Origin of the sequence: Streptomyces sp. R-74717 (genome assembly GCF_047305335.1) — a bacterium.
In the GTDB taxonomy this organism is placed as follows: Bacteria; Actinomycetota; Actinomycetes; order Streptomycetales; family Streptomycetaceae; genus Streptomyces; species Streptomyces atratus.
This window is the reverse complement of the sequence record NZ_CP102361.1, coordinates 5,250,690-5,308,360: the sequence shown is the minus strand read 5'-3', so window position 1 is coordinate 5,308,360 and position 57,671 is coordinate 5,250,690. Positions and strand designations below refer to the sequence as shown.

At 69.6% G+C, this 57,671-nt stretch carries 47 protein-coding genes and 4 pseudogenes (2 of these 51 cut by a window edge); 39 read left to right on the top strand and 12 right to left on the bottom strand.

All coding sequences use genetic code 11. From position 1 onward, the window contains the following. Nucleotides 1-423, top strand: the 3' end of a protein-coding gene (locus NRF20_RS24245; protein ID WP_398628224.1) for an NAD(P)/FAD-dependent oxidoreductase. Its footprint begins 780 nt before the window's first position; only the last 423 of its 1,203 coding nucleotides appear in the window; its start codon lies beyond the left edge, outside the window; the stop codon is at nucleotides 421-423. 249 nt (nucleotides 424-672) lie between these two features. Here NRF20_RS24245 and NRF20_RS24240 read toward each other — a convergent pair whose 3' ends face one another. Further along, nucleotides 673-1,383, bottom strand: a complete 711-nt coding sequence (locus tag NRF20_RS24240; protein WP_398628225.1) for an aspartate/glutamate racemase family protein — start codon at nucleotides 1,381-1,383, stop codon at nucleotides 673-675. Nucleotides 1,384-1,480: 97 nt separating this feature from the next. Here NRF20_RS24240 and NRF20_RS24235 point away from each other — a divergent pair, with 97 nt between their 5' ends. The 11 genes from NRF20_RS24235 (at nucleotide 1,481) to NRF20_RS24185 (ending at nucleotide 15,888) form a co-directional block, all read left to right on the top strand. After that, a complete protein-coding gene (locus NRF20_RS24235; RefSeq protein WP_398628226.1) occupies nucleotides 1,481-2,389 on the top strand; it encodes a LysR family transcriptional regulator in 909 nt (302 codons plus the stop codon). A 511-nt stretch (nucleotides 2,390-2,900) separates the two neighbouring features. Then, the gene (locus tag NRF20_RS24230; protein WP_413753267.1) at nucleotides 2,901-3,743 is read left to right on the top strand and encodes a DUF3159 domain-containing protein; all 843 of its coding nucleotides are present in this window, start codon (nucleotides 2,901-2,903) and stop codon (nucleotides 3,741-3,743) included. 180 nt (nucleotides 3,744-3,923) lie between these two features. Continuing rightward, on the top strand, nucleotides 3,924-5,063 hold the full coding sequence (locus NRF20_RS24225; protein ID WP_413754600.1) for an epoxide hydrolase family protein: 1,140 nt from the start codon (nucleotides 3,924-3,926) through the stop codon (nucleotides 5,061-5,063). A 164-nt stretch (nucleotides 5,064-5,227) separates the two neighbouring features. Beyond that, nucleotides 5,228-6,619 carry an NAD(P)-binding protein gene (locus NRF20_RS24220; RefSeq protein ID WP_398628228.1) on the top strand — a complete coding sequence of 464 codons (1,392 nt, stop codon included), beginning with the start codon at nucleotides 5,228-5,230 and terminating at the stop codon, nucleotides 6,617-6,619. A 144-nt stretch (nucleotides 6,620-6,763) separates the two neighbouring features. Beyond that, a complete protein-coding gene (locus NRF20_RS24215) occupies nucleotides 6,764-8,089 on the top strand; it encodes a sensor histidine kinase (protein ID WP_413754599.1) in 1,326 nt (441 codons plus the stop codon). A 2-nt stretch (nucleotides 8,090-8,091) separates the two neighbouring features. Beyond that, entirely contained in the window at nucleotides 8,092-8,763 is a 672-nt protein-coding gene (locus NRF20_RS24210; RefSeq protein ID WP_266360121.1) for a response regulator, read from the top strand. A 258-nt stretch (nucleotides 8,764-9,021) separates the two neighbouring features. Then, nucleotides 9,022-9,444, top strand: a complete 423-nt coding sequence (locus NRF20_RS24205; RefSeq protein ID WP_413753266.1) for a thiol-disulfide oxidoreductase DCC family protein — start codon at nucleotides 9,022-9,024, stop codon at nucleotides 9,442-9,444. A gap of 9 nt (nucleotides 9,445-9,453) precedes the next feature. Beyond that, complete coding sequence (locus tag NRF20_RS24200; RefSeq protein ID WP_413753265.1) at nucleotides 9,454-10,293, top strand: serine hydrolase domain-containing protein; 840 nt, start codon at nucleotides 9,454-9,456, stop codon at nucleotides 10,291-10,293. A gap of 306 nt (nucleotides 10,294-10,599) precedes the next feature. Beyond that, nucleotides 10,600-11,376: an SDR family oxidoreductase gene (locus tag NRF20_RS24195; protein ID WP_398628231.1), complete on the top strand. Its 777-nt coding sequence runs from the start codon at nucleotides 10,600-10,602 to the stop codon at nucleotides 11,374-11,376. Between the two features lie 13 nt (nucleotides 11,377-11,389). Then, nucleotides 11,390-14,380, top strand: a complete 2,991-nt coding sequence (locus NRF20_RS24190) for a BTAD domain-containing putative transcriptional regulator (protein WP_413753264.1) — start codon at nucleotides 11,390-11,392, stop codon at nucleotides 14,378-14,380. A 59-nt stretch (nucleotides 14,381-14,439) separates the two neighbouring features. Beyond that, nucleotides 14,440-15,888 (top strand): FAD-dependent monooxygenase, encoded by a 1,449-nt coding sequence (locus NRF20_RS24185; protein WP_398628233.1) that lies wholly within the window; start codon nucleotides 14,440-14,442, stop codon nucleotides 15,886-15,888. Here NRF20_RS24185 and NRF20_RS24180 read toward each other — a convergent pair. Continuing rightward, nucleotides 15,857-15,940: pseudogene (locus NRF20_RS24180) on the bottom strand (VOC family protein); the annotation flags it as partial. The gene NRF20_RS24185 and the pseudogene NRF20_RS24180 overlap by 32 nt on opposite strands. A 237-nt stretch (nucleotides 15,941-16,177) precedes the next feature. Further along, nucleotides 16,178-16,684 carry a MarR family winged helix-turn-helix transcriptional regulator gene (locus NRF20_RS24175; protein ID WP_398628234.1) on the bottom strand — a complete coding sequence of 169 codons (507 nt, stop codon included), beginning with the start codon at nucleotides 16,682-16,684 and terminating at the stop codon, nucleotides 16,178-16,180. Between the two features lie 115 nt (nucleotides 16,685-16,799). Here NRF20_RS24175 and NRF20_RS24170 point away from each other — a divergent pair, with 115 nt between their 5' ends. The 5 genes and pseudogenes from NRF20_RS24170 to NRF20_RS24150 all read left to right on the top strand — a co-directional run. After that, nucleotides 16,800-17,393 (top strand): malonic semialdehyde reductase, encoded by a 594-nt coding sequence (locus tag NRF20_RS24170; protein WP_413753263.1) that lies wholly within the window; start codon nucleotides 16,800-16,802, stop codon nucleotides 17,391-17,393. 136 nt (nucleotides 17,394-17,529) lie between these two features. After that, the gene (locus NRF20_RS24165; RefSeq protein WP_398628235.1) at nucleotides 17,530-18,771 is read left to right on the top strand and encodes an MFS transporter; all 1,242 of its coding nucleotides are present in this window, start codon (nucleotides 17,530-17,532) and stop codon (nucleotides 18,769-18,771) included. 77 nt (nucleotides 18,772-18,848) lie between these two features. After that, the gene (locus NRF20_RS24160; protein WP_266417270.1) at nucleotides 18,849-19,370 is read left to right on the top strand and encodes a cupin domain-containing protein; all 522 of its coding nucleotides are present in this window, start codon (nucleotides 18,849-18,851) and stop codon (nucleotides 19,368-19,370) included. After that, entirely contained in the window at nucleotides 19,367-19,765 is a 399-nt protein-coding gene (locus NRF20_RS24155; RefSeq protein ID WP_189276855.1) for a VOC family protein, read from the top strand. The genes NRF20_RS24160 and NRF20_RS24155 overlap by 4 nt, the downstream gene beginning before the upstream one ends. Nucleotides 19,766-19,860: 95 nt before the next feature. Further along, a pseudogene (locus NRF20_RS24150) lies at nucleotides 19,861-20,109 on the top strand (DNA-binding protein); the annotation flags it as partial. Nucleotides 20,110-20,248: 139 nt separating this feature from the next. Here the strand turns inward: NRF20_RS24150 and NRF20_RS24145 are convergent. Genes NRF20_RS24145 through NRF20_RS24135 form a run of 3 tightly spaced genes read right to left on the bottom strand, consistent with a single transcriptional unit; the run spans nucleotide 20,249 to nucleotide 26,558 of the window. Then, complete coding sequence (locus NRF20_RS24145; protein ID WP_398628236.1) at nucleotides 20,249-21,241, bottom strand: tetratricopeptide repeat protein; 993 nt, start codon at nucleotides 21,239-21,241, stop codon at nucleotides 20,249-20,251. Beyond that, on the bottom strand, nucleotides 21,238-25,725 hold the full coding sequence (locus NRF20_RS24140) for a hypothetical protein (protein WP_413753262.1): 4,488 nt from the start codon (nucleotides 25,723-25,725) through the stop codon (nucleotides 21,238-21,240). The genes NRF20_RS24145 and NRF20_RS24140 overlap by 4 nt, the downstream gene beginning before the upstream one ends. Further along, entirely contained in the window at nucleotides 25,722-26,558 is an 837-nt protein-coding gene (locus tag NRF20_RS24135; RefSeq protein ID WP_398628238.1) for a hypothetical protein, read from the bottom strand. Before NRF20_RS24135 ends, NRF20_RS24140 begins: the two co-directional genes overlap by 4 nt. 328 nt (nucleotides 26,559-26,886) lie before the next feature. Between NRF20_RS24135 and NRF20_RS24130 the strand changes: the two genes are divergently transcribed. Then, nucleotides 26,887-27,411 carry a Pycsar system effector family protein gene (locus tag NRF20_RS24130; RefSeq protein ID WP_398628239.1) on the top strand — a complete coding sequence of 175 codons (525 nt, stop codon included), beginning with the start codon at nucleotides 26,887-26,889 and terminating at the stop codon, nucleotides 27,409-27,411. Here NRF20_RS24130 and NRF20_RS24125 read toward each other — a convergent pair. Continuing rightward, nucleotides 27,400-28,164 carry a Crp/Fnr family transcriptional regulator gene (locus NRF20_RS24125; protein ID WP_413753261.1) on the bottom strand — a complete coding sequence of 255 codons (765 nt, stop codon included), beginning with the start codon at nucleotides 28,162-28,164 and terminating at the stop codon, nucleotides 27,400-27,402. The two genes, NRF20_RS24130 and NRF20_RS24125, sit on opposite strands and share 12 nt — an antisense overlap. A 462-nt stretch (nucleotides 28,165-28,626) precedes the next feature. After that, entirely contained in the window at nucleotides 28,627-29,409 is a 783-nt protein-coding gene (locus tag NRF20_RS24120) for a polysaccharide deacetylase family protein (protein ID WP_398628241.1), read from the bottom strand. A 147-nt stretch (nucleotides 29,410-29,556) separates the two neighbouring features. Here NRF20_RS24120 and NRF20_RS24115 point away from each other — a divergent pair. Beyond that, nucleotides 29,557-29,880, top strand: a pseudogene (locus NRF20_RS24115) (IS1380 family transposase); the annotation flags it as partial. 87 nt (nucleotides 29,881-29,967) lie between these two features. Here the strand turns inward: NRF20_RS24115 and NRF20_RS24110 are convergent. The 3 genes from NRF20_RS24110 to NRF20_RS24100 form a co-directional block, all read right to left on the bottom strand. Next, nucleotides 29,968-30,567: a hypothetical protein gene (locus NRF20_RS24110; RefSeq protein ID WP_413753260.1), complete on the bottom strand. Its 600-nt coding sequence runs from the start codon at nucleotides 30,565-30,567 to the stop codon at nucleotides 29,968-29,970. Between the two features lie 979 nt (nucleotides 30,568-31,546). Beyond that, nucleotides 31,547-32,821, bottom strand: coding sequence for a peptidase (locus NRF20_RS24105; RefSeq protein ID WP_413753259.1), 1,275 nt, complete (start codon nucleotides 32,819-32,821; stop codon nucleotides 31,547-31,549). A gap of 494 nt (nucleotides 32,822-33,315) precedes the next feature. After that, nucleotides 33,316-33,612, bottom strand: a complete 297-nt coding sequence (locus tag NRF20_RS24100) for a GYD domain-containing protein (RefSeq protein ID WP_398628245.1) — start codon at nucleotides 33,610-33,612, stop codon at nucleotides 33,316-33,318. Between the two features lie 564 nt (nucleotides 33,613-34,176). On the opposite strand from NRF20_RS24100, the gene NRF20_RS24095 reads away from it, so the two are divergent. Continuing rightward, nucleotides 34,177-35,607: a PA14 domain-containing protein gene (locus NRF20_RS24095; protein ID WP_398628246.1), complete on the top strand. Its 1,431-nt coding sequence runs from the start codon at nucleotides 34,177-34,179 to the stop codon at nucleotides 35,605-35,607. A gap of 273 nt (nucleotides 35,608-35,880) precedes the next feature. Here the strand turns inward: NRF20_RS24095 and NRF20_RS24090 are convergent, their stop codons facing one another. Further along, nucleotides 35,881-36,840, bottom strand: a complete 960-nt coding sequence (locus tag NRF20_RS24090; RefSeq protein WP_413753258.1) for a hypothetical protein — start codon at nucleotides 36,838-36,840, stop codon at nucleotides 35,881-35,883. A gap of 159 nt (nucleotides 36,841-36,999) precedes the next feature. Between NRF20_RS24090 and NRF20_RS24085 the strand changes: the two genes are divergently transcribed. From NRF20_RS24085 to NRF20_RS23995, 19 genes and pseudogenes are all read left to right on the top strand, one after another. After that, the gene (locus NRF20_RS24085; protein ID WP_413753257.1) at nucleotides 37,000-40,341 is read left to right on the top strand and encodes a tetratricopeptide repeat protein; all 3,342 of its coding nucleotides are present in this window, start codon (nucleotides 37,000-37,002) and stop codon (nucleotides 40,339-40,341) included. 229 nt (nucleotides 40,342-40,570) lie between these two features. After that, nucleotides 40,571-40,969, top strand: a complete 399-nt coding sequence (locus tag NRF20_RS24080; RefSeq protein WP_413754598.1) for a DUF4440 domain-containing protein — start codon at nucleotides 40,571-40,573, stop codon at nucleotides 40,967-40,969. Between the two features lie 78 nt (nucleotides 40,970-41,047). Continuing rightward, nucleotides 41,048-41,131: pseudogene (locus NRF20_RS24075) on the top strand (P-II family nitrogen regulator); the annotation flags it as partial. 196 nt (nucleotides 41,132-41,327) lie between these two features. Then, nucleotides 41,328-41,639, top strand: a complete 312-nt coding sequence (locus tag NRF20_RS24070) for a trypco2 family protein (RefSeq protein ID WP_398628249.1) — start codon at nucleotides 41,328-41,330, stop codon at nucleotides 41,637-41,639. Between the two features lie 10 nt (nucleotides 41,640-41,649). After that, the gene (locus tag NRF20_RS24065) at nucleotides 41,650-44,604 is read left to right on the top strand and encodes a trypsin-like peptidase domain-containing protein (RefSeq protein ID WP_413753256.1); all 2,955 of its coding nucleotides are present in this window, start codon (nucleotides 41,650-41,652) and stop codon (nucleotides 44,602-44,604) included. Between the two features lie 704 nt (nucleotides 44,605-45,308). Then, complete coding sequence (locus tag NRF20_RS24060; RefSeq protein ID WP_398628251.1) at nucleotides 45,309-46,235, top strand: hypothetical protein; 927 nt, start codon at nucleotides 45,309-45,311, stop codon at nucleotides 46,233-46,235. 24 nt (nucleotides 46,236-46,259) lie between these two features. Beyond that, nucleotides 46,260-46,658, top strand: a complete 399-nt coding sequence (locus NRF20_RS24055) for a hypothetical protein (RefSeq protein ID WP_413753255.1) — start codon at nucleotides 46,260-46,262, stop codon at nucleotides 46,656-46,658. 589 nt (nucleotides 46,659-47,247) lie between these two features. After that, complete coding sequence (locus NRF20_RS24050) at nucleotides 47,248-48,489, top strand: ATP-binding protein (RefSeq protein WP_398628253.1); 1,242 nt, start codon at nucleotides 47,248-47,250, stop codon at nucleotides 48,487-48,489. Beyond that, complete coding sequence (locus tag NRF20_RS24045) at nucleotides 48,486-48,890, top strand: roadblock/LC7 domain-containing protein (RefSeq protein ID WP_398628254.1); 405 nt, start codon at nucleotides 48,486-48,488, stop codon at nucleotides 48,888-48,890. Before NRF20_RS24050 ends, NRF20_RS24045 begins: the two co-directional genes overlap by 4 nt. Next, a complete protein-coding gene (locus tag NRF20_RS24040; protein ID WP_093899416.1) occupies nucleotides 48,887-49,261 on the top strand; it encodes a DUF742 domain-containing protein in 375 nt (124 codons plus the stop codon). Before NRF20_RS24045 ends, NRF20_RS24040 begins: the two co-directional genes overlap by 4 nt. Further along, a complete protein-coding gene (locus tag NRF20_RS24035; protein ID WP_266360062.1) occupies nucleotides 49,236-49,826 on the top strand; it encodes a GTP-binding protein in 591 nt (196 codons plus the stop codon). The genes NRF20_RS24040 and NRF20_RS24035 overlap by 26 nt, the downstream gene beginning before the upstream one ends. A gap of 94 nt (nucleotides 49,827-49,920) precedes the next feature. After that, nucleotides 49,921-51,309, top strand: coding sequence for a cytochrome P450 (locus NRF20_RS24030; RefSeq protein ID WP_398628255.1), 1,389 nt, complete (start codon nucleotides 49,921-49,923; stop codon nucleotides 51,307-51,309). A gap of 327 nt (nucleotides 51,310-51,636) precedes the next feature. After that, nucleotides 51,637-52,767, top strand: coding sequence for a cytochrome P450 (locus tag NRF20_RS24025; protein WP_266365445.1), 1,131 nt, complete (start codon nucleotides 51,637-51,639; stop codon nucleotides 52,765-52,767). Next, the gene (locus NRF20_RS24020) at nucleotides 52,764-53,573 is read left to right on the top strand and encodes an enoyl-CoA hydratase/isomerase family protein (RefSeq protein ID WP_413753254.1); all 810 of its coding nucleotides are present in this window, start codon (nucleotides 52,764-52,766) and stop codon (nucleotides 53,571-53,573) included. Before NRF20_RS24025 ends, NRF20_RS24020 begins: the two co-directional genes overlap by 4 nt. Before the next feature lie 97 nt (nucleotides 53,574-53,670). After that, nucleotides 53,671-54,315 (top strand): RNA polymerase sigma factor, encoded by a 645-nt coding sequence (locus NRF20_RS24015; RefSeq protein ID WP_398628257.1) that lies wholly within the window; start codon nucleotides 53,671-53,673, stop codon nucleotides 54,313-54,315. Continuing rightward, the gene (locus NRF20_RS24010; RefSeq protein ID WP_398628258.1) at nucleotides 54,312-55,397 is read left to right on the top strand and encodes a CU044_5270 family protein; all 1,086 of its coding nucleotides are present in this window, start codon (nucleotides 54,312-54,314) and stop codon (nucleotides 55,395-55,397) included. The genes NRF20_RS24015 and NRF20_RS24010 overlap by 4 nt, the downstream gene beginning before the upstream one ends. A 530-nt stretch (nucleotides 55,398-55,927) precedes the next feature. Beyond that, nucleotides 55,928-56,551, top strand: coding sequence for a CAP domain-containing protein (locus tag NRF20_RS24005; RefSeq protein WP_413753253.1), 624 nt, complete (start codon nucleotides 55,928-55,930; stop codon nucleotides 56,549-56,551). A gap of 430 nt (nucleotides 56,552-56,981) precedes the next feature. After that, entirely contained in the window at nucleotides 56,982-57,521 is a 540-nt protein-coding gene (locus NRF20_RS24000; RefSeq protein WP_266360054.1) for a CAP domain-containing protein, read from the top strand. 58 nt (nucleotides 57,522-57,579) lie between these two features. Beyond that, a protein-coding gene (locus tag NRF20_RS23995; protein ID WP_413753252.1) for a hypothetical protein crosses the window boundary here: on the top strand, nucleotides 57,580-57,671 show its beginning. The gene runs 187 nt beyond the window's last position; only the first 92 of its 279 coding nucleotides appear in the window; it begins with the start codon at nucleotides 57,580-57,582; its stop codon lies beyond the right edge, outside the window.

Genomic DNA, 57,671 nt, shown 5'->3' with positions numbered 1-57,671 from the left:
GACACCACGATGCGCTCGGTCTCCCACCCGGACGTGTACGCCGTGGGCGACGCGGCGATGGCGATCGGTCCCCACGACAAGCCCCTCCGCATGTCCTGCGCCTCGGGTGTTCCCATGGCCTGGCAGGCTGCCGATGCCATCGCCGCCCGTCTCGCCGACATCAAGATCCCCCACGTCTCCATCCGCTACTTCCAGCAGTGCATCTCCCTCGGCCGCAACGAGGGCCTGATCCAGTTCGTCACCGCCGACGACCGGGCGGTCGACCGCGCCATGACGGGCCGCGTGGCCGCCCGCTACAAGGAACTGATCTGCAAGGGCGCGGCCTGGGGCGTCGGCAAGCCGACCTTGGGCATGCCGACCCGGCGCCGCCGTGTCGCACGGCAGGAGACCCAGCGCCTCGCACGAGCGGAGGCAGCGGCCTGACCTCGACACGGCCCAACTGCCGGTACCGGCAGACGTGGCGCACCGCTTCACAGGTCCGCCTGTCCGGTTTCCCCGCCGCCTCTCCGCCGAGAAGCGCGTGCCACAACGTGCCAGTAGAGGCGGTGAACAGCGGACAACAAGGTCCAGATCACCCGAGGCGTCCAACTCCACCTCCTCGAACTCCTCAGTGTCGAAATCACACAAACCCGCCGGCCACAGACCTGAAACGGTGACCTGTGAAGTACGGGGCTAGAGCGCGCCAAGAGCACCGGTGGCCTGGGACACCTCGAACGCCCGCTCCACATGAAGGCGCGTTGAGTCGAACAGCCTTACCGGAGAGCCGTCTTGGCCGACCAGCAGGGTGATCTCCGTGCACCCGAGGATCACGCCACCGGCACCCCGCACGGCGAGTTCGGCGATGATCCGGCTGAACTCCCGGCGGGAGGCGTCCCGCACCTGGCCCCGGGTGAGTTCGCGGTAGATGACCTCGTGGACCAGCGCCCGGTCCGCCTCGGCCGGGACGACGACCTCGATCCCATGCTCCCGCATCCGGTCCCGGTAGAACGCGCCCTCCATGGTGAAGCGCGTCCCCAGCAGCCCGACCGTCTGCACTCCCGCCGCCCGGACCTTCACCGCCGTCGCATCGACGATGTCCACGAACGGGACGTCCACGGCGGCGGTGATGCGGTCAGCGACCCGGTGCATCGTGTTGGTGCAGAGCACCACCAGCTCCGCCCCCGCTCGCTCCAGGCTCACCGCCGCCTCGACGAGCCGCGCTCCGGCGGCGTCCCAGTCGTCGGCCCGCTGCATCGCCTCGATCTCGGCGAAGTCCACTGTCACCATGACACTCGGCGCGCAGTGATGCCCGCCCAGCCGCTCCCGCGTCAGCTCGTTCAGCAGCCGGTAGTACTCCGCCGAGGACTCCCAGCTCATCCCGCCAATCAACCCGATCGTCCGCATGGTTCCTCCCGTCGTCGCAGGTCACCAGCATGGCCCGGCGCCCGGCACCCGGGGTAGACCCGTCTTCGTTGGCCGACCCCCAACGGATACTTGGGTCATGGACACCCACCGTCTGCTGATCTTCCGGGAGGTCGCCCGCGCCGAGTCGATCGCCGCGGCGGCCCGCGCGCTGGGCTGGACACAGCCCGCCGTCAGCCAGCACCTGCGGCTGCTGGAACGGCAGGCGGGCACCCCACTCGTGGTGCGGCACTCCCGTGGCATCAGGCTGACCGAGGCCGGTACGACCCTGCTGCGCCATGCCGACGCCATCGCCACCCGGCTGCGTGCGGCCGAGGACGACATGGCGGCGCTTGCGAACCTCAGCGCGGGCACCGTACGGCTGGCGGCCTTCCCGTCCGCCAGCGCCACGCTCGTCCCGGCGGCGATGACCGAGCTGGCAGAGCACCATCCCGGGCTGGAGGTCCGGCTGCTGGAGCAGGAGCCGCCACAGGCGGTCGACCTGGTGACCGCGGGAGCGGCGGACCTGGCGCTGATCTTCTCCCACGACGACCGCCCGCCGGGGCACGGCCGGGATCTCCTCCTCACCCGGCTCGCCGAGGACCAAGTCCGGCTGGTCGTCCCGGCCTGCCACCCGGCCGAGGCCGCCGGCCCCGCCGCCCTGCCGCTGCTCGCCGACGACCCGTGGATCGCCGGCTGCCCGACCTGCGCGGCCCACCTGATCCGGACCTGCGAGGCGGCCGGCTTCACCCCCGACGTCCGGCACAACACCGACGACTATGTGGTGGTGCAGACCCTGGTCGCCCGCCGGCTCGGCGTCGCCCTGCTGCCCCAACTGGCACTCGACGCCTACCATCACCCCGGGGTCCGGTCACTCCCCCTGCCCGATTCCTCGGGCCGCTCCCTCTACCTCGTCCGTCACCGCGAGGCCCTCCGGATCCCCGCGGTCGAGACAGCAACCGAGGCCATCCGCCGAGCGGTGGCCGCCTCCGGCCGGCCCGCCGTATGAGACCTGGCCAGCATCGCCCACTACATTGCGCCATGAGTGCCACGGCGACTGGAACTACAGCCTCTGTCCCGAGCCGTATGCCCACGTCACTGATGCCCCGGACCCATTCGACCGGCCCAGCCCCGACATGGCCTGGCTGTGCCACCCGGCTCTGACCGGTCGCCGCCGACTCAGTGGGACGTACTGATCACCACGCTCACCGCCCTCCACGAGGACCAACGGGATAGCCCCCACAGACCTGAAACAGTGACCTGCGAAGTACGGGTCCAGATCCACGTCAGACCGTCGCATGGCTGCCTGCTCCTCGGGCCGAGAGGGACCGTACGCGGCGATGTGGACCATCAGCTCGTCCGGCGTCTGCGCTTGTGGTAGGCGCTGCACCCTCATACTGCGCTCGCGGTAGGTCAGGAGTCTGCAGGCGCACGACGACAGCCTCGGGGCGAGACGGCACGGTAGTCAGTGCCGCAAGCGGCGACGCGAGCAGCTAACTGTCAAGGAGCCTGGAGCAGTTGTGGACCCTGCAGTACACCGCGAAGCCGGTGGTGAGGAAGCCATCCGGTCCGCCGTGCGCCATCGGCTACGCAACGCAGTGCTCGATGTTGTGCCCGTTTTCGGATTCACCCTGAGCTTCGCGCTCACTCACCGGATTGCCGTCGCGCTGGCGCTCGCCCTCGCGGTCGGGGCCGCGGTCTGCGTCTACCGAATGGCGCGCAGAGAGCCTGTGTGGGGCGCCCTCGGGGCCCTCGTCCTTGTGTGCGTCGCGGGTGCTCTGGCCGCAGGGACCGGGCAGGCCGCCAGCTTCTTCCTGCCGAGTCTGATGCTGCACGCCGTGATGGCCGTGGTGTCGGCCGTGATGCTGTTGCTGGGATGGCCGCCGATGGGTGTGGTGGTGGGGCTGATGACGAAGGAAGGGACTGGCTGGCGCCGGTGCAGGGTGCGCCGGCGAGCCTTCACCAAAGGCAACTTGGTCGTCTTCGCCGGGAATCTCGTGATGCTGTCGATCCAGCTCCCGCTGTTCCTGTCCGGCCAGGCCGTCGCCCTCGGCTCGGTCGATGTACTCGGACCGATTGTCATCGCGCTGGGCGCACTGCTGGGTTGGCGCGTCTACCAGCGTGTCCTTGGAGGTCACTACTGCGGCAGGCCCGACCGCATGACGGTTGTGGCCGACCCCGCGGTTCGGCGCGAACCGCTGCCCGGTGGGGATCGGCGGGGACGCGGCGCACGATTCGCCGACGCCACCGCCTGCGCCGGGCAAGTTCATCATGAGGGGCCCGCCGCAGAGCACTTGGTTCCGGCGGCTGCTCAGCAGCCCGTGCATCGTGCGCCGGATGCGCCAACTCCCGCAGTGGACTAGATCGTCGCCGAGCGGTCCGGCTTGGCGCCGCCGGCTTCCCGACTTCGGGGCGGGACCGACAGGTATGCGCGAGCGAACCGGCTCCGGTCTCCTCTGCGCCGCGTGGAAAAACGCAGCCTCTGGTAATGCAAGAACGCAACAACCGCATCGCCGCTGTGTCTGCGCTGCGGGGGAGAGAGCATTGTGGTTGATTCCGACACCGTCGTACCCTTCGTGCTCGGCGTTTCCGACGAAGCACTGGAGGATTTGCGCGACCGTTTGCGTCATGTCCGGCTTCCCGAGGCCGAGACGGTCGATGACTGGTCACAGGGGATTCCGCGCTCCTACGTCCAGCAGTTGTGCCGGTACTGGCTCGAAGAGTACGACTGGCGCCGGCTCGAAGCCGAGCTCAATGACCGCGGTCAGTGGCGCACGGTGATCGACGGGCTGGGAATCCATTTCCTTCACGTCCGCTCCCCTCGTGCGGATGCGCGGCCCCTGCTGATGACTCACGGGTGGCCCGGATCGGTGGTGGAGTTCCTCGATATTCTCGACGAGCTGGCCGATCCGCCGGCCGGTGAGCCCGCGTTTCACGTGGTGGCGCCTTCGTTGCCGGGATTTGGTTTCTCCGACAAGCCGGCCGGGACGGGCTGGGGGATCGAGCGTATTGCCGATGCCTGGGCCGAGCTGATGGCCCGGCTCGGCTATGAGCGTTTTCTTGCCCAGGGCGGCGACTGGGGTGCGTTCATCACGACGGCGCTGGGGGTCCGTCACCCTGACCGGGTCGAGGCGCTGCATACGACGATGCCGTCGGTCCAGCCGCCCTCGGGGTTCACCGAGGACGATCTCGGCGAATTCGAGCGTGCGGATCTGGCTGCGGCCAGGGAAGTGCTGGCGGCCGAGCGCGGGTACATGGTCCTGCAGTCGACGCGCCCCCAGACGCTCGGGTACGGCCTGGCGGATTCCCCGGCCGGGCAACTTGCCTGGATCGTGGAGAAGTTCCAGGGCTGGACCGACTGTGACGGGCATCCGGAGAACGCGGTGTCTCGTCAGCGGCTGCTGGACAATGCCGCGATCTATTGGTTCGGCGCGTGTGGCGCGTCGTCAGCGCGGTTGTACTGGGAGAGCCTGCCACCCCAGAACTGGACTCCGGTGACTGTCCCGTCAGCGGTGTCGGTGTTCCCGAAGGAGCCGTTCCGAGCGCCCCGCGCCTGGGTCGAGGCGCGCTTCGAGAACCTGCGGTACTGGAATGTCCTGGAACGTGGCGGACACTTCCCCGCCCTTGAGGTTCCGCACCTCTTCGTCTCCGAGCTGCGAGCCGCCTTCGGACGCGAGTCCTGACGAGACGGGTCGCTGTCCTGCCGCGTACGCACGGGCATTCAGCGGAGAAAAAGCACTGGTGAGCGGCGACGAAGACGCCGCCCAGCCAGCGCAATTGCGAGTTTGTACCAATGTAAGAGAGAGGGAATACGGTGTCAGCGCGGGAAACAATAGAGGTTGACTACTTGATCGTCGGTGCTGGAGCCATGGGCATGGCCTTCGCCGACACTCTGTTGGCCGAGACGGACGCGACCGTGGCCATCGTCGATCGCTACGGTCGACCCGGTGGCCACTGGACGGTCGCTTACCCGTTCGTGCGGCTGCATCAGCCTTCGTCGTTCTACGGCGTCAATTCTCGTGAACTGGGAACAGACGAAGTGGACCAGGACGGCTGGAATGCGGGGCTTCACGAGCTGGCGTCGTCCGATGAGATCCTCACCTATTTCGACCAGGTGATGCGCAAAACCCTCTTGCCCAGCGGTCGCGTCTCGTACTTCCCCATGTCCCATTACGATGGCGCGGATCCGGCGCGACCGGATGTCCAGCGGTGTCACTCCGTCGTCACCGGTGGCGAGTTCGACATACGGGTGCGTCGGCGGACCGTGGACGCCACCTACATGAATGTCACGGTTCCTGCGATGTGCACGCCGAAGTACGAGGTGGATTCCGGGGTCCGGCTGATCACTCCCAACCAGCTTCCGGCCCTGGATCAGCAGGCGTCGCACTACACCGTGGTGGGAGCGGGAAAGACGGGCATCGACGCGTGCCTCTGGCTTCTGCAGCATGGCGTTGACCCGTCCGGCATCACCTGGATCACGCCGCGTGACTCGTGGCTGCTCGACCGTGCTCAGATCCAGCCCGGACCGGAGAACGCCGCGAGCGATGCCGAGTCGTTCAGCGCTCGCATCCGAGCGGTGCTCGAATCCCACACGGTCGAGGAGCTCTTCCAGCGGCTGGAAGCCGGCGGTCTCCTGCTGAGGCTGTCTTCCGACGTCACGCCGACGGCGTATCGCTGCGCGACCGTCAGCCGGACCGAACTCGAACAGCTCCGGCGGATCTCCGACATCGTCCGCAGCGGCAGGGTCCGGCGCATCGGCGCCGACGCGGTGGAACTCGACGGGGCGACCGTTCCCGCCCGCCCTGGAACCCTCTACATCGACTGCACCGCGGACGGCCTCGAGGCGCGGCCGGTGATGCCGATGTTCAGTGGCTCCCGCATCACGTTGCAGGCACTCGTCCCGTGCCAGCAAGTGTTCAGCGCCGCCTTCGCCGCCCACGTCGAGGCAGCATACGAGGACGACACCCAGAAGAACCGGATATGCGTCGCGGCACCTCACCCCAACACCGCCCTGGACTGGCTCCGCAGCAGTGCGCACCTCGATGACCTACTCCTGCGGTGGTCTGCGGAGCGTGGGCTCCTCGAATGGTGCGACGCATCGCGTCTGACGAAGTACTCGATCGGCTCGCTCCCCGACGAACTGCGGACCGCGCTCTTCGAGGGCCTGCACGCCGAGAGGACGCAGCTGCAGCAACTGCTGGCACACGAGGACCAGACCGTGGCAGTGGCAGCGAACTGACGAGCATCACCGGGCGGGCCTGCGCGCCGCAATTGAAGATCTGACGCAGACGAGGGGCGACCCGTACGGTCCGGCCTCGACCAGATGTGATCTCTGGTCGAGGCCGGACCTCGGCCGGCGAGGAAGGAGGCGTGGCTCGTGTGGATGTCCTGGGTGCGGGGCGAGCGGATGGCAATAGGCCCGCGAGCACCGCAGGGCTGGATCGGCGTCATCAGCCGGTCCGGGCCGGCTGTGTACGGTGAAGGAGTGCAGATGTTCGACCGGCTCAGGAAGTCGCTGCTGGTCCAGCCGTGGATGGGCGACCTGGCCGTCGCGGTCAGCTGCTTCGTCTTGTCCACCCCGGTGGCGGTAGCAGGCTCTTACGTCCACCGGACCCCGGTGTCCTGGGCCATTGGTGGCCTGGCGGTCGCCTGCGTGCCGCTGCTCGCCCGCAGCCGCTGGCCGTTCCAGGTGCTGGCGGCGACCCTGGCCGTGAGCGTCGTCCAGTTCCTGCTCTTCTCCCTCCCCGGGCCGTCGCCCGTCTGCACCGCGGTCGCGCTCTACTCGGTGGCGATGCGCACCGACCGGCGTGCTGCCCACCGGGTCGGCGCGTGCGCGACGGCAGTGCTCGTCGTCGCCTCGCTGATCTGCCGTCCGGGCCTGGAGAACCTCTGGCAACACCTGGCCCTGATCGCCGGGTTGGGCCTGGCGATGGCCAGCAGCGACGCCGTCCGCAGCCGCCGCCAACTGCTCGACTCCGCCCTGGAGCGAGCCGAACAGGCCGAGCACACCAGGGAGGAAGAGGCCCGGCGCCGCGTCACCGAAGAACGCCTCCGCATCGCCCGAGAGCTCCACGACGTCGTCGCCCACCACATCACCCTGGTCAACGCCCAGGCAGGCGTCGCCCACCACCTGATGCGCACCGAGCCCGACCACGCCTACCAAGCCCTCGAACGCATCCGGGACACCAGCCGGGCGGCACTGGACGAGCTACGTGCCACCGTAGGACTGCTCCGCTACAGCGACGACCCGGCCGCGCCCTGCGAACCCGCACCCGGCCTCGCCGATCTCGATGCTCTGCTGGACTCCTTCCGCCACTGCGGTCTCGACGTCACACCCGAACGCACCGGGCAACCGGGCGAGCTGCCGCCGATCACCGATCTGACGGCCTACCGGATCATCCAGGAAGCCCTGACCAACACCCGCAAGCACGCCGGCCTCGTATCGGCACGGGTCCACCTGGACTACCGCACCGACGCCCTGCGGATCGCCGTCGAAGACGACGGCCCCAGCACCCCGGGAAACAGCAGCGGCAACACCCCCGCCACCACAACCACCGACGAAACCCAGAGCACCCGCACCGGACACGGAATGATCGGGATGCACGAGCGGGCCAAAGCCGCAGGCGGCACCCTCACCGCCGGGCCACGCCCCGCCGGAGGTTTCCGTATCCACGCCGAACTGCCGCTCCGCGCGGGCCGAAAGGGCTGACCATGACCATCCGTGTCCTCCTCGCCGACGACCAGGCCCTGCTGCGCGGCACCTTCCGCATACTCATCGACTCGGCCGCCGACATGGAGGTGGTCGCCGAAGCCGCAACGGGACGCGAGGCCGTCGAACTGGCCCGCAGCCACCGCGCCGACCTGATCCTCATGGACATCCGGATGCCCGACCTCGACGGCCTCGCCGCCACCAGGCTCATCACCGAGGACGAGAACCTCGCAGGCGTCAAGATCCTGGTACTGACCACCTTCGAGAACGACGAATACGTCGCCGAGGCACTACGCGCCGGAGCCAGCGGCTTCCTCGGCAAAGGCATCAACCCCGACGAACTCCTGGACGCCATCAGGGTGGTCGCCGCAGGGGACTCCCTGCTCTCACCCGCCGCGACCCGATCCCTGATCAACCGCTTTCTGTCCCAACCCGCCCCACCCGGCCCGACCACGCCGCCACAACTGGCCCCCCTCACCCCGCGAGAACACGAGGTCGTCACCCTGGTCGCAGCCGGCCTGTCCAACGACGACATCGCCGAACGGCTCTACGTCACACCGGTCACCGCCAAAACCCACGTCAACCGCGCCATGACCAAACTCGGCGCCCGAGACCGCGCCCAACTCGTAGTCATCGCCTACCAGACCGGAATATCCCGCCCCCACGGCCCATGACCTCCGCCAACGCTCAGCTCGACGAAGTCGTCGTGCGTGAGGCGTCCGGTGAGCGATACGGCGATAACGAGAGAGCGGCGCGCGAAGAGGACCGTGTACTGTGCGGCAAACTGTTCAGGCAGGTCTTCGAGGTACCCAAAGGGTGGCTGGCTCCCCTGTTGTGAAAGCCCGCCACCGCACCAGTCCGCTCCTCTCCCGCGTCACGCCCCCGTCCCGTTCCTGCTCCTGTTCCCCTGAAGGAGAAGGGCCACCTCAACGATGGACGACACCGCCACGAACAGCACCGCAGCCGGCGCCACCGAACTGCGTAGCGTGCTGGCGTTCGACGGCGACTGCGGCTTCTGTCAGGCCGCCGTGCGGCAGATGCAGTTCCGGGCCAGACCCCGGACGAAGGCCGTCGCCTGGCAGGCCCTCTCACCGGAACTGGCCCAGGCCCACCCGGGGCGCCTGAACAGAGAAGTTCTGCTGTTCGACGGGGGCCAGGTGCACTACGGCGGTGCCCCCGCCCTGGCCGGATTTCTCGGCTCCTCCCCCGCCCGCAGGTACCGGCTGATAGGGCGCTGCCTGCGGCTTCCCCCGATCAGCCTGGCAGCGCACGTCATCTACCGAACGGTGGCCAGGAACAGACACCGCATGCCGGGCGGTACAGCGGCCTGCGCACTGCCCCGCATCACCGACTGAAGGCGCGCCATGCCCCCGGTACCCATCTGCATTCTCAGCAGCACCCAGGCCCCCCAGGTCAGCCACGGCCATGACCTCGACCGCTTCGTCCAGATCGGCTCGCTGACCAAGCCGCTCACCGGAACCCTGCTCGCCCAGCTGGCTGAAGCAGGCGTGCTCCAACTCGACGACCCACTCGAACAATTCCTCCGCATACCTGCCGGAACCGGCATCACCCTGCGGCACCTCGCGGAACACACCGCCGCGCTGCCTCGGGTTCCGCCGCGTCTACGACGGCTCGATCCGTACGCCGACTTCGACCTCGAAGCCCTGAACGCCGTCCTGGAGCGCCTCGACACCTTCACCACCGGACCTCCGGGCGGAGAGGCGGAGTACTCCAACCTCGGCTACGCCGTCCTCGGCGCGGCACTCTCCGCTGCGGCGGACGCACCGTACGAGGAGCTCCTGAACCGTCACGTTCTCACTCCCCTGAACATCACCGAGGTGACCTCGAACCCGCCACCGGCCAGACGACTCAGCGGACGCGGATTCCTGGGCCGGCCCCTCCGCCCCTGGACCATGAGTGGCGCGGTCCTGCCCGCCGGAGGGATGTGGGCCACCCCACGCGAGACCGCGCGTCTGGTGACCAAGCTGCTCGTCGAACGAAAGCTGGGTGAACCCGCACTGACCTGGCAGACCTCAGGGCGCCTGCGCTGGCACAACGGCGCTACCCGGGGCGCCTCCGTCTTCGCGGGCGCCTTGGAGGACGGCACCTGGGTCATGGTCCACCGCCTCTCCGGCCGGCCAACACCGACCGAGAACACAGCCGTCCGGATCCTGAAGGACGCGATCACCAAACCGCCCGACTAAGACCGACCGGCAAATGGGGGGGCGGCGTCGCGGGGCGGGGCACGCACCTTCGCAGGTATCCCGCTCTCACCTGGTCGCAACGGAGCGGCCACCTCGGAGTATCCGCCAGGTCCACAGGCCCCGGTCCGCCTCGAACGGCCGGGGCCTGACTGGTGCCCGTCCCCGGTCGTCCCCGAAGGCGGTGAGCCGTGGTGGGCCGGCGCGGCCGTGGTGAGTCGTCGGTGAGTCGTCGGTGAGCCCTGGTGGCGAGCATGAGGACATCGCCGGATCCCACGGGGGTCCGTCCACATGCAGAGGGGTGCGGAGTTGACTCAGACAGCTCAGCTGACCGGTAAGACCGCGCTGGTGACCGGTGGTTCGCGCGGCATCGGGCGGGCGGTCGCCCTGCGGCTCGCCGCCGACGGCGCGTTCGTCGTGGTGCACCACGGCGGCAACGCCGAGGCAGCCCGCGAGACCGTCGCGCGGATCGAGAAGAACGGCGGCCGGGCGGTCGCCGTAGGGGCGCGCTTCGGTGAGGCCGGGGCGGTCGACCGGCTCTTCGCGGGGCTGGCCGCCCACGGGGTGCGCGACCTGGACATCCTCGTGAACAACGCGGGCATCGGCTCGGGCAGCCCGATCGGTCAGGTCACCCCGGAGGAGTTCGCCCGGCTGATCGACATCAACGTCACCACGCCCTTCTTCGTGATCCAGCGCGCGCTGACCCTGCTGAACGACGGCGGCCGCGTCATCAACATGGGGTCGACGGCCAGCCGGTTCGCAGTTGCCACCCAGATCGGATACACCGTCAGCAAGGCCGCGCTCGAGTCGATGGGGCCCTCGCTCGCCAACGAGTTGGGCGGACGCGGCATCACGGTGAACACCGTCGCGCCCGGGGCCGTTCGGACCGATCTGACCGCCGGTTACACCGCCATCCCGGAGGTGGTCGCCGGACTGGAGGCCATCACCGCGCTCGGCCGGATCGGCGAACCGGAGGACGTCGCCGACGTGGTGGGGTTCCTGGCGGGCCCGCAGGGCCGGTGGGTGACCGGTCAGACCATCGACGTCTCGGGCGGTACCTACCTCGGGCCCCTGGCCACCGCGTGATCTAATCGCCGGAATGCGGTTCGGAATCCTCGGAGAGACTCGGGCGTGGCACGACGACGGCACCGAGGTGCCGTTGGGCGGCCCAGCACGGCGGGCCCTGCTGGCGCTGCTCCTGGTCCGCCCCGGCGCGGTCGTGTCGGCGGAGCGCCTCGCCGAGGAGATCGAGCCGGGCGGCACGGTGTCCGCGCACGCGGTGCAGTCCCAGGTCTCGCGGCTGCGTGCGGTGCTGCCCGCCGGGGCCACGATCGAACGGGTCGGCGCCGGTTACCGGATACTGCTCGAAGCGGGCGCCGCCAGAGACGCTGGAGGTGGCGGAGAGGCCGTTGGCGGCCGAGGTACTGGGGACGGCGAACTGGCCGTGGACGCCGTCCGGTTCGAGCGGCTGGCCGACGAGGGGCGTGCGGCCCTACGAGACGGCGACACGGTACGGGCGGCCTCGGTGCTGCGGCAGGCGCTCGGCCTGTGGCGGGGGACCGCACTGGCCGGGCTCCCCGACAGCGAGTCGGCCCGCTTGGCCGCGGCGCGTCTGGAGGAGCTCCGGCTCGCCGCCGTGGCGGACCGGATCGAGGCCGAGCTGCGCTCCGGCGAGCCCCGTGCCGTTGTGCCGGAGCTGCGCGAGCTGGTCGGCGCGCATCCTCTGAGCGAACGGCTGGCCGCCCTGCTGATCCGCGCCCTGTTCGCCCAGGGCTGCCAGGCCGAGGCGCTGGTGGTCTACGAGGAGACCCGACGCCACCTGGCCGACGAGCTCGGCGCCGACCCCTCGATTGAACTGAGCGCGCTGCACCGTGAGTTGCTGGACGCGGGTACCGCGCCCACGCCTGCCGCACCGCCATCACCCCTCACCTCCTTCGTCGGCCGCGGCACGGAGACCTCCGAGGTCGCCACCCTGTTGCGGACGGCCCGCCTGGTGTGTCTCACCGGCCCCGGCGGCGTCGGCAAGACCCGGCTCTCGGCCGAGGTCGCGCGCGGGGCCGCGGCCGCCGGCGACGACGTGTGCTTCGTGGAACTGGCCGCGCTGCGCGACGGATCCGGCGCGGCACGGGTGCTGCTGAGCGCGCTCGGGCTGCGCGAGAACGGCCTCCAGATGGCGGGCGAGCCACAGACACCGCTCGACCGCCTGATCACGGCCTTGTCGGACCGCCCGCTGCTGATCGTCCTGGACAACTGCGAGCACGTCGTGGACGAGGCCGCCGCCCTGGCGGCACGGCTGCTGAGGGCCTGTCCGCGGCTGCGGATCCTGGCCACCGGCCGGGAGCCGCTCGGGGTCATCGGCGAGCACGTGTGGCAGGTCCGCCCGCTGGACGAGGACGCGGCCGTACGGCTCTTCGAGGACCGGGCCCGTGCCGTACGCCGGGGGCCCGCGCCCGACCCCGGTGCCGTACGGCGGATCTGCGCCGCCCTCGACAGACTGCCGCTGGCGATCGAACTCGTGGCGGCACGGCTGCGCACCCTGGAGTTCGCCGAACTGGCCGGGCGTCTGGACGACCTGCTCGCCGTCACAGCCTGCGGCAGCCGCGGCGCCGACGCGCGGCACCGTACGCTGCGTTCCGTGGTCGCCTGGAGCTGGGAGCTCCTTTCGGAGGACGAACAGCGCGCGGCGCGCCGCTTCGCCGTCTTCGCGGGCGGCGCGACCGCGCGGTCCGCGCGCGAGGTGTGCGGCATGGACGGCGACACCCTGGAGTCGCTGGTCGACAAGTCGATACTGGAGGCCGTCGGCGGCGGGCGCCATCGCATGCTGGAGACGGTCCGCGCGTACGCCGCCGAGCGCCTGCACGAGTCCGGAGAGGAAGAGCGGATCGGACGGCTGCACGCCGCACACGTCCTGGACCTCCTCGGCTACGCGGGTCAACACCTGCTGCGGGCCTCCCAGTTGGAATGGCTGCCACGCACGGCGGCCGAGGACGGCAATCTCGCCGCGGCGCTCCGCCGGGCGCTCGGCGCGCACGACCACGGCACCGCCCTGCGCCTGCTCGCCTCGGCCGCGACGTCCCTGTGGATCCGCGGCGTGTCCGCCACGGCCGCCGCGCACGCGGCGGCCCTGCTCGAAGCGATGGGGGAGGAGTTCGGGGAAGGGGCTGCCGACGCGTCCCCGGACGCGTGGGGCGAGGAGTACGCGGTGTGCGTACTGCTCGCCGCCGCCACCTCCGCCGGACAGCCGGCCTGGCGCCGCCACCGCGCTGCGGCGCAGAAGGCGTTGGAGGTCGCGTGGCCCGGCGACCGGGCCGGCCGCTACCCGGCCGCCCTGCTGCTCTGGATGATGCGGAACGCCGGAGAGGCCGACCCCGGGGCGGCATTCACGCTCGTGGCGGCCCAGCGCACGTGCCCCAACCCGTGGGGGCGGGCCGCCGCCGCGTACGTGTCCGGGTACGGGCCGCTGAGCGACGGCGACACCGAGCGCGCCGCGCACGACTTCCGTACCGCCGCCGACGGCTTCGGCGCCCTCGGCGACCGCTGGGGCTCGGCACTGGCCCTGGACGCCCTCGCCGGTCTCGCCGGGGCACGCGGAGACCGTGCGGAGGCGGTGGCGCTGACCGACCGCGCCCTCGCCCTCACCGGCGAGTTGGGCGCCCTCGAGGACTCCGCCGACCTCCTGGTCAACCGGGGCGACCAGCACGTCGGCCGCGACCCGGGCCAGGCGCGTGCCGACTACACCGAAGCCGCCGCCCTCGCCCGCGCAGGCGGTAGTTCCGCCGGCCTCGGGGCGGCGCTGCGCGGGCTCGGCGACATCGCGCTCCTCGACGGCGACCTGGACGAGGCGCGACGGCTCTTCACCGAGGCGCTCGAACGCATCGACCCGCACTGGGTCAAGAGCCTGGGCAACCGGGTGTGCGCCCTGGCCGGCCTCGGCCGGGTCGCCGAGGCCCGCGGCGACCACGCCGCGGCCCGCGACCACTACCGCCGGGCCGCCGCATCCGTTTCCGGCCTTGGCCCTCGCCTCCCGGACACGCTCCGCCTGATGGGCCTGCAGGAAGCCGCCGTCGAGGCGGTCATGCGCGCGGGGTGAGCGGGGTCGGTGAGCGATGTGCGAGCGCCCGGTGAGCGCACCCGGACAAGCTCTTCCCCATGACGAACACGCGGAAGACCACGAAGCAGTTCACCAGCACCAGCACCCACACCGGAAAGCTCTCGGTCCTCATCTCCGGCGCCTCCGTCGCCGGCCCGGCGCTCGCCCACTGGCTCCACCGCCACGGCTTCGAGGCGACGATCGTGGAACGCGCCCCCGCGCTGCGCGACGGCGGCTACGCCGTCGACTTCCGCGGCCACGCGCACCTGTCGGTGCTGCGCCGCATGGGCATCCTGGACACCGTCCAGCGCGCTCGTACGGGCATGGGCTCCATGTCGTACGTCAACACCACGGGCAAGTCCGTCGCGAAGCTGCCCGCCGACCTGTTCGCCGGGGACGTCGAGATCCTCCGCGGTGACCTGGCACGCATCCTGTACGACGAGACGAGCCCGTACACCGAGTACCTCTTCGGCGATTCCATCACCTCGCTCACCGAGGACGCCAACGGTGTCGCCGTCACCTTCGAGCGCCACGCCCCCCGCCGCTTCGACCTGGTGATCGGTGCCGACGGACTGCATTCCACCACCCGCCGGCTGGCCTTCGGACCTGAGGAGGACTTCGTCAAGCACCTCGGTGTCTACTGCGCCATCTTCACCACCGCCAACCACCTGGGACTCGACCACACCGGCCACGCCTACCGCACCGCGAACCGGATGGTGGCGATGTACAGCGCCCGCGACAACACCGAGGCCAAGGCCGTGTTCTACTTCGGCTCCCCGGCCCTGGACCTGGACCGCCACGACGTGACCCGCCAACAGACCCTTCTGGCGGAGCAGTTCGCCGGAACCGGCTGGCATAGCGACCGGCTGCTGCACGACATGCGTCACGCGCCCGACTTCTACTTCGACTCCGTCAGCCAGGTGCGCATGGACCGCTGGTCGCGCGGCCGGGTCGCGCTGCTCGGTGACGCCGCGTACTGCCCGTCCTCGCTGTCCGGCATGGGCTCGGGTCTCGCCCTGGTCGGCGCCTACGTCCTCGCCGGCGAACTCGCCGCCGCCCGCGGTGATTACACGGTCGCCTTCGCCCGCTACGAGCGCGAGATGCGAGCGTACGCGGAAGGCTGCCAGAAGATGGGCGACGGTGTCGCCGGCCTCATGGTCCCCAGCAGCCGCTTCGCTGCCACGGCCCTCAACCGCTACTACAAGGTCATGCCCTACCTCCCCGGCAAGAACATGGCGGCCAAGATCGCCCGCCGGGCCGCCGAGAACATCACCCTGCGCGACTACCCGTCGGGTGACCCGCACGCCGACGTCCCGGCACTCAGCCACTCGCTCCATCCGACCAGGCCCGACCGAGGTCCTTCCCGCGCCACGACGCGCCGCACGGCGGACCCGCGGGACGCGGGAGTTCTCCCGCCTGCTGGTTGTGCCGAGGGCCGCGTCCCGCCGTGCGGGGCGCGACCCTCGATGTCCGCGACTACGACGGCCAGCCACCATAGGGCGCGGTGATGAGTTCCATGGCGTGGCCTGCCGGGTCCATGAAGCAGACGCCGCGACCACGGCCACGGCCACCCCGGCACGGCGGCGAGTCGGTCGTCGGACAGCCGGACATCTGGGCACCCCGGACACCGGGACCGTCACCGACACGCGCCTCCACGGGAGTGGCCGCCCGAAACCGCCTGCGCAGAGTGCGCTCCCTCGACTGAAGGCGAGCTCGGGCGGGGTCGTCGTCGGCATGGGTCATGCGCCTGAGGGTGCGACGGCCTGTCACCTCCGGCTCACGACTGTCGGATGGTCCTCACTTGACGGTGGTGTCCCCCAGGGTCTCCAGCACCTTCCGGAGGCCCTCGGCGGTCTTCTCGACCAGGTCGCGGTCCACATCGGCGAGCAGCCGTGCGTAGTTCGCCAGATGGTCGGCGAAGGCGGCCCGGGTGACCTCGTGTCCGTGTTCGGTGAGGCGGATCTTGATGGTGCGCCGGTCGTCGCCTTCGCGCACCCGCTCGACCAGGCCCTTGGCCTCCATCTTGTCGATGCGGTTGGTGATCGCGCCGGAGGTCACCATGGACGCCTTGAGGAAGGATCCGGCGGTGAGGGCGTAGGGCGGCCCTGAGCGCTGCAGTGTGGTGAGTACGTCGAACTCGCCGTGCTCCACTCCGTGCGCGGCGGCCGTGGCCTTGGCGGACTTGTCGACCACCCGGGCCAACCGCTGGATCCGCCCGAAGAGCTCCACCGGCCAGAGATCCTCCACCACGTCGGGGCGCTCCTTGGCCCACTGACCGATGATCGCGTCCACGGCATCGCTCATCGCCACATTCCTCTCAATGGACACCTTCTCAACGTTAAGAGACTTGACGTTGAAGGAGTCAGGCTGCTTTTATCTCAACGTTGAGATTATCAAGACTGAACGACAGGAGCACTCGATGTCCTCGCTCACCCTCCATCCCGCCGCCCAGGACCTCCTCTTCCGTGAGGCCCGTACCGCCCACACCTTCACCAGCGAGCCGGTGACCGAGGAGCAGGTCCAGGCGATCTACGACCTGGTGAAGTACGCCCCCACCGCCTACAACCAGTCGCCGCTACGGATCGCCCTGGTCCGCTCGGCCGAGGCCCGCGAGCGGCTCGCGCAGCACATGGACGAGGGCAATCGGCCGAAGACCTCGGCCGCGCCGCTGGTCGCGATCCTCGCTGCCGACAACGAGTTCCACGAGGAACTCCCCGCGCTGCTCCCGCACTTTCCGCAGGCCAAGGACGTCGTCTTCGCCGACCGCCCGGTCCGCGAGGAGTCCGCCCTGCTCAACGCGACGCTCCAGGCGGCGTACTTCATCCTCGGCGTGCGCGCGGCGGGGCTGGCCGCGGGGCCGATGACCGGGTTCGACTTCCCGGGTGTCCAGAAGGAGTTCCTGGACGACGACCACACGCCGCTGATGGTCGTGATTATCGGCCGCCCCGGCGCGGACGCCTGGCACGCGCGCTCACCGCGACTCGCCTACGACGAGGTCGTCACCACGGTCTGAGCGACCTGCTCCACCGAGCCTCCCTGACTGCTCGGACCACCGGAGCCTCGGACCGTCGGAGCCTCGGACTGTCCCGACCGCCTCGGCGCATTCGCGAAGCGTCCGCGCCAACCGCCTCACCCTTCCGGAGCCCGCCATGCCGCTGCTCGACCGAACCCACCCCCGCCCCACCGCGCATACACCGGCCCCCGCTGCCGCGCGGGAACCGCGCCATGTCCCCATCGCATGGCTGGCGTTGCTGGCCACGCCGCTCGCCGCGAGCGCCAACAGCCCGGTCCTGATCCTCCCCGACATGGCCGACTCGCTCGGTATCCGTACGGCCACGGCGACCTGGCTCGTCACGGCGTTCGCCTGGGCCATCGCCGTCGGCACCCCGCTGATGGCGGGCCTGCAGCGTCGCCGCGGGCTGGGCAGCACGCTCCGGCTGAGCACGGCCCTGATCGTGGCCGGCACCGCGGTCGTCGCCGTGGCGCCTTGGCTGCCGCTGGCCATGACGGGCCGGGCAGCCCAGGCGATGGGCGGCGCGGGCCTGGTCACAGCGGCGATGAGCCTGGCGGGCTCGGTCCGCAGGATGGGCGTGATCACAGCAGGCTTCGGGACGCTGGGCGCGATCGGGCCGCTGCTCGGCTCGGCGATCGCGAGCACGGCCTCCTGGCGAGCGTCCCTCGCCGTCGGGGCGGTCGCACTCCTCGCCCTGCCGGCCGTCATGCGCCACGCCGACCTGTCCGCACCGCAGCAGAGCTCCCCCTTCGACGGCCGGGGCGCCGCCCTGCTGGCCCTGATGGCGACGGCCCTGGTACTCATCCCGCGCTACCCGCTCCCAGCTGTGACCGCCTCGTTGGTGATGGCCGCGCTGCTGGCCCTGCACATCCGGTCCAACCCCACAGGCTTCGTCCCGGCATCGCTGCTGCGCACCAGGGCGTTCGTTCTCTCCGCCGCACTCGCCTGCACCTTCGCGACCTCGTACTTCACGCTGCTGTTCACCGTCCCGCAGCTGCTGCGGGACCGTACCGGCTGGTCGACCTCCACGATCGGCACCGGCCAGTTGGTCGCCCTCCTCGCAGGGTCGGTGCTCTCCATGGTGCTGGCCGCCGCCTCGGCCCGGATGAGCCGCCCGCGGGTCCTGACGATCCTGCTCACGGCCGGAGCCCTGGCTCCGCTCACCGCAGTACTGACCCCCTGGGCGCCACTGCTCCTGCTGGTCGCGACGCTGGCCGTCTTCACGACGAGTGCGGGCCAGGCGACTCTCGCGGTGTTCGCCACCCAGGCCGCGCCGACCGCCCAGCGCCCCACGGCGATCGGCCTGTTCAACCTCTGCTACCAGCTCGGCGGCGCCTTCGGCCCAGCGATCGCGGCCCTGATCACCATGGGCGCCTGAATCACCCTGCCCCGGTCTCCAGCCCGACGCCGGAGACGACCCGTACGACGGCCATTCACAATCCTAGGATCATGATCATGAACAAGGAGACACCCACCATGTCCGCGTCCAAGACTCCGCCGGCGGCGCTACTGACCCGCCACGCAGATGCCGAAACCTGTGCCGACCCGAGCAGTGTGATGACTCTTCTGGCCGACTCGGACGGCACGGCAGGCGGCATCACGAGCTACCGATCCACCTTCGCCGAGGGCGCGACAGGGGCGCCGGCCCACTTCCACACCAGGGCAACGGAACTGTTCTTCGTGATCAGCGGAGCTCTGCAGGTTCTGGTGGGCGAGGAAGTCACCGTCCTCAAGGAAGGCGACTTCCTCGCGGTGCCTCCCCACACCCCGCACGCCTTCGCGGCTGCCCCGGGCTGTGAAGCGGATGTCCTCTTCGTCTTCACCCCCGGCGTGGGCAGGTTCGACTACCTGCGCCTGCTCGGCCGGGTGATGCGTGGCGAAGCGGACCCGAAGGAGATCGCCGAGTCCTCGGAGCGTTTTGACAACCACTACGTCGACAGCGCTGTCTGGCGCGCGGCGCTGGAGCGTTCCGCGTGATCGACTCCACGACCCCGATCCGGGTGGCCCGGCCCTCGCGGGACCTCGCCGCCGCAGAACGCTTCTACAGGGACGGCCTGGGGCTGACCGTCCTGTGGCAGACGACCGAGCGTGTGCCGGGCGAGCACGACCTGCTGATGCTCGGCCCTACCGGCGGCACCTGGCATTTCGAGCTCACGCATGACCCGGACCACCCGCTGGAGCCGACCCCAACGGTGGACGACCTGTTCGTGGTCTACCTCGGCAAGCCGGTGGACGAAGCCCTGATCGACCGCCTCGCGGCGGCCGGCGGTACCCGGGTCCCGGCACACAACCCGTACTGGGACGAGCATGGAGTGACGATCGCCGACCCGGACGGCTACCGCCTCGTGCTGTGCTCACGCACCTGGGCATAACAAGCGTCCGACATCTCATGAGCGGAGCCATAGCCGGATCGAGGCGGCGGACGTCACAGGGAGGCCAGCGGGAACCGGGCGCGAGACGCCGACGTAGTCGGAATCGGGTTCCTCGCCTCAACTGGGCGCTGTCGCGAGTCAAGGTGGAACCGGTCACCGAGCAAGCGGCAAAAGCTGCTGCCGAGCTCCTCAAAGGAGCCGGACTGCACGGCCACAAGTACGCGATCGACGCCACCGTCGCCGAAGTGGCACTGCGCCAGCCACGGCCAGTCGCGCTGCTGACCTCCGACACCGATGACATGATCAAACTCTGCGGCGACCACGTCCGCATCATCGGCCTCTGACTCGTTGGCATTCTCCTCTCAGGGGTGGGCCCCGTCACCCGCCGGATCACATGGGCCGCCCGTCGGGAGCCGGCTGGAGTGGGCCGGTCTGCCGGAAGCCCGGTTCCCGGCAGACCGGCCGTGTGCGTCCCTGTGTGCGTCAGGGAGGCGGCAAAAACTTCGGGATCCCGCCGTGTACTTCATCCGCCTCCTTGTCACGCCCGAGCGCGCGGAGGTTCCTCTCCAGACGCGAGCGCGTGTTCTCGGTGCCCGAGTAGTCCTTTCCTGCCGCTCTCTCGTATCTCGGCAGCAGGTCGGCGTTGACGGCGCGTGCCGCCTCGTAGTCGCCGATTTTTTGCAGGGTGATGGCGATGCTCGACTCCGCGCCGAGTGTCACCAGGGAGTTGTCGCCCGACACTCGTCTGTACCGCTGATGAATGTCCCGGTACAGCGTCAGGGCCTGCTCCAGATCCCCGAGACCGAAGTGGCTGCCCGCAAGGTTCCCCGTGGCCAGGATCGTCGTCCGATTGTCCTTGCCAAGCCGTCGCTCGCATCGCTGAACGGTGTCGCGGTTCAGTCGCAACGCCGCGCGGAAGTCCTTTAGTCGGTTGAGGCAGGCACCCATGTTGCAGGCAGCGAGGAGGGTGTCGGAATGGTCGTCACCGTACTTCTTTGACCGCAGCTGGAGAATCCTCTCGAACACCGGCCTGGCGTGTTCCGAGTCGCCGCGTGCGTGCAAGCAAGCGGCGAGTCGTTCGGCGGCATCGATGGTGTGGGCGTGCGACTCCCCGATCCGTGTTTCCCAGTCCCTGTGGACGATCTCCGCCAGGAGGGCACCGGGCTCGGCCCTGTCTGATGCGTAGAGGTACCTGAGCACGCGGATCACCAAGGAACGGAACCGCTCCGGCTCACTGCTCGGGACATCGGCCTCGCGCAGATAGCCGAGCAGCGTCTGCATGTCCGCCGTGATCAGTTCGTACGCGGCCCAGGTGCTCGGATCGTCCGGGTCCAGGACCGGCAACGCCGCGAGCCGGTCCCGGGCCGCTCGGCACACCACGGCCAGCCCGGTCTGATTCCCGGCGGTACTTTTGCGGAACAGGTTCAGGACGTCCGTGTGCGCCTGCTCCGCCTCGGTGACGACCGGATGCGTCATGACGCCTGCTTCCCGTCCGAACCACCGGTGGCGACGAGTTGCCCCAGCCGGACGCCGTCCACGACATCGGGCGCCCTGCCCTCCGCAGACGTACAGGCGAGACCACGGGCGATGGCCGAGCCGAGGGTGGCCGGCGCGTCGGCGTCGAGTGCTTCGATTACGGCGTCCGGCGCGTGTTCCAGCAGCGACATGGCGAAAGACCAGTTCTTTGAGGTGACTTCGTAGAACTTGCGCAGAGCGACCGACGGTGCGCGCTCCAGCAGGACGGGGAACAGGCGGGCCACCACGTCGCCGGGGATCCAGTTCTCGCCGGGCCAGCTGAATGTGCAGCGGCTGGCCTCGCGCAGGAGTGCGACAGGATCCACCAGGTCGCCGAGGAGCGGCGAGGCCGCCAGGGTGGCCAGTGCGTCCGCCCCGATCGCGGAACCGTCGCCGGCTGTCGCGACGACCTCTTCGCCCAGTTCCAGGAGTTCGCGCTCGTGTTCCGGCCTGGCCTCCGCGGCGAAGACGAGCAGATCGGCCGCCGCCGGAAGCGGGCCGTCGGTCAGCATCTTCCGTACCCGTCGCGTGAACGCGGGGCTGAGGGGTGCGCCAGGCTCCGGGGTCACAAGGTCCACGGCCGCGGCGTAGACCGGGTCCTCGAAGCGTACGCGCCGCGCCTGGGCGCGGTAGCCGGGCACCTCGCGGGCGATCCGGTGTTCCTGGTACGCGGCTGCGGCCAGTGCGCTCTTGGTCAGCGCGCTGCTCTGGTTCAGGTCCTGCGGGGGACTGAGGTTCAGCAGGTGGATTTCCGTGAAGGTCGGATGGGAGCGCCTGCCCTCGATCATGTCGTTGGCGTACACCGCGGACGCCCACGCGCGAACGGATTGCCCATAGGCGTCATCGAGGTAAGGCAGGTTCTCGACTCCCCTCATGTCTTGCTTTCGGCACCCCAGGGCGCGCACGGCCAGCTCGAACCGGACACGGTAGTCGGGACGGACATAAGCCAATGCGTATGTGTCACCCATTTCCCGCGTGGCGCCGACGGTCCACCGGTAGCGCGGCAGTTCCCTGAGCGCTCGATCGATTTCCGTTGAGAAGGCCTCCGCGTCGGGGCCATGACGTGAATAGCTGCTGTCGGGGCCGTGGGCTGCCCGGTGCAGTTCGGCGAAACCGATGGCGCGCTCGGCGGGGTCAGCGATCGCGTGGATGAGCGCACTCGCCCAGGAGAGGTCTCGGTGCGCCAGCCGCCCCGCGAACCGGCGTACGACTCTGGCCGTACTGCCGGGTGCGCCCAGTTCGACGGCGCGGACCACGTCGGCCGGTGTACGGAACAAGTGGTTTCGCGCATGAGTGGCCCAGTGCTGGTCGACATTCATCAGGAGCACCAATCCGGAGAGGTTCACCTCTTCCACCTGGTTTCTGGCGGACGGCTCACTCGCCTCGGGAATGGCACTCGCCAAGACCGCGCCGGCACCACCGCCCCCTCTGAGCGGTTCGGGGTGCGCCACGCTCCGCAGCAGTTCCTCCAGGATCGCGGCGGCCGGGGCCGCCTGGCCCCGGGCGACATGGAGGTGGGCGATACCGGCGAGAAGCGAATACCGGTCTCGGCCATACACCTCCCGGGCCGCATCCTCGCTCTCGGCCCTGGCGTCATCATCCCGTGACCAGTCGTCGCTCCAGTGGTCGCTCCAGTCGGTCCGCCGGACGCCCCTGGCCATCTGCGCCGCCCTGGCCAGGTCGTACTCGGCCATGCGCCGTACCACGTCGATCAGATCGTCGTCGCGCTGTGTGCTGCGCTCTGTGTTCGCCTGCGGATCGACGGATGGCCCGGGTATGGCCGCATGGACACGTTCGACGAGCCGCAGTTCCTCCGCTCGGTTCAACTCCCCGAGAGCCTGCATGGCATCGAGCCTCGCCCAAGGGCTGTGGGTCCATCCCAGACACCGGTCGAGGAGAGCCCGCGCGCGCTCGGGCGACCCCCAACGAGTCCAGAGCCTCGCGCCGTCGAAGACGGCCCTCTCCGAAAGGCCGTTGACCACGACCGTGTCCAAGCGGGCGAGCAGAAGGCAAGCAGTGGACCGGTCCACATCCGCCAACACCCCTGCTGACTTGGCCAGTTGTGCGGCGAGCTCTCGCTCGCCGCCAGCCACGAACACCTGTGCGCGCACCTCGGCGAGGACGGCCTGGCTGGTGTCAGGATCGCGTGTCGCCCATGCGGAGGCCAGCCTCGCCAGGCCCAGGAGACGGCCTGCCGGGCCCACGCTCTCCAAGGCTGCCTCGGCCTCCCACAGCAACTCGACGGCCTTTTCGGGGTCGGCGCGCTCGGCCAGAGCCAGGTAGTCCGCCCAGCGCTCACCGCTGATGCTGCCGATGAGTGCATGGGCCCTGTCCACGTCCTTGTCAGCGGCGGCGACCGCGGCGGCGCGGTACACGGCGTCCGGCTCCTCTTCGGGGCCGTTGGCTCGCGGCGCCGTCTCCTGTCCGTGCTGCCACAGCCGCAAGGCACGTTCGAGGTCGTGAGGGGCCAGCAGACGTGCGGCCACCTCGGTCGCTCTCCGCGCGTATGTGTCGCGGTTGTCGCCGGTACCGCTGCGCGGAACCGCCAGCGCGGACTCGACCACCAGGTCCAGCAGTTCGTCCCCCGAGGGCGTGTCGGGCCCAGGACGCGCGTACCGCAGGATCTCCACGAAGGCCATCAGCCGCCACAGCGACGGGCCGATCCCGTTCGCATGCTCCAAGGCCTCCTTCACCCGTCCCATCCGCGCAAGCAGCCCGATCACCCGCGGCGGCAGCGCGCTGCTGGACTGGGCGGCCTGATGGCGGACGACGCCCAGGTACGTCATCGCAGGCAGCCCGGTGGCCACGGGGGCGGTGTCGGCGATGTGGTGGGCGATGCTGTCGACGAGTTCGAGAAATCGGCGTTCGGCCCCGAACTCGGTGCTGACGGCGCGCCGCAGACCGGCGCAGACCAGGTCGGCGGCCTCGGCGGAGACGCTCGGGCCGGACTTCAGGATGTGGGTGACGAGGTAGGTGAGCCCGTAGTGGTCCACCTGGGACCAGTCCACGCCCGCCCAGTTGGGCGCGGTGCCTCGGTAATGGAGAGCGATCCGTTCGTGCCATCTGGTCTCGTCGACCCAGCACTCCGGGTGCTTCTCACGGGCTTCCACTCCGGCCAGGAACTCGTTGATGGAGGTGTGGAAGAAGGCGAACCGGTCGCTTCGACGGTCCAGGAGCCAGCGCAGGCTCGCGAGGACCTTCTGTGCGGGTGCGTGTCGGACAGGAGTGCCGGACAGGGCGGTGAGTTGTTTTTCCGTCAGTGCCTCTCTCGCCACGGTCAGTACGCCGATGATCGGCAGGCCCACTCCTTCCCAGCCGCCGGCAGGCTCACCGGTACCGGCCCTCGGCCTTGTCATGAGTTCCTCGCGGACCAACTCCACGAAGAAGCCGTACAGACCCGGCAGACGGCCCGGTACACCGCTGAAGACGAGCAGCCTGTCGACCATCTCGTCGTCTTGTTCCTCGGCGGCGTCGATCAGCGCCCGCGCGTAGGTGGCCAGGTACAGGAAGTTTCCAGCGGCCCTGCGGACGGCGTGCCGCTTCGTGCTGCCCGAAAGGTTGCCCCTGGCTCGCTCGGCGGCGAGGACGGCCGGCCGTTCCAGGACGAGGTTCGCGTAGGTGTGGAGGTCGCCCACGACCTGGGGTGAGCCGGCGTCGATGACCACGTCGGTGAGCCGTTCCTCCCGGGCCGACCGGAACAATCGGATCCCGGCGTGCGGCCGGGAGGTCGTGATCACTTTGACGTTGGCGGGCAGTTCGGGGGAACGGGTCAGCCAGTGCAGAAGCCCCTTCCTCGGCTCCGTCGTGTGGTCGTCGGCAATCTCGTCCAGCGCGTCGAGCAGGATGACGATCCTGGCCTCGGGATCCTGCTCGGCCAGCACCTGCGCGGGCCCGATCAGCGCCAGGTGGGCCAGGTTGTCGGGGTCGAGGAGACGGGGCTCCAGGTGCGCCGTGCCGATCTCGACGCCGCTGACCTCGCCCGCAACTTCACGGAAGCGCTGGTCGACCTCCAGGGCGGTGCGGTGGAAGGGTGAGACCTTCAGGTCGTCGATCTTGATCCCGATAACCCGGCCCTCGGCCTGTACGGAGTCGATGTGCTGCTGAACGACGACCGAGAGACGTTCCAGTTCGAAGAGTTCCGGACGCACCCGTGCGAGCTGATGTCCGATGCTCAGCAGGAACGACTCGGTGTCGCCGCCAGTGACCGCGGTCCGGCTGTCCCGTCTGAAGAAGTAGCGGAGCCGGTCGGGATGGGCCCGCGCGATACCGGCGAGCAGGCTGGTCTTGCCTGCTCCCGGCTCGCCCGTCACCAGGACGTACTGGCCCTCCTCCGGCGTCAGGGCACGCTCGATCTCGTCGTACAGCCACTCGCGGTCGACGAAGTCCGCCCCCGTGCGGGCCCTGACCACGTCCTCGAAGGCGCGGCGCGGCCGGCCAGCGATCACGGCTTGTCTCCGGCGGTTGTCTGTTCCACCCCGATCAATGTTGCGTGGGGCCCCACGCTATGCGCCTTGACGGTGCCCTCGAAGGTGCCCGTGGTCCGGTTCGTGCGCACTCCGGCCGCGTACACCCCCTCCCCCACTTCGTCCACGTCCAGGTTGCCCCGCACTACGTTCGCGTCGCGCTGCCCGTCCTCCAGTACGGCAGAGCGCAAGTTCAACTGCCGCACATCGGCGCCCGGCAGCCAGATCCAGGCCGCTCCCCGGTACTCCTTCTCCTTGACGGGCACCTCCAGGAACTCGTTGTCCCCGATGGTGGTGTACGCCTTCCCCCTGACGACGTCATGGAAGACGGTCGCCGACAGTCCGACAGCCAGACAGGCGTCCGGCGTCTGATCAAGGGCGGCGCGCAGGGCCGCGCAGTCACGGATGCGACCGATCTCGACCGGAGCACGGCCGACGAAGCCGTTGGCGCCCGGCGAGGTCTCACCGAAGTGGACGGCTGCCCTGAGCCTCAGCAGTGTTCCCGGATCCCGGCTGCTGTTGAACGCCCGCAAACCGGCTTCCAGACTTCGCATGAAGTCGTCGACCAGGGCCGGCTCGGAGGCCTTCTCGGGCAGGACCGCGAACAGCGAGTCCCCGCCCTCCTGTGTCTTCCATTTCGCACGCTTCAACTTGGCGGCGCCGGCGGCCTCGTTCACCGTCAGCGTGATCGCCTCCTGGAACTGGCGCTGCGTCAACGTGTCGGCGCCGCCGTATCCCTTCGCGTCGACGGACAGCAGCAGTCTGCGCCCGAAGGCTCCCGCGCCGCCCGGCCCGTCCTTACCGTCTCTCTCCATGACACCTCTCGGTACACGCACTTCGGGGGGGAATACCGCCGCTTCACTCAAACCCCTGACAAGCCGTCGTGGTTGCTTCACAGCAGACCGGCGCCCGCTCCCCCTCGCGGGCGCCGGCAATGAAGTCGTACATCCGAGTCCCGGTGAGGACCCTGTATTTCCACGTGGTTCCGCGCGGTTTCACGGAATGCCGGGATCTGAGACCGCTCAGGAGGCCCATGGTGGCCGATGTCGTCCCGAGAATCCGCAGAAGTGACTGGTCCGGTCGCGGTGATCGCCCCTTACTGGACTGGACGGAACACGCCGTCATAGACCGGAGGAGACCTCCATGGCACCGACCGGGCAGTCCGCCGGGAGCCGCCCCGCGCAGTACATGTTCACTGCGCTGCACACGACCCACCAGCACGCAGACGCGAAGGCCGGCATCCTGGCGGCGGCGCAGGCGGCTCTGGCCGGCACGGCGGGAGCCTGGAGTCACCGAGCTGTGCTCGTCTGGGACCGGGGCGGCACGGCCGGGGTGTTCGCCGGTGTGCTGCTGGCCCTGTTCGTGTGCGGCCTGATCGGTGGTGTGGTGAGCCTGGCGGCGTCGCTGATGCCCCGAGTACTGCGGGATCCGGCCGCCAATCGGTACAGCTTCGTCCACCTGGCGTCGGGCCCCGACATCCTGCCACCCGTCGACGGCACGCAACCGGACGAGGAGGCCGCGGATCGCCGGGAGTTGTCGCGCACCGTACGGTTCCTCGCCCTTGTCGCGGTACGCAAGTACCGCTGGCTCGCGGGTGCGATGGTCTGCACGGCCGTCATGGGGGTGAGCGCGGGGCTGAGCGTGACCCTGCTGCCGCTACTGGTCTGACGTCACTTCTCTGACGTCGGCTCGGCTACGGCCGTTCGTGAGCGAGGTCCGCCAGTTGTCCGACAGGTCCACGAGCCGTTCGAGCTCGGGCAGGTCCCGGATGGTGGTGGAGCGGTAGCCGGTCTCCAACAGGTCTTCGTCGCGCAGGTCACGCAGTACCTTGTGGATCGTCGTCTCGGCGGCGCCGACCATCGTGGCCAGCTCCGGCTGCGTCAGCCGGCAGCCGATCACCACTCCGTCGGCCCGCGACGAACCGTACGACTCGGCAAGTTCCACCAACAGCCGGGCCAGCCGCACCTTTGCCGGATAGCCGCGGAAGTCCAGCCGCCGCCGGTTGGCCCAGCGCAGCCGGTCGGCGACCATGGCAGTCAGGGCGATGGAGACCTCGGGGCGGCTCAGCAACAGCTCCCGCAGTACGCCGGCCTTCGACACCCGGGCGGTCAGCGGACCACAGGCGGTGACCGTCGCCGAGCGCGCAGCCCCGCTCATGGCCGCCATTTCGCCCACGGTGTCCCCGGCTGCCCTGACCGCGAGGAGTGAGGTCTCGCCGTTCTCCACCGTGGCCGTGACCTTGGCGAAACCGGACAGGAGCAGCAGTACGTGCTGGTCGTCCATCCCCTCTCTCAGCAGCACGGCACCTTCGTCGAACCGAACCTCCGTCCCCAGGTCGAGCAGGCTCTGCCGCGCCGGGGGCGACAGCACCCCCAGCAGACTGCGCGCGGGCCACTCGTCGGACCCGATGGGCACAACCACGGGTATCCCCCTGTCTCCGTCTTTGCGTTCGGGCGTGGTTACCTGAGCATCATCGTGCCGGTTGGAGCAGCCCCGTGGAACAGGACTGCGGTGAACGCCGACGGGTTCCGTGCGGACGAGACGGCAGCGGTGTGGGATGGCGCCGCAGTGCAGGGCAGCGGATCCGGCCTGGAACACCATCGCTGCCGCCCGTGCCCACAGCGTGCCCGTAAGAGCGGACAACCAAGATTTCAACAGCAGTGCGATCCGACCCGCGCGACCACCCCGGGGGGCATCTGCACAGGCCAGAGCTATGGAGGCCGCGCGAGCGCCGTCGCTTCCCAAGCTCAGAGCGCGAGTTCGATTCTCGTCACCCGCTCCATGAAAAAGCCCCAGGCCAGCGGCCCGGGGCTTCTTTGTTGTCCAGACCGGCCTAAGACCGACCGGCAAATGGGGGGGCGGCGGCGTTGGAGCGAGCCTCACTCACCGCACGGGGAAGCCGAAGGAGTACCCCTGCTGCTTCAGCCAGGGCAGCACCTCGCGCAGAGCAGCCAAGGTCTGGGAGCGATCCCCTCCCGCGTCGTGGAAGAGGACGGTCGGCCCGTTGGAGATCTCGCTCTTGACGGTGGCGACCATGGTGTCCGCACCGGGACGCTCGAAGTCTTTGGAGTCGACGTTCCAGCCCAGCGGCCGCATCCCCCGGGACGCGGCAAGCTGCCGGCTGTACGGGGTGAAAGCACCGCCCGGGGCCCGGTAGTACTGCGGCCGGACGCCTCCGGACGCCTTGGTGATCATGCGTTCGGCATTCAGGATCTGCTGGGACTGGTAGGCCTCGGACTGGGTGTCCATGGTGGTGTCGTGCGAGACAGTGTGGTTGCACAGCCGGTGCCCGGCTGCCACGACCGCCTTGACCAGGTCCGGGTGCGCCTGGGCCTGCGTGCCCACCATGCAGAACGTAGCCTTCACGCCGTTGTCCTTCAGCAGTTGCAGCACCTGCGGCGTCCAGACCGGGTCGGGTCCGTCATCGATGGTGATGTTGACGCCCCGGGCGCCGCGGTCCGAGGCGTGCGCGATGTCCGCCGCCACCTTGACCACGGTCCCGTCCTGGGGCCGGGCGTCCGGCGCTGAGACACGCGCTTGCGGCTGCCGCCCTCCGGCGGTGTCGGCCTGCGCGGTCCACACCGAGGTGGCAGCGGCCACCGCTGTCACCCCGAGCGCCGCCGCGAGAAGCCGGCCGTGCCATCCCTTTCCCTTGTGCCTTGCCATGTCCGCCCGCCCCTTTGCTGTCTCCGCCGATGCCGTGCACTCATGAAGACATACGAACGCCCGCACAAGATCCCCCTGTTACCGATCGCAGACGAATCCGCAGGGGACCGGCGACAAACGCAGGAGCCCCGCGACAGATGAAGGGGCGCAACGGCCTCGAAAAGGTGCCGGCGAGGGCGGCAGACGGTGATCCGCACGGATTCCGGCGGAGGCACCCACGCATTCGTCGAATGGCTCGCGAAGCAGGGCCGATGGCTGTCCTGCTCGGTCGGCATGGCCATCACCGAGCAGATTCACCAGTCCGTGCCGACAGTCCCGCCCTCCGCCTGGACGCCCGCTGTCGAACCCGGCGGCGAGATCCGCGACGGAGACTGTCTGACCGGCCGGCCGAAGGGCATGCGGCTGATCGTCCGCGAGGAACGGCCGGACCTCGGCGCCTGGTTGCGCTTCACCGACGCCGACGGCCAGCGGCCTGCCCACACGCCCCGGCAAACGAAGAAGAGCCCGTCAGCAAGCTGACGGGCTCCCGCGAAAGATCGAGGCTAACCTGCCATCAGGTCAGATCGTCGGTGTGTCATCGACGACCTCCTTGTGTGGTTCGACAATGAACCTCCAGCCATCGCTGGGCTCCAGGAATCGCACTCGGGTCGGGTAGATGTCCAAGGCGCGGCGGTCACGGTTCTGGCTGCTCGCGTTCTTCCGCCCCCGGGCCGGCTCCTCGAACAGGTCGACCTTGACATCCGGCACCGCGACGACTTCCTCGCTCCAGCGCTGAACGATCCCCGCGCCGAAGGCGTCCCGGGCGGTGGAGTAGAGCGACTCCAGAGATTCCTTGTTCCCGTTGGGCACGAAGAGGGCGAGATTCAGGAGGACGCCAGCACTCTGAAGAACCTCGATTTCTTCCCCTGCCTTGTCGGCAACCCAGATCCCGCGCTCTTCGGCACTGTCCGGGAGAACGTGGATCTCCTCACCGAAGATTGTCTTCGCGGTAAAGGACCCTCCCTCAAAATTCTTACCCGGCTCCGTAAGGAAAGCCGGGGCATAGCAGTCGAGAGGAAGGCCATCCATCTCTGCCGAGACGAAGATTCCGTCCTGGAGACCCAACTCCGAAACCTCTTCGGCCGTAAGACGTCGAGCCGTAGCCTTCTCGGTATTCACGCCATTCCCCTTTTTTCGTGGCGTCCTGTGAATTCATTGAAACTCTACCACGAAAACGATCAGTCAGTTCCCGTTCAATTTCTCCTGGGAGAACAGCGGAAGAATCCTCCCACGTCACCGACGAAACGCGGCAAGCGTGGAGAAATGCTGCGCGATTCAAGAGGTCACCTACTCGCTTCAACGGTGTTTTCGGTAACCAAGTCGGTCGTCAAGTGGAATGCGAGCAAACTTAGCAGAATGGAAACAAGCAGACAGGAGGCGCCTTGATGCTCGGCATTGCGCTGTGCTTGCGCTCCCATCACCATGGGCCAGATCCCCGTGACCCAACCGGGCGAACCGCGGCGGTCCCCTCTCCGGTCGGGCGCTTCGCGCCCCGCCTCGACAGTCGCCTGTCGCGGCGCCGCCATCCGGTGGGCACAGACGTGGGCGGACGACATCGGGGAACGGCTTCAGGAGCTTGAGGCTCCGCACGAGGACTGATGGCCTCGCAGATGGCCGACCACTCGACAAGAATGCGGTTCGCGACAGATCGCCCTGCAGCATCCGTGCCCTTCGGAGCGGACAACAGCGGTCAAGCACGGCGCCCAGAGACCGCTTCGGCCTCGTACCGCCAGGCCGAACGTGCGGGCCAGAGGTACTTCAACTGCGCATGCGCCGGTGATTCCCAAGCTCAGAGCGCGAGTTCGATTCTCGTCACCCGCTCCATGAAAAAGCCCCAGGCCGGCGACCCAGGGCTTCTTTGTTGTCTAGACCTCTTATGGTCCGCGTGCCATTCGCGTGCCATAAGTGTCCTCACAACGCGCCGGATTGAGGCTTCAGCCGCCACTCACCGCGACAGGGCGGCCGAGGCGTTGGTCTGCAGGTGGCTACGCGCTGGGGCGACCGTGTCACCGCAGCGGGCCCGACACCGCTCGGTGTCGGGCCCGCTGGGCGGTCAACGCGTGGGCCGGGGTGCTTGGTCCGCACCCCGCCTCATGCGTCAGACGTGGGAGCCGGCCTTGCGACGGCGTGCGACGAACACCGCGCCCGCGCCGATCGCCAGGGCCGCGCCGCTCGCGAGGGCGAGCTGCGACGTCGCGGAGGTCGAGCCCGTGGCGGCGAGGCTGCCGCTCACGGGACTGGCCGACGCGCCGCTCTGCGGCTTGAGGTCCGAGGTGTTCGGCTTGGTCGTGCTGGGCTTGGCGTCGTCGACCTTGCCGGGCTTGCTTCCCGCGGCAGCGATCAGGAACTCGTAGCCCTCGAGGTCCGGGTTCCCGCCGCAGGTGCCGTTGTCGTTGAAGTAGTCACCGGCGACGAAGGTGATGCCGTTGCCCGCGGGGGCCGAGGCGTCGATCGTGAGGCGCATCTTGACGTCGGCGTGGGCGCCCGCCTTCAGCGGGCTGATGGCGTCCATGTAGTGCTCGTTGTCGACGGTCTTCCACGTCGAGGACGAGGCGGGCGACCACTGCAGGTGCACCAGGTCGTCGATGTCCTTGAGCCCGCTCTTGTCGGTCGCGTGGACGTAGGCGAACGGAAGCACCTCGTCCATCGTCTTGTCGGTGCCGTTGGTCACCCGGAGATTGAAGTCGACCTTCGTGCCGGCGACGACTGTGGACGGCAGACCCGTGACGACCGTGGTGAGCTTGGCCTCGGGGACGCAGTCCTCGCCGCCCTCACCCGCTTCCTCCTTCGCCTTGGCCAGCGCCTCGTCGGCGGCGGTCTTGTCAGCGAGCGCCGCCTTGGTGGCCTTCTGCGCCCGGTCCAGCGTCCGGGCTGCGGCGACCCGCTCGTCGTCACGCGCGTCCAGGGCTTCCACGACCTTGGCATCGGCGGCAACCTTGGCCTCACCGGCGGCTGCGGCGGCGGCTTCTGCCTTGGTGAGAGTCGTCGCCGCGGCGGTCTTCTCCTCCTCGGTGGCCGTCTCCGGGAGGGCGTCGACCGCCGCCTTGGCGTCGACGACCGCCTGATCGGCGTCGGTCTTCGCGGTGGCGGCCAAGGCCGCCGCGGCCTCGGCGGCCTTGGCCGCCACGGCCAGGGGAGCGGTGTCGGACAGGAGCGCTTCCAGAGCCGCGCGGGCGGCACTCTCGGCCGCCACGGCGTCGTCGTACGCCGCCTTCGCTGCGGCGGCGGCCTTTTCCAGCTCCGCGATGGACGGCTTCTCCTGCGTCTGCGCTGCCGGCTTGTCGTCGGCGAACGCGGGGGTAACCGACAGCAGGAGGGCAGGCGTGGTCACTGCGGCGGCAACAGCTGTGGCAAGAATCCGGCGAATCTTCACAAGAGCCCTTCGGGGTCCGAAAAGAGAAGAAGGGGTCGCAGCGGAATGGGACGCGCAGATGCGACTTGAGGTGATCGTATGGCCGGGGCAACGGTCGACCGTCACGAGTTCTTCACCTGTTCCGGCCAACACCACAACACCGGGGCAGACAGAAAAGACGAAAGGGTGCAGTTGCTTTCACTGCCTGTGCTTTCGCTGTGAGGAATGCCACATGACCCTGGACGCGTCGTTCCACGCCTCTCCGGCGCCGCCCCACCCGGCGAGCGCTTGCACCTCCGCGTACGCGACCCTGCCGCCGGAGCGCATCTCATCTGGGCAGACAACACGGGCGTCGGCGGCGGTTGCGCACCGTTCGCGAGTGCCGGCCGGATCGTGGAGAGCTGGGGTGAGTGGTGGGCTGGGGTGAGTGGTGGGCTGGGGACCCCCAGCAGACTTGTGAGGCGGGCTGCTCAGCCAGCTCGCCAGACGTCTTCGCCTGCAGTGAGTGGAAGTCGTCAGCCGGCGGCCTTGCCGATGATGCGATCCATCTCTTCTCGACCGAAGGCCCGCAGAGTCGTCGTACGGACGTTGCCCGCCCCGCCGAGCTGCAGGAGTACTGCGGTAGCGGTTTCGTCGTCGGGCGCCTCGACGACGGCCACGAGGTCGTACGGACCGACGGTCCAGTAGAGATTCAGCAGCTTCGCCCCGAGCTTCTGTGCCGCTGCGCCGAAGTCCTCGGAGCGCTTCGCGGTGTCCTTGTAATTCCGGATCCCTTGATCGGTCCAGTTCAGCAATGCGACGTACATCAGCATGTTCTTTCACCTTCACGAGGAAACAGATCGTGAGGTCAATCCTGGACATCAGGACTGAAGCCTGCACGAGGTGCGCGCCCGAACGAGCTACGGGCGGCCACAGACGGTTGATCACGGTGGTGGGAACCATCGAGGCGCTCGCACAACAGCGACGTTGACCTGCGATGTGACACTTGGCAGCTCTCGAGGTCCGGCCTCGTCCACCCCGCTCCACCGCTCCGCCGGAGTGCGCATCGAGGGACAGGCTGACATTCACGCCTGACATCGGCATCCGCCGCCCCGACTGATGCTCTGCCGGTCCCGGCCACGCCCGCAAGGTCGCCGGCGCTCACCCCGCCCAGACCGGCACGCCGATCGACCTCGACACCCTGCGCGCCCGTCGCGAGTGGTGGGCGGAGCGAGTCGGCCAAGTGCCGACGGGGCGAAGCAACAAGGTCCGAATCAACCAGCAGCGTCGCGATCGCCTCCGGGCCCCTTCACGTCATCGGGCGCGCGGTGCAACCTTCCTTCCACCTCACGAGTCTTCGCGCTGTACGTCCTACCCGCACAGCGCGAAAGGTCCCCGTGCACCAGAAGAGTCTCGTCGCCGCCCGGGCCGGTGGTGTCATGTCCGCCGTCGTCCTCGGCAGCCTGTTGGTCGCCGCCCCGCAGGCGGCAGCCGGCGACGTCACCTGCTCGACCAACGTCTACAAGCGGACGTTCTACAAGAACACCTCGTTCTCCGGCTCCCCGGCGAGGACCGACTGCGACAGCACCATCAGCCAGAGCTGGTCCGGCAGCCCGGTCTCCGGCGTGCCGTCGAACAACTTCGGTGTCCGCTGGTCGGTGACCCGCGACTTCGGCTCCGGCGGCCCCTTCACGTTCACCGCCTCCGCCACCGACGGCGTCCGCGTCTACCTGGACGGCGTCCGCAGGATCGACCTGTGGAAGGGCACTGGTGACACCGCCCGCTCCAAGAGCGTCAACCTCACCGTCCCCTCCGGCAAGCACACCCTCCGCGTCGACTACGTGAACTGGACCGGCGCCGCGAAGGTCACGTACACGTACACACCCCGGACTTCGGCCACGTACGACAAGACGAAGCCACTCGCCCCCACCGGCGTGAAGACCGCCTACAACACCACGACCCGCAGGACGACCGTCTCCTGGTCCGCCAACAAGGAGATGGATCTGGCGAGTTACTCCCTCTACCGGCGGCCCGTCGGCTCCAGCACCTGGACGGCGGTCACCACGACCACCGCCCGCAGCCACACCGACCCCCGCGTGAACCCCGACGACCGCACGCCCTACTACTACGAGGTTCGCGCCAAGGACAAGGCGGGCAACGCCTCGTCGGGCAGCACGGACACCATCGTCCGTCCACTGCCCGTCGTCACCTCCCTGACCGGCACCTACGACAAGGCGACCGGCAAGGTCACCCTGAAGTGGCCCCTCAACACCGAGCCGCACTTCGACCACTACACGGTCCTCAGCAACGACAAGGTGGAGGGCTACTACGTCTGGGTCCCGCTCGGCACCACCAAGGGCAACACCTGGACCACCGGCCCCGTCACCGCCGACGGCGAGACCCGCCACTACCGTGTCCTCGTCACCAACGACGGCGGCACCACCACCTACAACCCGAGCTCGCTCGGCGCCACCGCCACCAATGAGCTCTGGCTCAACATCCCCGACGGCATCGCCCCCGCCTACGCCCCCGACCTGACCCTGGGCTCCTGCGCGAGCGGCATCCGGGCGAGCGCCACCGACAACACGCCGGCCCCGATCCGCGACTTCAACGGCTTCGAGATCGAGCGCCGCGAGGCGGGGACGGACACCTGGTCGGTCGTCCTGCACCAGGCCTACGACCCGCGCCTCGCCTCCGCCACGGCCACCGTCTGCGACCCGCTGCCCGCCGACGGGCGCACCCATGAGTACCGGGCCCGTACCTATGACGCGGCCGGGAACTACTCGCCGTACAGCGAGATCCGTGCCATGACCGTGCCGGTCGGCTGACGGTCACGGGGAACACGCGACAGGGGCCCGGAAGCAAGGAAGACGCTGTCGCGCTCGGCGGACAGCCCGCCAGCGGTACAGCAGCGCAGTACCGCAACCTGAGCAACCGCACCCGTCCGCTACGTCCCTCCGGGGCCTCGTAGCGGCCGGTACGGCCGTCGCTGACCGTGCCGGCCAGCGATCTCCCGGCCGCCACGGGCCGAGGACCCGCACCAGCCCGCGGCGGTCGACGAGTGCACCGGTCGGGCTACATCCGGATTCCGGCTCGCAAACCTATTCAGCCGCACCACGCGGCCGGCCGCCCCGGGCGCGGTCCGGACACGGCCGCAGCGCCTCCGCCAGGGGGCGCGCGGTCCTCTTGTGGCCGAGGTACTTGACCGCCGGGTGCGCATCCAGGCCCCGGTTGCGAACCATCAGAGTCTCCCCGAGGACCTTGGGCGAGTCGTCCGTCACGACCTTCCGCAGGTCCAGGGAGGCGACGATGTAGTCGTCCCGATCCGCCACATTCACCCAGCGTTGCAACATCCCCGGCACGTGCGGCGGCTGGGGGCGCAGCCGCTCCCGGACGATCGTGCGCAGCCCGAGTGGGGAGCCGAAGGTCACCAGCAGCGGCAGCGGCTCCCGCAGCCGGTGCAGCGCCTCGTACGCCACTACTGTGCCCAGCGAGTGCGCGTACACCGCCCGCGTCTCCGGGCCGATCTCTGCCAGCAGGGCCTCCTGCGCCCGCTCGCGGATCCGCTCGTCGTCCAGATAGGCGGCGACCTGCGCCAGATTGGTCACGATCGTGGCCTTGAGGGCGCCGAAGACCGAGCGGGCGACCGGCCCGCAGCGGCCCAGGCTGCCCACCATCACCCGGAACACCTCGAACACGCCCTGCTCGGGGCCCAGGTCCTCGCGGAACGGGGTCAATTCCCGGGCGGCCTCCTCGCGGTCCTCCGGGCGGCTGGCGTGCGCCTCGATGTTCTCGATGAAGTCCTGGCCCACCCGCCGGGCGGTGTCGGTCATCGCCTCCGGCAAGGGCTGGTCCCACTCGTCCCGGGGGGTGTAGGGCCTGAAGAGGTCCCGGTAGTAGGCCATGGCGGTGCTGATCCGGCCACCCTCCAGCGCGTCGGCGGCCTCCGTCTCCTCTGCGTTCCGCAGGGAACCCGCCAGTGCCGCGACCCACGCGGTGTGCAACTCCCCCGCGGGCTCCTCCAGTGGTCCAATGCCATGGACGAACACGACTTCCGCCACGTGCGCGGCTCCCTCCACCCCGTTCCCGCGCCTGGCCCGTCCCGGCTTGACCCGGCCAGGCCCTGCGTGGCGTGCCACCTGTGGCCCCCAAGCCTCCTGCCACCCACTTGTTTCGTCAACTCGACTATTACTGAATCTTCTTGACTCAATAATGACCGGATGTCGAACCGCTTTTCCTTAGTGATCGCTGCCCAGTGGGACGCGTCCGGCCGCAACCTGGACGATCTGGAACGGGAGGCGCGGCTGCTGAACGCGTACCTCCGAGACGACGACAGGGGCGGCTGCCTGCCCGCCTACGCAGACGGTCTGCTGCTCGGCCCGAGAACGGTGGAGACGGTACGGGACGCGGTCGCGTCCGCGTTCACCCACGTGACGCTGTCCGCCGAGGACGGACCTGCGACCCTGATCCTTGCCTTCCTGGGCCACGGGTTCGGCGTGCGCCACGACGATTTCCTCTTCCCCATCGCCACAACCCCCGCGACCCCCGACCCGGAGACGGCCTACTCCGTCCCCTCCGGACTGCGGGACGGGCTTACCCGGCACGGGGACGTGCGGGCGCTCGCCGTCATGATCGACGCCTGTCAGTCGGGCGTCGCCGCGCTCGCCGCCGCCAAGGAGTGGTTTCCGGCGTCCATGGAAAGGGGCCGTGAGATCGGCCTCGTGACCTCCGCGTCGGGCGACCAGTCCGCCTTCGGACTGTCCTTCGTGCGCGGCGTCAACCAGGTCCTGCGCCACGGTCACGCGCGGCTCGGCACGGAGCTGTACGACGAGGACCTGCGCTGGGCCGCGGGACGGCAGGCCAGGGGCCAGCTGCCCCAGCTGGTCCGGCACGGCGGGACGCACAGCGGCGACACCCCGGGGCGGCCGCACTGGATCGCCAGGAACGTGGCCTTCATCGGCGCCCACAGCGTCCTGGCAGACAGCGATGTCGGCAAGGAGCAGCTGGGCCGGCTGCGGCTGTTCCAGCCTCCCGAGCCGCTGTCGGAGATCACCCGCGCGGTCGGCGCCCACCGTGCGGTCGCGGTCGTGGGGCGCCGGGGGTACGGCAAGAGCGTGCTGGCCGCGGCCCTGTGCAGACCCGAACTCCTCCCGCACACAGCGCCCTTCGGCGTCGCGGCGCTGCACGAGCTCACGGAAGGCGACATGGACGAGCCCGTCCTCAAGGACATCGGGCAGCAGCTTCGTACTCACCTCCCCGGCTTCGAGGAGGCCCGTGCCGTGTTCCACAAGGAGGTCCCGACCACCGTACGCAACGACCTTCGGCCGGAGCGCCGGCTCGTCACCGAGCCGCTGGCGCGCTGCGCGGCGCCCACCACTCCCGTGCGCGTCGTGGTGGACGCCCTCGACCAACTGCACCCGACGCAGCGGGTGCGCATCATCGACGCGCTGAGCACGCTCGCCCGCGACACACCTCCCTGGTTCGGAATCGTCGTCACCAGCCGCGACGGCCTCGAACTGCCTGCCGACTGGCAGCGGCTCGCGATGCCTCCAGCGTCCCGGGAGCAACTGAACGGATACGTACGGCTCAGGGTCAGCCGGCCGGAACGGCGGGCCCGCATCGTGGAGGTGGCCGACGGCAACTGGCAGACGGCGCGGCTGTGGGCGGACGCGGGCAGTGGCAGGACCCCGGTGGACGGCGGCTACACGAAGGCGCTCCACCGGGTCCGCGAGTTCGCACCCGGCGGCGCGAAGCAGGCAGACGTCGTCCTGAATGTGCTGGGTGCGGTGGGGCGCGGCCCGGTGCTGCCCCGCCCGCTGCTGCTCCGGGGCGCCGCGCTGCGCGGCGGTCCCGCCACGGACGGGGTGCTGGATCAAGTGCTGGAGCTGCTCGCCGGGCTGCTGAGCCGGGTCCCCGAGTCGCACGTCGGCGAGATGGTCGGTGTCGACCACCAGACAATGGTCGACTACATGACCACAGAGGACGACAGACTTGACCTGGAGGACGGTCATCGGTCCCTGGTGGAGGCGCTCGACAGCATGGCACCCATGAACCAGCATGATCCGGATGACCCGCTGCACGCGTACGCACGCGACTCCGAGCCCCTGCACCTGTGGCACATCGAGAACTACGAGCAGTTGCTGGAGAGCCTGAACGCACGTGCCTCGTCCGACGCGGCGGCCAACCGCGACCGGCTCCTCGGTTGGTGCGAGCGGCTGGCCGAGCGCCCGGGCCCAGGGAGCCCGTTCACTCTGCGCGCCCGGCAGCAAGCCGCGTACTGGGCCGGGCGCGCCGGGTCGTACAGCAGGGCGCGCAGCATGTACGAGGCGGTCCTCGCCGACCAGCTGGGGCTCCTGGACGACCCCAGGCACCCGGACATCCTGGAGACCCGGCACCGCATCGCGTACGCGACAGGGCAGATGGGCCGGTTCGCGGAGGCGGTGGCGCTGCACGAGGGGGTCCTGGCCGCGCAGACCCGGGTGTTCGGGGCCGACGACCGGCGCACGATGGAGACCCGGCACCACATCGCGTACTGGACGGGCCGCGGCGGAGCGATGGCGGAGGGGCTACGGCGCCATGAGGAGCTGCTGCCGCACCAGATCCGCGCCCTCGGGGCCACGCACAAGGACGTCCTGGAGAGCCGTCACTACATCGCCTACTGGTACGGCCGGCTCGGCCGCCCGGAAGAGGCGCTGGCCATGCATGCGCAGCTGCTGCGAGACCGGGTGGCGGTGTTCGGTGAGGACCACGAGCAGGTGGTCTTCAGCCGGATGAACATCTGCAAGTTCACCTGCGAGGCCGGGAGGTTTCGCGCCGGACTCGACGACTACCGGGGCCTGCTGCCCCAGGTGGAGCGGGTGAAGGGCGCGGAGCACCCGGACACCCTGCTGGTACGGCTCAACATCGCCCGCTACACGTGGGAACTCGGCGACGCGGCCGCGGCCCTGCCGCTGCACGAAGAACTGCTGTCGGACCAGCGCAGGGTGAACGGCGAGCGGCACCCCACCGTCCTGATCAGCCGCAACAATCTGGCGTGGATCCGCGGCGAGCTCGGCGACCCGGTGCGTGCCCTTCGGGAGCTGACCGCTCTGCGCGAGGAGCGCGTGGAGGTGTACGGACGGGCGGACCACACCGAGGTGCTGACCACCCGGCTCGGCATCGCATGGTGGACGGCGGCGACCGGCGACCTGCCTGCGGCAGTCCGGGAGCTGCGCGCGGTAGCCGCCGACCGCGCCGCGGCCCTGGGCGACGACACGCACCCCGACGTGCTGGACGCCCGCTCCCGCCTCGGCGAGCTGCTGGTCCGCACGGCGGACGGCGACGGCGTCGCGGAGGCGGTGGAGCTGCTGACGGCGACGGAGACCGAGCAGACAGCCCGGGCGGGCGACCTGCACCCGTACACTCTGGCAACGCGCGCCCGCCTGGCAGCCGCCCTGCTGGAGGCCGACCGCCCGAGCGAGGCCCGCGCTCTGCTCACCCGCCTGCTCCCCCAGCAGGAGGAGGCCCTGGGACCGCACCACCCGGCAACGCTGCGCACCAGGGACCGCCTGAGAACGCCATGACAGCGGGGCCGCCCGGCGGGCGCCGTGCATTCGGCGCCCGCCGCCTCGGCGGCCGTGACGCGGAGCGGGTCGAGTGCTGACTGGGTTTCAGCCCTGTCCGGGGCGGTCCGGACCTCGGATCACGGGCAGCTCCGCCGCACGTCAGGTTGTCTGCGTCCGCGCCCGGTCGGCTGGGTGGTCTCGGCGGCTCAGCCCTCGCCCCTTCGGTGTTAGCGTCGCGTCCATGTCCATGTCCAAGACCGAGATCGACTCAGTGACCGCCGAGTTCTTCGGCTCCTTCGACAACAGGGGCGGCAAGGCTGCCGACGTGGCCCGGATCCGGCGGCTGGTTCTTCCAAGCAGCGTGATCGTCAATACAGCCCCGGAGTTCACGGTCTACACCGTGGACGAGTTCATCGAACCTCGCCAGCGGCTGCTGTCCGACGGCCGACTGGTGGAGTTCTCCGAGTGGGAGACCTCCGAGCGGACCGAGGTCGCGGGCGATATCGCGTCGCGGTTCAGCGAATACCGCAAGTCCGGGGTCTTGGACGGTGAGACGTTCGAGGGTGTCGGGACCAAGACCATCCAGTTCGTCCGTACCTCGGACGGCTGGCGGATCACGGCATTCGCCTGGTACGACCGGCCCTGATTCGTCGGGCACCCCGTCGGGGCGGGATGGCCACGCCCCGACGGGCCCCCACGGAGAGTTGCGGCCGAGATCGACCTCGAAGGCGACGGCAAGGTGTGGGTGCTGCCCGTGGATACGGTGATACGGGTCCGCACCGGCGAGCGGGGCCCGGACGCGCTGTAGCGCCCGGCCCCGGGGCCGGGTCCCGTCCACCCTCCGCGGTGGCGCGCCGGCGCCTCGGCCTCCTGTGCACAGGTCTCACGGCCGCGCCCCCGGCGCCGGGGGCTGCCGGGGTGGACGGGCCGGGGGGGCTGATGCGTGATGATGTTGGCCTGATCAGTGGGTAGTTGGTCACAAGAGCCGGTTGGGGGCCCTGCTTGTGAATGATGCGGTGGAGTTGGCGGACCTGATCGCGCAGCTGCGCCAGGAGCTGAGCCGGGCGATGTCGGCCGGTGAGGACGCCGACCTGCGGTTCAAGGCTGAGCGGGTGGAGCTGGAGCTGACCGTGGGGGTGGAGCGGACCCACGAGCCGGGGGTGAAGGTGAGGTTCTGGGTATTCGATGCCAGTGCGACGACGAAGCGGTCGGCCACGGTCACTCAGAAGCTCACGTTGACCTTGCAGCCGGTGCGGGCGGACGCGCCGGACCAGATGGCGTTGATCTCCGGGGACGAGCTGCTCGGTGAGGACTGACAGGGCGGCCGTGAGCGGCGGACTGGACCCGCACCGCATCGCGGAGGTCATCGTCACCACCACCGCCGGTGGCGGGCGGCGCGGGTCGGGTTACCGGGTCAGCGACACGGCGGTGCTGACCGCGTTCCATGTGGTGTCCGAGGCCGCGGGTGTGCAGGTGCGATTCGATGCCGACCGGCCGGGACAGTGGGTCGCGGCCGCGGAAGTGGCCTGGTCGGACAGTGGCACCGATGTGGCTGTGCTGACTTTCGCGCCTCCGCCGGGTGCCGCTCCCGTCGTGCCCGCAACGTTCGGGCGTATCCGCGACGACCGTCATGCCGTCATCGATGTACATGCGGCGGGATTCCCGCTGTGGAAGCGCCGCCGCAGCGCCGATGGGAGGCAGTTCCGGGAACTGCACCAGGCGGACGGGACCGTGGCCGCTCTGTCCAACCTGAGGACCGGCACCCTGGAGATCTCCGTTCCGGTGGCGGCTGCCGACCCCGACCCCAAGGTGTCGCCATGGTCGGGGATGTCGGGCTCCGCCGTATGGGCCGGTTCCCACATAGTCGGGGTGGTCGCCGAGCACCACCGATGGGAAGGGCTGGGCCGGCTGACAGCGGCCCGCATCGACCACACCCTGAGCCGGGCCGGCGAGCCGCGCCGGGGAGAGCTGGCCGGGCTGTTGGCGATCGCCGACCCCCAGGCGCTGCCCGACGTGGGCCCCGGGCCGGCCCTTGTGGATTCCGCGCCTGCGCAGGCAGGTTCCAAGGTCATCGGGCTGCCGGTCACGCATGGGCTCGAGCTGTTCAAGGACCGTGCCGAAGAACGCGAGATGATCGGCCGTCACCTCGCCGATCCGGCCATTCGCATGGTGACCGTCACCGGTCGACGGGGCATGGGCAAGAGCGCGGTCGCGGCCAAGGTCATGGAAATGCTGGAACAGGGAGAGTGGCCGGGCCACGCCCGGGCTCCGGTTCCGTCGGGGCTGGTCAATCTGAGCACCCGTACGTCGGGGATCTCCCTGGAACGCCTCTACTTCGACTGCGCCCGCGTGCTCGGCTCCGATCGCGAGACCCGTCTGCTGGACATCTGGGCCACGAACCGCCCCGTGCAGGACAAGCTCGGCGAGCTGTTCGCCGCGATGGGCGACCAGCTCTTCATCATCCTGATGGACAACCTCGAGGACCAGCTCCAGGACGACGGCCGGCTCGACGACGAGGACGAACTGGCGGTCTTCCTCGACTGCCTCTTCCGGGCCAGATCCACGCCACGGCTGCTGGTCACCTCGCAGATACCGTTGCGGCTCGCGCCCGAGTTGCGCCGTTTCACCGCGGAGGTCGAGCTGTCCGACGGGCTGCCGCCCACCGAGTCCGTGGCTCTGCTGCGCGAACTCGACCAGGACGGCAGCCTCGGCGTGGCGCAACTGTCCGACGATCAGCTGCTGCAGGCGTCGGTCCACGTCCACGGGGTTCCGCGCGCACTGGAGCTGTTGGTGGGCGCCATGGCCGACGACATGCTGACTCTGCCGACGCTGCAGGACGTACTGGAGGACTTCACCCTGCGGGGCGACGTGGTCGCCGGGCTCGCCCAGGACCGTTACCAGCGGCTCGGCCCCGACGGCCGCACCGTGCTGAACGTCCTCGCGGTGCTGCGCACGCCCGTGCCGCGGGAGGCGATCGAGTGGATCGTGGCCGGCCTCGATCCCGGGCTCGCCGTCGCGCCGGTCCTGTCCCGCCTGCTGCAGATGCGCATGCTGTCGGTGGACCGGGCCAGCCGCACCTTCGCACTGCACCCGATGGACGCCGACCTCGCGTACGGCGCCATGCCACAGGATGGCGCGCTGGGACGGCACTCCGTGGAGCGGCGGGCGGCCGACTGGTACGCACGTATCGAACCGCCCCGCGCACATTGGCGCACCTTGGACGACATACAGCCGTACCGGCGTGAATTCGACCACCGTGTGCGCGCCGGGGACATGAACGGCGCCGCACTGGTCCTCGGCGCGATCAGCGAATGGATGGTCTGGCACGGCTCGGTACTTGCGGCCGTCTCGATGCACCTGACACTGGAGGAACAGTTGACCGACGACCAGGCGCGTCTTGCCCATCTCATCAGCTTCGGGCACGCCCGGTTGAGCGCGGGCCCGTTGGCAGACGCGGCGGACCTGTTCGCCGAGGCGGCCGACATGGCCGAGCGCCTCGATGACCGCCGTGCGCTGCAGAACGCCATGTTCGGCCTGGGCGACGCCTACCGTCAGCTGGGCCGCCTCGATGCCGCCATGGGACCGCTCGCGCGGGCCGGTGACCTGGCACATGAGAACGGCGACGCCGAAGCCGAGGTGCACGCCGTCCTGGATCTTAGCCTCGCCCACAGCACTCTGGGCGACGGGGCGGCGGCCCTTGCCGGTGCCGACCGGCTGAGCGAACTCGCCGTTGCGTCGGGGGACCTGTTCACCGAGGCCCGTTCATGGAACGCCCGCTTCACGGCTCTGCTGGCCATGGGCCGCTGGGAGGAGACCATCGCAGCGGGCGACAGGGCCGTGCGTGCCTACCGGGACGCGGGCATCCAGGAAGCAACGGACTACGCGTTCAACGCCAAGGGCGTGGCCATGCTCGCGCTGGGGCGGGTCGCGGAGGCTCTGACATCGCTGGAGGCGGCGCTCGGAGCGGCCTCGGCGATGGAGAATCCGCGCACCGAGGGAGTCTGCCTCTACAACATGGCGTGGGCCTACTGGGCCGACGGCCGGTACGGGCGGGCGGCCGAGGCAGCCGAGCGGGCGGCCACGTCGCTGCAGCTCGCCGGGGTGGCGGAAGTCGCGGCGGCACAGGCGCTCGCCGAGGCGGCCCACGCCCGGACGGTGCCCGACCCGCAGGCGGCCGCCGACGCGCTCGCCCGGGCCGCCGACGGCGTCGGACGCAATGTCGAGATGGTCCGTCCGGCCTGGCTCACCGAGGAGGCAGAGCGGTTGCGCGGCGAGGTCTGACGCTGCGGGTTCCCGTAGACAAGCCCCGGGCCGGTGGCCCGGGGCTTGTCTGTTGCCCGGACCGCACCAGAAGGTCCCTGAGACGTGCGCGGGCGCGCCCGGCAGGGCGGCGCCGTCCGCCCCGGAGCACGCCGCGCGGCCGTCGGGCAGCTCCAGCCCTGCCCCATGCCCGGCCGGACGGCCCGGCAGCGGACCGCGTCAGGGCCACCGGATCGACGCCGGCGCCGAGCAACGCCTCGAAGGGGGCGATCACGCGTACGGCAGTGGCAGCGCCCGCGGCCGGCGCCGCCGACCGCAGCAAACCGGCAGCAGCTCGCAACCCCCGGTTCGCAGAGAAAGGCCAGTGGCTGCCGCATCGCCTGGTTCAACGAGAGGAGATCTAAAGCCATTTGACAGGCTTTGCCCGATACAACACTTCACTGCTCGACCCGGAGCGGAGTTCCCGTGATGGTTCCGGCGTCACCACGGGCGCCGAGTCCGGCGGGAGCAGCAGCCGGTGGCACCTCCTTCACGGCGACGCTCCCCGGGCCCGAACAGCGGTCGCGATCCGGCGATGTCAGTGGTGGCTGTTAGTTTTCTGCGCGTCACCAAGGAGCTTTACGGCCACCCCCCTGGGTCCATTTTGACCGGTACCTGCCACGTGACCCATGTGTGCCCCATCCCGGCCCACCAGGACGGGAATCGCTCCCTTTGGAGGAAGAAGCTTGTTGATCAACAGCGTGTCGGTACGCAACCTGGCCCGGGCGGCGGCCGTGCTCACGACGGCCGTGGCCATGGCGGTGACGGTGGCCCCGCTGTCGGGGACCGCGCAGGCCCGCGAGGCGGTTTCGGGGTCGCTCGGATTCAGCGGTGAGCCGGGGGAGTTCGTCTCCGACGGGCAGTCCCAGGAGTTCACGGCCGGATCGGTCGAGATGTTCGACGTCTCCGGGCCCACCAACGAGAACGCCGCGGGCGTCACGATCGTCACGCCCGAAGGCAAGCGCTGGTCCCTCCTTCTCCAGGCACCCGAAGGCCAGAAGCTGACCGACGGCGCCACGTACACCGGGGCCTCGCGCTGGCCCTACGCGCAACCGGAGGACCCGAAGCTGGAGTTCGGCGCGGACGACCGGTGGTGCAACACCAGCACCGGCTCGTTCACCATCTCCCACATCTCCTACGGCCCCTACGGCTACATACGCGAGCTCGACGCCACCTTCGAGCAGTACTGCAACGGTTCCGCGGTGCCGCTGCGCGGCGAGGTGCACGCCCGCACCGCCGAGCCGCCGGCCGAACTGGCCATCGGCCTGAACCTCGACCCCGAGGGCACGATCGACACCAAGTCCGGTCAGGTCACCGTCGGCGGCTCGGCGACCTGCAACAAGCCGGCCCGTATTTCACTCTCGGGCCTCGTCTATCAAACCCAGAAGAGCGGGGAGGCGGTCGGCCGGTACGAGGACGAGATCGTCGACTGCGCTCCCGGCGACCCGGTCCCGTGGAAGGTCACCATCCCCGTCACCGCCATGGAGCCCGGCACGGATTTCCGGCCCGGCACCGCCACGTTGCGCGGCTTCGGCAAGGCGGACGACCGCGACTACCCGGTGACCGTCAACGCCGGTGACAACACCTCCCAGATCACTCTGGTCAGGTCCTGACCTTTCCGACGCGGGGCGTCGCGGGTGGGCCCGCCCGCGACGCCCCGCGTCGGTCCGGCGTCGGCCCTGCGCCCGCACCCGCACCGCCGCCCGGAGCACTACCTCGCCGACTCCGCCGACGGCGTGGTCGAGATCATCGGCTCCGGACCGCTCTGCTTCCTCCTCACGTTCCATGACGGCGTCGCGATCGAGGGCGAGGGGCACGAGACGTATCCCGTCCGGATCGGCGGCACCGGCAGGCTCGCCGACGGCACCGAGATCGCGCGCGTCATGCACGAGTTCGGGGACGGTCCGCGCGGCCTGCGCATCCGGCTGACGATCCGGTTCCCCTCGGATGCGCCGGAGCACGTCCTCACCGGCCACCAGTGGCACTTCGCGTGCGAGTTCCTCACCTGGCTGGAGGCCGCGCACGCCGCACGGTGACAATGACAGATCTCTGCAATATTCGGACATCGAGCAGGGGTGCCGGGCAAGGCCGCCCGGGCGGCGCCCATCCCTTCCGGCGGTCGCGGCCACTGATCCCGGAAGATCTCGTTCTCGTACCGATCGCTCCCCGTCACAGCAGAGGGCTCGCGCCGCTCGCACCGGGCGAGCGGCCCCGGTCGCCGCCCGTGTGCGCACCCGTGGGCGCCGTGAACGAGCTGCCGCACCCCTCCGAGCCCCGTAGGACCCCTGCACGCCCCTGAATATCCGTCATATCCCGTCACCGCAGGTCCGGGTGACGGCAGGTCGGTGGGGGAGGCGACTTGGCCCCTGGATGTGAACATTCGGCGTCAAGAGTGCAACTGGCGTGTCGGTCTTGACATTTACCCAAGAGGCCGATGCTAAGATCATCTTACTTCCAGTGGGCTGATGGCATATGGGGGCATTCCGGGAGGGATGAATTCCTCGGCCCCACTTTCGGAGGGGCCTTCCCTGCGTGGCGCAATCCGTGGCTCAAAGAGTCCGGGCTGTACAGCACATGAGGGAGCGTCAAGCCGTTTCCATAGCCATGGCACTTGAAGTGAGTCTCATGACATTTGCACAGGGCCCACTCTTCTGGGCACTGGTTGTCGTAGCACTGGTCGCTGTGGGTGCCGTCCTGCGGGCTCGCAAGACCAACATCGGACTGCGCAGACAGAACGCCGAACTCCGGGGGGAGCGCGACGCGCTGCAACGGCAGCGGGACGACCTCCACGTCACCCACAACGGTCTGCTGCACCGTCAGGCCGCCGAGCTGGCCGAGGTCCGCAAGGACGCCGAGGAGGAGACCAAGGCCGTCCTCAAGGCGGCCGTGCGCACCCTTCAGGGGCTCGCGGACGAGCAGCAGGTGGTCATCGAGAACGCCCAGAAGAAGTACGGCGACGACCCCAACATGCTCGCCGACCTGATGGCCATCGACCACGCCAACAGCCAGTTCGGGCGCCGCGCGCAGGGCATCGCGGTGCTGTGCGGCGGCTGGCTCGGGCGCAGGGAGACGGTCGCCTCCGTCTTCGACGTGGCCCGCAGCGCTCAGGGTCGTATCCGGCAGTTCGACCGGGTCCGGGTCAACGGGCAGGTCAACTTCTCCGTCGTCAGCAAGGCCGTGGAACCGGTGGCGGTGGTCCTCGCCGAGCTGCTGGCCAACGCCACCAACTACTCCGCGCCCGGCGCACCGGTGGAGATCAACATCCAGGCCGTCCCGAAGGGCGTCTGCCTCATCGTCGACGACGCCGGTCTCGGTATGGGCCAGGAGGAGAAGGACCGCGCGGCGGCTCTCCTCGCGCCCCGGGCCGCGATCAGCGTCTCCAGTCTGGGCATTCCCCCACAGTTCGGGTTCGCCGTCTCCGGCATGCTGGCCGCCCGCTACGGGTTCCAGGTCTCGGTGGACTCCGTATCCCCCTATGGAGGCGTACGCGCGGTGGTTCTCCTGCCCGACGAGCTTCTCACCGGCGATGCACCAGCACCCCCGGCGCCCCTCGCGGCCCCCGTGGCCACCGGTGGCCACGATGCGGATGTATCGGCGCTCCCCCGCCGCCAGGCATACACACCGCCTCCGACTCCTCTGTTCCCTCCGGCCGCACAGCCGGCCCCCGCCCCGCAGCCGACGGGGTCTTTCACCACCGCCGGTGGCCTGCCCAAGCGTCGTCGCAAGAGCCCGGTGTCAGTGGTGCCGTCGACCGAGCCCGGGCCGGTGCGCAGCAACGAGGAGACCGCTTCCCGCCTGGGCGCGTTCCAGCGCGGAACACGGTCCGGGCGTGACACGACGACGATGGAAGGACCCGAGTTCCAGTGAACCCCGATCTGTCCTGGGTACTCAACGATGTGCTCCAGGTACCCGGCGCACGGCACGCGATCCTCGTCTCCGCCGACGGTCTGCTGCTGGCCAACTCCAGTGAGATCGGCCGGGACGACGCGGAGACCGTGGCGGCGGCGATGAGTTCCATGCAGTCGCTGAGCCGGGCCGTCGCCCCCTTCATCGGGGCCCAGACCCCCGGCCGCTGGCACCAGACGCTCCTCGAGTACGAGCACGGCTGGATCTTCCTGATCGCTGCCGGTACCGGCGCCTATCTGGCGGCGGCCGCCGCGGCCGACGTGGACATGGAGGCCATGTCCTTCCGTATGCAGCAACAGGTCGCCGCGCTGGGGAAGGCGATGACCACACCTCCCCGCCAGAACGCCGGAAGCGAAGCATGACGGCGCCGGGCGAGGAGCAGGCGGTCAGCAGCGGGTTCGTCCGGTCCTATGTCATCACCGGCGGGCGCGGCCTGCCCGATGCGGAGGGCCTCTCCCTCGTCACTCTCGTCACCATCGCACCCGACCGGCAGCAGCCCCCGAACCCGAGCCCCGAGGTCCGGGCGATCTGGGAGCTGTGCTCCGGCGGCTATCTGTCGGTGGCCGAGGTCGCGGGCCATCTGGAGCTGCCCGTCGGGGTCGCACGGCTGCTGCTGAACGACTTAGCGGATCAGGGTCATCTGATGCGCCGCAAGGCGCCACCGCCGGCTCAGCTCGTTGACAGGAAGATCCTCGAAGAGGTGTTGCATGGACTACACGTCCGGTTCGGCTGAGAACATCTATGTGCCGGACGCGGTACAGCGTGCGGCGAAGATCCTCGTCGTCGGACACTTCGCCGTGGGCAAGACGACGCTCATCGGCACCCTCTCCGAGATCACTCCGCTGCGCACCGAGGAGAGGATGACGCAGGCCGGCGCCCACATCGACGATCTGCGGGGCGCGCCCGACAAGGTGACGACAACCGTCGCGCTGGACTTCGGCCGTCTGACGCTCGGCGACGAGCTGGTGCTGTACCTGTTCGGTACGCCGGGCCAGCAGCGCTTCGTCGAACTGTGGGAGGACATGGCGCGGGGCTCGCTCGGCGCGCTGCTCCTCGTCGACCCGGCCCGTCTCGCCGACACCTTCCCGGTGATCGACCTCGTCGAGACGTACGGGCTGGAGTACGCGGTCGCGGTCAACAGTTTCGACCCGTACTCCCGGCATGCCGAGGAGGAGTTGCGCGAGGCTCTCGATCTGCTGCCGGACACCCCGGTCGTCTACTGCGACGCCCGGGACGAGACGTCGTCCGCGCAGGCCCTGATCACTCTGGTCCAGCACCTTCTCGCGCGGGTGGCCTGACCTCTGCTCCATACGCCGGCACGGGGGCCCCAACCCCGTTTTCCGTCCACCGTCCGGGCCCTGCGAGGCCCGCGATCACACCGAGGAATCACACATGGACTCTCAGCCGGGAGCCACCCCGTACAGCGCCCCCACCGGGTGCCCGATGCACGGTGAGCGGCAGACGTCGCTCTACGGGCCGGAGTTCGCGTCCGATCCGCAGCGTGTGTACGACGAGTTCCGGGCGCACGGGCTCGCCGCTCCGATCGAGCTGGCTCCCGGGGTGGAGGCCACCCTGGTCGTGCAGCACGAGGCCGCACTCCGGGTCCTGCAGAACCCCTCCTTCTTCGCCCGTGACTCACGACGGTGGGCGGCGCTGCGGGAGGGCCGCGTACCGCTCGACAGTCCGGTGCTGCCCATGATGGCGTACCGGCCCAACTGCCTGTTCACGGACGGCACCGAGCATCTTCGCCTGCGCAAGGCGGTCACCGAGAGCCTCGGCCGCCTCAACAGCACCCGGCTCAGCCGGGATGTCGAGCGCATCGCCGACTACCTCATCGACCAGTTCATCGAACGCGGCAGCGCCGACCTGCTGGGCGACTACGCCAAGCTTCTGCCGCTGCTGCTGTTCAACCAGCTCTTCGGCTGCCCCGGTGACATCGGCGACCGGCTGACCCGTGGCATGTCCGCGATCTTCGACGGCGAGGACGTACTGCGGGCCAACGCCGAGCTGACGGAGTGTCTGATGGAGCTCGTCGCGCTCAAGCGGCGGCAGCCCGGCGACGACATCACGTCCTGGCTCATCCAGCACCCGGCGGGCCTGCGGGACGAGGAGCTCAAGGACCAGCTCGTCATGCTGATGGGCGCGGGCATCGAGCCGGAACGCAATCTCATAGCCAACGCACTGCTTCTCCTGCTGTCCGACAGCGCCGGGGGTCCGCAGCGGCGAGGTACGGGGATGCTGGTCGAGGACGCCCTCGACGACGTGCTGTGGAACAACCCGCCGATCGCCAACTACGCGACGCACTACCCGGTCCAGGACGTCGACCTGGGCGGCGTGACGCTGAAGGCGGACACCCCCGTACTGATCAGTTTCGCCGCTGCGAACAGCGATCCCGCGCTCACCGATGCCCGCCAGACCCTGAGCAAGGGCGCCCATCTGGCCTGGGGTGCGGGCCCCCACGTCTGCCCGGCGAAGTCCCCTGCCCAGCTCATCGCCCTCACCGCGATCGAGAAGATCCTCAACACGGTGCCGGACCTCGTCCTCGCCGTGCCGGCCTCGGCGGTCGAATGGCGGCCGGGTCCGTTCCACCGGGCGCTGGTGTCCCTGCCGGTCCGGTTCAGCCCGAGTGCCGCGCGCCATGCGGCGACGGCCGCACAGCCGCCCGTTTCGTCCCGGATCGCCGCCTCCGAAGAGGTTCCCGCCGCGCGCTACGACCATGTGGAGCCGCAGAAGAAGACGAAGGGCTGGTGGAGTTCCTTCCTGGACGTCTTCCGCGTGTGACGGAGGGCCGGTCCATGGATTCTGACGACTTGTGCGGACAACTGGGCGTCATGCAGAGCCGAAGCAGGGACTGTTCGCGTTATAGCAAGGGGTCAACAAGGCATTTGCCTGTGACACGGGCAACAGAGAACGACGCATGGCGCATACATGCGGAGGGGTAGGTTCTGGCCGTAACCATGAGCCCAGGACAAGGAACTCTGCGTGAGCGCAATATGTGGCACAGACAGGCCCACCGTCGACCGCCGTGCCCTCATTTCCCTCCTGCGGCGTCTCAAATCGCCGGAGGGGCAGGCTGATCCCTACGATCTCCTGGGCGAGCTGAGATCCATGGGCGATGTCGTACGCGCTCCCTGGAACGCGTACTTCGTCACCGGCTTCGACACCTGCAGCGAGGTGCTGCGCGGCCGCAACTGGCTGGCACCGGACTTCGCCTGGCAGGAACGCCAGGCGGACACCGAGCGCTGGGACGCGGTCGCCACGCAGGAGATGACCAAGACGCTCTCGCGCCTCAACGCGCCCGAGCACACATGCCAGCGCCGCAGCCTCGGCAACCTCTTCGACCGCTCCACCATCCAGCGGCTGACCCCGCAGGTCGAGGAGCATGTCACCCGCCTTCTCGACGAACTGGCCGACAAATTGCGCTGGGGCGAGACCGACTTCGTCAGTACGGTCAGCGAGCAGCTCCCGATCAGCACCATCGGCTCCTGGCTGGGGATCCCGCCCGAGGACTACTCCCACATCCTGGAGATCACCCACAACCAGGTGCATGCCCAGGAGCTGCTGCCCACCAAGAGCGAGCTCGCCGTGTCCGCCGAGGCGACCGTTCATCTGCGCGCGTACTTCACCGACCTGGTGAAACAGCGCCGCGCGAACCCCGGCAACGATGTCCTGACCGGCTGGATACACACCTGGGACGCCATGGAACCCGACCGCGAGGCGGCGGACGAGATCCTCTACCGTCTCACCATGTTCGTCACCATCGCCTCGCTGGAGACCACCGCGACACTGCTGTCGACCATGGTGGGGCTGCTGCTGAGGCAGCCCGGCCGGTGGGCGTGGCTCGCGGAGCACCCCGGATACATCGACGCCGCCGTCGACGAGGCCCTCCGGTACGACCCGCCCATCCACATCAACACCCGGATCGCCGCCGACGACACGGTCCTGGCGGGCGTGCCGATCGCGAAGGACAGCATGGTCCACGTGATGTACGGGGCCGCCAACCACGACCCCCGGCGCAACGAGGACCCGGATTCCTTCGACATCGAGCGCACCGGCACCCACCTCACCTTCGGGGGCGGTGTGCACTACTGCCTGGGCGCGGCCCTCGCCCGCCTTGAGGCACGTACGCTCCTGACCCAGCTCCTGAAACGATTCCCCACACTGCGCGCCGTCACGGGGCCCAGTTACGCGTCCCGTCTGGTCTTCAGGCGTGTGACCTCCATGGGCGTGGCGATATGAAGCTCTCGCTCCCCGACTACCTTTCCCCGTACCGGCGGCCGAGCACGGTACGCACCGTGCGCGAGGGCCCCGTCCTGCGCGTGGAGCTGAACTGCCCCGACACCGGCAACGCGGTCACCGAAGCGATGCTGGACGATCTGCTGACGGTCCTGGCCGTACCGGACCCCGACGTCCGGGTGCTGGTGCTCAGCGGTGCCGGGGACGACTTCTGCCTGGGCGGGGACCGGAACGAGTTCGCCGACTGGCTCGACCAGGACCCCACCGGGCGGGGCATCCGGATCGCGGGAGACAAGGCCCGCCGCGTCTGCGAGGCGATCTCCACCAGCCAGGCGGTCACCATCGCCAGGATCCAGGGCAAGGCGATCGGCGCGGGACTGGCGCTGGCCCTCGCCTGCGATCTGCGCGTCGGCGCCGACACCGCCGGTTTCCGGCTGCCGGAGCTGGCGCTCGGGCTGCCCACCGCCTGGGGCGGCGTGCTTCCCCGACTGATCCATGAGGTCGGCGCCGCCCGTGCGCGCGAACTCATCCTGACCGGACGCGCCTTCGACGCCGCCGAGGCGTACGAACTGTCGGTCCTCCAGCGCATCGTGCCCGAGGACGCCCTCGACGAGGCGGTCACCGCGTGGACCAAGCCCATCGTGCGCCGCCCCGAGGCCGCCCTGCGCGTCACGAAGGCACTGCTCAACTCGTACGCCGCCCCGACGCGGCTGGCCGATCCGTCCGTCCTGGACGCGGAGCTGATGGCCACCGTCGCGGCCGCGACCCGCCGGACCCGCGACGCCGGGAGGACCGTACCGGTGCGCTAGTACCGGTGCTCACGAGCTCCGACCGCGCCCCTTCTGTGACGCGGGTCACGGGAACCCTCCCCGGGGTGCCGGACAGCTGAGGGGAGTGAGCACAGATATGCGTACCCGGGTACGGGCCGGGGAGCCGAGCGCGTTCGCGGAGCTTTTCGACAGCTACGCCCGCACGGTCTACAACCATGCGTTCCGGCTGACCGCCGACTGGGCGACGGCGGAGGACGTGATGGCCGCGACGTTCATGGAGGCCTGGCGGCTGCGCGACAGGGTCGGCCCCGAGGGCGGCTCGTTGCGCCTCTGGCTGCTGGGCATCGCCACCAACACCGCGCGCAACCAGACCCGGAGCAACCGCCGCTACCGGGCCGCGGCCACCGCCGCCGCCCGGGCAGAGACGGCGGTGCCCGACCACGCCGAGGAGGTCGCCGGCCGGGTCGATGACCGCCGGCGTCTCGCGGCCGCACTCACCGCGCTGGCCGCGCTGCGCAGACCGGAGCGCGAGGTCCTCGCTCTCTGCCTGTGGGAGGGGCTGGAGTACACGGACGCCGCCGAGGCGCTCGGAATCCCGGTCGGCACGGTCCGTTCCCGTCTCTCCCGGGCCCGCGCGAAGCTGCGCAGGCTCACCGACACCGAACTGGCCTCGGCGGCGGCCGGGCCGGCGGAGAGAAATCGGGAACCCGTGGCAGGTCCCGGACAGGTAAGAGGCGATCGCGGAACCGCGGTCCGGCCCGCACAGGAAGGAATCCGATGAACGCGAACCCGTCCCGGCAGAGTCCGGCCGAGTGGGAGGAGAGCGCACAGCTGCTCCCGCCGACGACTCGCGAACTGCCGTCGGGCCGTCATCAGTTCCACAAGGAGCGCCTGATGGCACGGATCCAGCTCGACGAACGTACCGCCACGACAACCGCCACCGGGCAGCAGGCCCGGCGCTTCACGATGCCGCGCCGCGCCTTCGCCGCACCCGCGATGGCCTGCGCCCTGGCCGGGGCGGTCGTCGTGGGAGCCTCGATGTTCACCTCGGGCGGCGAGGGCACAGGCGTGGCCGGCGGGCCGGTCCTGACCACGTCGGTCGGCACGGCCACCACCGAGGGCGTGCCCCAGTTGCTCGACCAGATCTCGCTGGCGGCGGCCGAGGTGCCCGACCCGAAGGCGGGCCAGTACGTCTACATCGAGTCGAAGGCGGCCAACAGCTACGAGAAGGTCGTCGACGGCAAGTCCAGCCTGGCCAGCGACAAACTGCATCTGCGTCAGATCTGGAAGTCCCTCGACGGCACCAAGGGATGGCTGATCGACCCGGCCGTCAACGACAGCGCCGAGGGCGAGACGCTGAGCCTTCCCGACGAGCAGGGCAACGTACCGGTGGCCACGTTGAACGGGCCGTCGTACAACTACCTCGCCGAGCTGACCACCGACCCCGACAGGCTGCTGCAGAAGATCTACAAGGAGACCGAGGGCCAGGGCAACAGCCCTGACCAGGAGGCCTTCGCCACCATCGGCGACCTGCTCGGCGAGAGCTACCCGCCGGCCAGGCTCTACTCCGCGCTGTTCAAGACCGCCGCGAAGATCCCCGGGGTCGTGATGGTGGAGGACGCGGTGGACGCGGCGGGCCGGCACGGGGTAGCGGTGGCCCGGCTGGACGAGACCAGCGGTGAGCGCATGGAGTGGATCTTCGACAAGAAGACCCACGTCTTCCTGGGCGAGCGCAGCGTTCAGGTGCGGGGGGACGGCGGGGACAGCGGTGTCATCAAGCGCGGCACGGTGACATACACCAGCGCCATCATGGAGCGGGCCATCGTCGACGACATCAAGCAGACCCCGACCGAGGCCGGCTGAGGCCTCCCACTTTCCCCATGGGCCTCCGGTGGCAGCCCCCGCCACCGGAGGCCCGCGTGTTTCACGCGCACGGCACCGGATCGGCCGTTGCCTCGACGAGCCGGTCGAGTACGTGGCGGATGGTTGCACAGCCTGCCAGTGACATCGGACACAGAGCTTTTCGTGGCTCTGGCATTGGTTAGTAGATGCCACCTCGACGGCATGGTGCCGTTTGTCCGTCTTGGCGCAGATATGTGCGCGCGAGCTCCGTCAGCATGCAACCCGCTCGCCGTTCCCGCCCGTTCGACGTGCGAGAGCGCGCTTCTGACGGCGCAACAGCGCCTTCGTGAAGCTTGACGGCCGTCGCCGGCACGCCCGTGCGCCCGTTTCAAGCTCCGTCCGGATCTACGGGTGGAGGTAGTACTTCCGCTTGTTGCCCCGCCCCGAATGCCGTTCCAAGAATGACGACCGCAAGGCGCCTGCGAGCCAGGGCGCGGGAGCGCGCGGAGCCGGCCGGAGCTGCTCCGCGACTATCGAGCGAGGTCACACGCATGAGGAAGCACCGCAGGAAGACGTCCTACCGGAAGATCACCGTCGCTGTCGTCGCCGTGGGAGCCGTGGGTGTGCCCTCTGCCGCCATGGCCTGCTTCGCCCCCCACGAGAAGCCGGCTGCACAGGCGTGGCGGACCCACACCGCACACCGCACCGCACATGGGGGCGCACCGAAGCCCGCCACACCCGCGAGCGCACCGAAGCCCGCCGCATCCACAAGCACGCCGAAGCCCGCCGCTCCGGCGTCCGGTGCCGCCGCCCGCATATTGACGCTCGTCAACAGCGAGCGCTCCAAGGCCGGTTGCTCGCCGCTGACCACGAACGCGAAGCTGACGAAGGCCGCCCAGGACCACAGCGCGGACATGGCTTCCCACCGGAACATGTCCCACACCGGCTCCGACGGCTCGACCCCGGGCGACCGGATCACGCGCGCCGGTTACCAGTGGAGTGCCTACGGCGAGAACGTCGCTTACGGCTACACCACCCCCGAGAGCGTCATGGCGGGCTGGATGAGCAGCCCCGGCCACAAGCGCAACATCCTCGACTGCTCGTTCAAGGAGATCGGCGTGGGCCTCGCGCAGCCCGGCAACTACTGGACCCAGGACTTCGGGACAGCCCGATAGAACTTCGGAAACGGTCCGATAATCAGCCCACTTCACCGTGAACGCGGTGAAGTGGGCCCAGACGCGCCCGGATTCCGGTCCGACGGCCGGTCAGCGATACCGCCCCGGGCTGCCCCTTCCCTGCCGCTGTCCGCCAAGCCACTTGAGGGAATCGTCGACGAAATTCTCGACCTCACTCCTGCGAGTCTGCAATGCACCGAGCGATCAAAAGTCTTCACTTGTGGGGAAATGTCTGACACCCGTCACTGACAACGGGGAACGTTCCGATGCGGGTTTCTCGTCGCAGTGTGGACCGGATGCGGACCGCCGGAGGCGGCGAGGCCACCGGAGGCCGGGCTACGTGCAGGTCGTTCACGGGTCAGACGCTTCCCGCAGCACCCTCTTGAAGCCGTTCCCACGCGAACATCGAGTATCGAGTGAGGTCACACACATGAGGAAGCACCACGCGAAGCGGTCCCGCCGACGGATGGCCATTGCTGTCGTCGCTCTGGGAGCCGTGGGAACCATGGGCGTCGCGGGGTCCGCGGAAGCCGCGGGTGTGCCCTCCGCCGCCGCCTCGGCCGTCTTCGGCGCTCATGCGAAGGAAGCCGCCCGCCTGCTGAAGCTCGTCAACAGCGCACGCAGCGCGGTCGGTTGCTCGCCACTGACGTTGAACGCGAAACTCACGAAGGCCGCCCGGAAGCACAGTGCGGACATGGCTTCCCACCGGAACATGTCCCACACCGGCTCCGACGGCTCGGCCCCGGGCGACCGGATCACGCACGCCGGATACGACCGGAGTGCGTACGGCGAGAACGTCGCCTACGGCTACACCACCCCCGAGAGCGTCATGGCGGGCTGGATGAGCAGCCCCGGCCACAAGCGCAACATCCTCGACTGCTCGTTCAAGGAGATCGGCGTGGGCCTCGCGCAGCCCGGCAACTACTGGACCCAGGACTTCGGACAGCCCGACAGGCAATCGGCCCGGTAGACGCCCCGCTCAGCAGACACCCCACAAGACCTGTCTGTCCCACGGTGTCGTCCCCACCGTGCCCCGTGACGCGACGGTCCCGGCCGACAACCCGTACGCCGTCGTCGCAGGACGCTGCATCGGCTCCGACCGGGAGGCGGGGGGCTGGGC

Coding starts and splice junctions, on each gene's coding strand:
- NRF20_RS24100 (WP_398628245.1), bottom strand. CDS start 33,612: ATGCTGATGTACGTCGCATTGCTGAACTGGACCGATCAAGGGATCCGG.
- NRF20_RS24175 (WP_398628234.1), bottom strand. CDS start 16,684: ATGAGCGATGCCGTGGACGCGATCATCGGTCAGTGGGCCAAGGAGCGC.
- NRF20_RS24240 (WP_398628225.1), bottom strand. CDS start 1,383: ATGCGGACGATCGGGTTGATTGGCGGGATGAGCTGGGAGTCCTCGGCG.
- NRF20_RS24030 (WP_398628255.1), top strand. CDS start 49,921: ATGGACTCTCAGCCGGGAGCCACCCCGTACAGCGCCCCCACCGGGTGC.
- NRF20_RS24160 (WP_266417270.1), top strand. CDS start 18,849: ATGAACAAGGAGACACCCACCATGTCCGCGTCCAAGACTCCGCCGGCG.
- NRF20_RS24020 (WP_413753254.1), top strand. CDS start 52,764: ATGAAGCTCTCGCTCCCCGACTACCTTTCCCCGTACCGGCGGCCGAGC.
- NRF20_RS24050 (WP_398628253.1), top strand. CDS start 47,248: ATGACATTTGCACAGGGCCCACTCTTCTGGGCACTGGTTGTCGTAGCA.
- NRF20_RS24000 (WP_266360054.1), top strand. CDS start 56,982: ATGAGGAAGCACCACGCGAAGCGGTCCCGCCGACGGATGGCCATTGCT.
- NRF20_RS24080 (WP_413754598.1), top strand. CDS start 40,571: ATGTCCAAGACCGAGATCGACTCAGTGACCGCCGAGTTCTTCGGCTCC.
- NRF20_RS24135 (WP_398628238.1), bottom strand. CDS start 26,558: ATGGAGAGAGACGGTAAGGACGGGCCGGGCGGCGCGGGAGCCTTCGGG.
- NRF20_RS24005 (WP_413753253.1), top strand. CDS start 55,928: ATGAGGAAGCACCGCAGGAAGACGTCCTACCGGAAGATCACCGTCGCT.
- NRF20_RS24015 (WP_398628257.1), top strand. CDS start 53,671: ATGCGTACCCGGGTACGGGCCGGGGAGCCGAGCGCGTTCGCGGAGCTT.
- NRF20_RS24165 (WP_398628235.1), top strand. CDS start 17,530: ATGCCGCTGCTCGACCGAACCCACCCCCGCCCCACCGCGCATACACCG.
- NRF20_RS24010 (WP_398628258.1), top strand. CDS start 54,312: ATGAACGCGAACCCGTCCCGGCAGAGTCCGGCCGAGTGGGAGGAGAGC.
- NRF20_RS24200 (WP_413753265.1), top strand. CDS start 9,454: ATGCCCCCGGTACCCATCTGCATTCTCAGCAGCACCCAGGCCCCCCAG.
- NRF20_RS24035 (WP_266360062.1), top strand. CDS start 49,236: ATGGACTACACGTCCGGTTCGGCTGAGAACATCTATGTGCCGGACGCG.
- NRF20_RS24210 (WP_266360121.1), top strand. CDS start 8,092: ATGACCATCCGTGTCCTCCTCGCCGACGACCAGGCCCTGCTGCGCGGC.
- NRF20_RS24170 (WP_413753263.1), top strand. CDS start 16,800: ATGTCCTCGCTCACCCTCCATCCCGCCGCCCAGGACCTCCTCTTCCGT.
- NRF20_RS24185 (WP_398628233.1), top strand. CDS start 14,440: ATGACGAACACGCGGAAGACCACGAAGCAGTTCACCAGCACCAGCACC.
- NRF20_RS24205 (WP_413753266.1), top strand. CDS start 9,022: ATGGACGACACCGCCACGAACAGCACCGCAGCCGGCGCCACCGAACTG.
- NRF20_RS24215 (WP_413754599.1), top strand. CDS start 6,764: ATGTCCTGGGTGCGGGGCGAGCGGATGGCAATAGGCCCGCGAGCACCG.
- NRF20_RS24120 (WP_398628241.1), bottom strand. CDS start 29,409: ATGGCAAGGCACAAGGGAAAGGGATGGCACGGCCGGCTTCTCGCGGCG.
- NRF20_RS24145 (WP_398628236.1), bottom strand. CDS start 21,241: ATGACGCATCCGGTCGTCACCGAGGCGGAGCAGGCGCACACGGACGTC.
- NRF20_RS24040 (WP_093899416.1), top strand. CDS start 48,887: ATGACGGCGCCGGGCGAGGAGCAGGCGGTCAGCAGCGGGTTCGTCCGG.
- NRF20_RS24025 (WP_266365445.1), top strand. CDS start 51,637: ATGGGCGATGTCGTACGCGCTCCCTGGAACGCGTACTTCGTCACCGGC.
- NRF20_RS24085 (WP_413753257.1), top strand. CDS start 37,000: ATGTCGAACCGCTTTTCCTTAGTGATCGCTGCCCAGTGGGACGCGTCC.
- NRF20_RS24235 (WP_398628226.1), top strand. CDS start 1,481: ATGGACACCCACCGTCTGCTGATCTTCCGGGAGGTCGCCCGCGCCGAG.
- NRF20_RS24190 (WP_413753264.1), top strand. CDS start 11,390: ATGCGGTTCGGAATCCTCGGAGAGACTCGGGCGTGGCACGACGACGGC.
- NRF20_RS24130 (WP_398628239.1), top strand. CDS start 26,887: ATGGCACCGACCGGGCAGTCCGCCGGGAGCCGCCCCGCGCAGTACATG.